Raw genomic sequence first — 57,671 nt, forward strand, 5'->3', positions numbered from 1 at the left:
TTACTGGATTCCTATCTCCAGTTACCCGACGACGTCCGCGCAGCCTCAGTGCTGGTCATTGCAGGAGATGGCCCATTGTTTAAGTTCAAAACTGCAGCAGATATCGAGGTGCCAGAGCACGCAGTTCACTGGCTTGGTTTTGTAAAAGGACCGGAATTAGCTGAACTGTATGCTGCAGCCGATGTATTCCTCTTTCCTTCCACTACGGAAACCTTCGGTAACGTCGTTTTGGAGGCTATGGCCAGCGGAACACCCGTGATCGGCGCCGATGAAGGCGGGGTCAAAGATAATGTAATCCATGGGAAAACGGGGTTACTGTGTCCAGCTGGAGATGCCGCTGCCTTTGCCAAAGCTGTACACCTGTTGTACGAGGATGTCCCACTTCGCGACTTTCTGTCCAGAACTGGTAGAGCATACAGTCTGGAGCAGACGTGGGACCGTATTTTTGAGCGGCTACTGGACAGCTACATGGATGCAGCGACCCTGCATCTCGACAGCCGCCCCGTGACGCAAATATAACCCTAAAAAAAATTCAAAACTACGGTAATAAAAAGCGGCTTAAAAAGAAACCCTGCTACACCTTTAGCTGTTTGAGCAGCTTGTTATGTACCCCGCTTAACAAAATTACCGCTGTCAGGGCACCGATGAACGCAAGGAGCATATCCCATTGAGTATCCCATATATCTCCCTGTGTCCCCAAAAAGGCTTCTGCCGCCGTACCGGTTGCCTTGGCTACAGCAAACTCAATCAGTTCGTACACAGCACTGATCGCAAGGCACACACTAACCGTTAGAAAAGTGAGCCAGCTCCCGCTTCCCAAAGCCGTCTTACGTAACAGCACCTCCCTGACAATGAGTGCAGGCACAAAACCTTGCGCAAAATGCCCAAGTCGATCATAATAATTGCGCTCCAGCCCAAACGTATCCCGAATCCAGTTGAACAGCGGCATTTCGGCATAGGTATAGTGCCCGCCGACAATCAGGATCAATGCATGTAGCCAGATTAGGGTGTATACCAGATTGGTAAACCGAAATCGACGGTAAAGAGCCGCCAGCAGTACAGCTCCCAAAACGGCTGGGAGAACTTCCAGTACCCATGTAAAATAATCCGCCGGACGAACCAAGGACCAAATGAGAGCAAGCACCAGCAGTACAAGTAAAATAAGCGGATAATGATCATTTTTAGACCATGCCGTTACCTGATTCATACATTATTCCTCCTAAGCCCAAAGCTCTATCCTTCATTCATTACAATATGTTTAACACGTCCAACCTGTCCGTCTACCAAACGCACTTTGATTCCATGCGGATGACGTGGGGAATTGGTCAATATATCCTTCACCGTTCCTCGCGTCAGTTTACCCGTAGGCTGATCCTTTTTAAGCACAATATCCACCTGAAGACCAGCGCGGATATCAGATCGGTTCTGTCCATTCATTGTAGCTATTCCTCCTTTGCTTTTACATTTTATCTTATGATGATATTTAGCCACTCAGCCCCATCGTAATCACCAGCGATGCCATTCGTCCCGGCGGCTGTTCCCCATCCAGGCCACACACATCATGGATATATAGCTAACGAGCAAAATAACGAAGACCATCCCGCTAAACTCCACAAAATGAGTGCGTTGCAAGGAATCCGCCCATATGGAGGATACTTGTGTGTACAACTGGGACGGTGCAGACACAATATCCCATGTGTTTCCTCGAAAGAAACGGCCAATATAAATACCTAGGCTACTTAGCAGGAGTACCGCCAGCATAAACAACCAGCTGACAAGCCCGCCCCGTGCACGTTGCACCAACTGTCGTACAGATTCAAGCGATACAACCCCCATGGTGAGACCAAGCACAGCTACCAGCAGCATCCCTAATGCATGATTCCAAAAGTACGGATTGCCCCAAAAACGCTGCTCCCCGAGAAATGGATACCTGGCAAATACATGCAGCAAATCTGTGATCAAATAAGGCGTATTGGGACAAAAGAAAAGCCATCCAGCCCCTATGACCCAGAGCAAAAATGTCCTTGTTCCCCTTCTCCACGAGCAATGAATGACATCTAGCAAAAGCGTCAACAGCATAGGAATCCAGGCCAGCATCATATTCCACCAAATAAAAAGATAAGGGCGGCCCCCTGAGGGCAGTCGCACGTTAATGATCCACAATGTACTGATTACGGAGCATAAGGCCAGTGCAATAAAAATATAAAGTTTAACTGGATAATTTAACGATCTTAAACGGTCATACATATGTTTCTTTCCCTCCTTGTAACCGTCCATCCTTCCTGACGTTCCAATTTACACCTGTTCTGGACAGTGTACACCACAATGGCTTCAAGCTCAATGGAAGCGCTCCACTCTGCATAAAATGAAGATAAAAAAGCATCTATTCTCCTGGGGTTGACCTCATGTCCCTGGGAGACAGATGCTTACTGTATTTCAGACTTCATTTCACAGGTAAAGCGATATACGAATGCGGATACTTCTGATCAAAAGGAGCCCTCCAATAAGCTCAATCTTAGGCAGCATTTCCCGGGTAATGCTGTAATTCAGCTCCCCCTGCTCAAACCCTACTCACGCATTTCCTCTACAAGCTCTCGGCCGACCGTATGTTTTTTAATACTCCAGCCGGCCGGATGAATTGGACCTTCATTGTCCATCATCTACTTCAAGGCGGATGAGCTTTAACTGTCCTCTAACCTTGTATCCAATTGACCAATGATTGCACCGTCAATGCACCTGGCGCAGCTACCTCAAATGCGGAGGCACCGTTATGCAAGGCCAGAAATTCCACGGTTTTAGGAACACCGGGAGCCAGATCCAGATGGTTGTCACTGAAAATCCCCTCCTGCTCTGCGGTCAGCCACACATGTCTGGCAAGTACATCCGAACAAAGCGTGAACCTACTGCCTCCACTTCCCGGTATCTCCGTCACTTCAATTTTCGCCTGCGGTAAATCCATCTCTTTCGTACCTGCAAAATAAATTTCGCTGGCGGCCACCTGCTCACCATTCTGTATCAGACGTGCGACCAGCATATACTCCGTACGGTCCAGGCCATTCAGCCATTTGTCAGTAGGCAGTATATGTACGATCCCTGCGCCGCCTGCTTGCTGTTCTACCTTAATGTTCTCTTCACGAATAGCCTGACTGCCACGGATATGCAAAAGTGTCAGCCGCAGCGTACCCGCTATCGGCTCTAGCGTATCGTTAACCAGATGCAGCTCTTTACTCCCCTGTTCTGTATCTACTGCACTCAACAGCACATCGGCAAAGCTGCGTTTAGCCGTATATTGAAGCGCCTTCCAACGACCAAAATAGTCCATACTTGACCAGGAAGCAACGGGCCAGCAGTCATTCATCTGCCAGTATAATGTCCCCATGCAATAGGGCTTGTGACGACGATGGGCCTCTATGGCCATTTTCATCGCCTCTGCCTGTAAAACCTGGCTCATGAGCAGAAAACATATAAAATCCTTGGGTTGCCGCATGTACCGTCCCATGTATTCTTGAATTAGCCGATTGCCCGAACCGTTCTTCTGATGTGCCAGCATCACCGCAGATTCCAACTCCAAATCCTTCTCTTCCGCATACGTACGAACAGACTTGTATTCAGGAAAGGACTGAAAACCATACTCACTCATAAAACGGCCCACATGTACGTGATAATTCTCAAACGGCTCAGACGCATGCCATACTCCCCAATAATGAATGTCTCCCGCTGTGGAGGACGGATGAGCATGCTGGTTTCGATCTCCGGTCAGGTCAATTAGCGGCGAGGAGGGCCAATATGCCGTCTGCGGAGCCCAGGTATTTACCGCCTTCGGTAAAATCCGGTGAAAGAGCGTTTCATAATCATCCCATAGGCGTTCCCGTTGCTCAGGCGTGTAGGCCTTTTTCCAGCCCCAGCCTGCATTTTCTTCGTAATGCGCCCATGCGGAATCAATCTCATTATTGCCGCACCATAACGCAATGCAAGGATGATGGCGCAAACGCTTGATGTTATCTTCGGCTTCCTGCGCTACATTGTCCAAAAAAGCCTGATCCCCCGGATACATGCTGCATGCGAACATAAAATCTTGCCACACGAGCAAGCCGTATTCATCACAAAGGTCATAAAATACGTCTTCTTCATAAATACCGCCACCCCACACCCGCAACATATTCATATGTGAGGCGGCCGCACTGGCAATTTCATGCCGGTATCGTTCCAACGTAACTTCGGCAGCAAAGCTGTCATTCGGAATATGGTTCGCTCCCTTTACAAACACGGGGATTCCATTCAGCTCAAAATAGAAGCTCTCCCCTGCCGTATCCCGCTCACGTATTAGACGAATCGATCGTAGTCCCGTTTTCACTGATTTTTCCGCAATTACTGCTTCCTGTGCCTGCTCCTTCAATTCGGCTACAAACGTATACTGATGCGGCTCTCCCAGCCCACGACACCACCACAGCTTCGGCTCCTTCATATCCAGCTCCAGCTCTACTGTTTGCTTTCCTTTCAGAAGACGAACCGGCTTGGACCACCCCCTGCCATCAGCAGAAATACACAACTCGGCATCTCTAATCTCAGCTGCATTTTCAATCTCTATCACTGCCGTGAGTTCAGCCCTCTCGGTACTCACTTTGTCCTGTCTAATAAACAAGTCTCTCACGATCAGACCAGACCAAGCTTCAATCCGAACCTCTCTCCAGATCCCGCTCGTCACCAGCCGTGGTCCCCAATCCCAACCATAGTGATAGGGAGCCTTGCGAGAGAAAACGCTTACTTTTTTATCGGACAAGCCACCTATCTCGGACTGATCATTCGGTGCGGGGAGTCCATAGCCCAACCTTTCCAGCTTAGGCACATCTTCCGCAATCGGAGAGCGAAAATGGATTTCAAGCCGATTTTTCCCTTGCTGAACAAATGCCTTCACATCCTGTCTCCATACCCGAAACATATTATTGGCCGATATGACAGTTTGACCATTCACTCTTACATCTGCGTAGGTGTCCAGACCTTCCAGCACCAGCTCTACACATTGACATTGAAGCTGATTTGCATCTATCTCAAAATAGGCTTCGTATATCCAATCCTGCTTATCAATCCACTGTACCTCCATCTCGTTCATACCGATAAAAGGATCAGGAATTTTGCCATGTCGCAAAAGATCGGTATGCACACAACCCGGTACTTTCGCACTGAGCCACTCATCACTATGTGCTTCCCTAAACCTCCAGCCATCCAACCCTATCACATTAATCATCGTCGCAAGCCTCCCTATAAGGATGATTGGGAACATCTGGATTACTCATTAACATAACAAAAATAACATTAAGCTAACAAATCAGTCAATTGTTTTTTTGGAACAATCGGTAAAACACAAAATAAAAGTCGCCCTCTACCCCTAAACAGGCTAAAAGCGACTTCCCTCGTCTTCACTGTGGATCAAATTCATCCCACATATCCGGACATCAACTATATTTGATTGTGCTAAAGGGACGATCACGATCATCATTTTCCTGGCTGATCCGTGGCGCGTGAACTTCCCGTACGAGTAGATCAGCGTGTAGCAACTTTTTTTCCACAGGCGAGTTTGGGTTCATGATGCGCCATAATAATTGGTCTACCGCCCGCATCCCCAACAGTTCCTTATCCACTCTCACCGTGGCATAAATCGGCATTTGATCATTCGTATCGTCAAACCCAGTTACCCCGCATCGCCTCGGCACGTCAATCCCCTTTCCTTTCAACACTTCCACGACTTGCGAAGCAGTCACATCATTAGCGCAAACAAAAACCTCTGGCAACTCATTCTCGGGCAACTTGTCCATTTCCTCAGCAAGCGCCTGCGCTCCCCCATAAATAAGGGCTTTGTTTTGCCGTAATTCTACTCCGCTCATTTCCAGTGTGGACCGAAAAGCTTCCCAACGTTCATAGAAACTGTGAGCATCGTCAATATGACCCACAAATTGAAAGTGATCATACCCCTTGCATAGCAAATCCTTCATTAATTCATTCATGCATGTGCGATTATCCGTAAACACCGCATCACTTAAAAATGCAGAATCCCAATGATCCACCATGACAACCGGAATACCCATTCGATAAATGTTCAGCAATAACGTAGTTGAAATCGTTCCTACAGTGATAATCCCTTTAATGGCCTCTGGGTTCAGTAAAGAAAACATATCGTCCGTTGAAGGCTCCGTTAGCGTGATCATATCCAATCCCTTGCGGTTCAGACGTTCGGAAATCCCTTCAAATACAGGTCCCCAGTACCTGGACTCCCGATTCTGGTGCCGAATATTCGGAAATAACACCAGCACCGTACCCGACCATTCTCTGGCATCTGTGTCCCGAGGCTCTACCCCAGTCATTTTGGGATGACTGCGAAAATAGCCCATCTGGGCAGCAAGCTTAACCAGCAGCGCCCTTGTCTCTTCACTTACACCGGGTTTGCCTGACAGTGCACGCGAAACAGCAAACTTTGAAACGCCCGCCGCATCCGCAATTTCCTGTAATGTTACTTTTCCACGCATCTCCTCACCCAACCCTATTCGAAATCTTTTTCTACCTTAGTCTTCTAAATATACAGGTATGCCTATAAACTGGTACCATCGTAGCATACTTTGTTTTAGATCATCAAACGATGGATTTGCACAAATCCACACTTTTCATTTAAATATGTTTGCTTAATAAAAAACAAAACACATAACAAATAAACATAAATAACTTGACGTAAGGTTCTTTATTTCCTACAATTTACTATTGAAAGCACTTACATTGTGTAAATCATACTTATTAAGGGGGATTTGCAGATGTTCACGAACAGGTCGGTACAACAATGCTCTATCCTGCTCCTGGCTTTGCTGCTGCTCGTTACAACGGGCTGCGCGAATGGCAAAGGCGGTACGGCAGAAAAGGAGGACCCCGATGACACCAGTCCCATTACATTTACGTTCTTTGGCGGTGACTCAAGCTCCAACTGGAACAACATGAAGGACGCTGTCGGGCAGGAAATAACCAAGAAAACGGGTGTTACACTCAATGCCGAACATGCTGTCAACGGTCGAGGCGAGGAAAAGTTTGCTTTAATGGCTGCTAGCGGAGAGTACCCTGATCTCGTGTACCCCAAAGGAGACATTGGAAAGCTGGTCGATGCCGGGGCACTCATTGACTTAACCGACCTGATTGATAAATACGGTCCTAACATTAAGAAAGTGTATGGAGATTACTTTAACCGTATTAAATATAGTAGTGAAGATCCCGCCATTTACACCATTCCGACCAATCTGGGCGTAGATCACATCGCGTTTGATGCACAAGCAGGCTTCGAAATCCAGCATCAGGCCCTTAAGAAGCTTGGATACCCCAAAATTCGCACCGTTCAAGATTTTGAAAAAGCACTTAAAGATTATGTCGCCAAATACCCTACTACTAATGGCCAGCCTACCATTCCCTTATCGCTCGATGCCGAGGACTGGAAAATGCAGATTACTGTGACAAACCCGGCAGTTACGGCTACAGGTGGACCAGACGATGGCGAATATTATATTGATCCTAAAACACACAAAGCCACTCTTCACTACAAACGCCCAGAAGAGCGAGAGTATTTCCGTTGGTTAAACCATATGTACAATGAAGGTCTGTTGGATAAGGATACTTTTGTACAAAAAAGTGATCAGTACAAATCCAAAATCGCTGCAGGTCGTGTCATTGGACTGATTGATCAGGAATGGAACTACCAGGATGCCGAAAATGCGCTCAAGGCAGCAGGTAAGGATGAATACACCTACTCCCACTTTCCAGTCACTTTAAATGAGCAATACGAGGATCATTCCCTCCAGCCCATTGGTTTCGATACTGCGTCCGGGATCGGCATCACAACTTCATGCAAAAATCCGGTGCGAGCGATCAAGTTTCTGGACTTCCTGGCCTCGGACGAAGGACAAATTTTACGTAATTGGGGAATTGAAGGCCAGCATTACAATGTAGAGAATGGCAAACGAGTCATTCCTGCGGCTGTGCAAGAACGCAAAAACAAAGATAATGCTTCTTTTAGCAGAGAATCAGGTATCGGTTTGTATTGGATATGGGGACCACATTACGGCGATAGCGTTAAGGACCCTACTGGCAACTATTACACAACCAATTATCCGGAGATGATTACCGAAAATTATAGTCAAGCGGAAAAAGAATCCCTTCAGGCATATAAAGCCCGGACATGGAAAGACTTATTCCCGAACGAAAAGGATTTTCCGGTAAAAGAGTGGGGAGCCGCCTACAACATGCCTGTTCCGACCAATACAAATTACAATGTTATTTATCAAAAGTCGCAGGACATTGTACGCAAACGGATTCCTGAGGCTGTACTCGCCAAGCCAGATCAATTCGATGCCGTGTATGACCGCATGCTCCAAGAGCTGGATCAGGCGGGTGTACCAAAGGCTGAAGAAATCTTCACTGGCCTGATCCAAAATCGTCTGAAGCTATGGTACGGGGAGAAGTAAAGTCTGATTGCTAATGAAGGTGCATAGGGGCTGACAGCTAGAACCTGTTTAGCCCTTTTTGCACTAAACATTCTGCTTTGTTGCTTTTTCTTTCCAGCTATTATTTTTCCTGGATACCCGGTGGACATAAAGCAATAAAAAGATTGGAATCAATGCAATCCCGCCACATAGCACCCAAGATATCTGGATAGGTGTTTGATCTGAAGCTAGATTGGTAAAATTACGGCTTACGATGCCTGTCACGATTAAACCTATGCACGTGCCTAGTTGGGAAATAGCTGAATCCAGAGATAGCAGAGTTGAACGATACTCATTAGATATTCTTTTGTTCAGAAATATTTGTTTGGCAACCGGGTACATCCCCCGTCCAATTTCATAAATTAAAAAGGTAAGCAGTACAGGATAAAAGGTGTTGAAAGCACCCGCTAAGATGAGCCATATCCCAATCATTCCGCAAGCATACATGAGTATATGTACATCACTGTAACGAGCGCCCAGCTTTCGAACCAGATAGCTTCCTAAAGTCATACATAGTGAATAGCCAGCCTTAATCAGCCCCATAATCCAAATCCCTTGTTCAGAAAGACCAACCAGACGTGGCTGTTGAAAGGTATTCCCCGCCGAATTCGAAAAGCTGATAAATAAACCAATGATAAACACAATCCAGATCGACTTATTTTCAAAACCGATACGGACACTTTCTCCGATAATCGTTTTAATACGAGTAGCAGATGTTTTTCGATGGGTAATATTCTTCTCTTTCATATAAAAGCAGCATAGAAAAATACACAGGATAATAGATACAATGCTGGCCACCCAGGGAAGTGAATAGTTAAAAGTTGCGAGAAAGGCCCCCAACAGACCGCAAATAAATCCCGATATGTACTGTATACTATTAGAGGTTGTAAAAAGAACTTCCATCGGCTTATCACTGTTCTCCACAATCCAGGATTCCAACGAACCTGATTGCAAGCATATTGCCAGCCCCCAAAGACTTGCGCAAACATAAGCAGCCACATGTGGTCTGTCCAAACAAACAATACACTGTAGACTAGAAAACAACAAAGCCCCATATTTGTCTGCAATAGCTCCTGTTGGTATTTCAAACAGAAAAATACTTACAAAGAATACAACCAGCAAGAAATTCGCACTTTGCAGAGAAAGTCTTTTAGCTAATAGAAATAGAATAAGCGTACTTCCCGTGATTTCACTCATAAAAAATTGCAGAAAGCTGACGGAGTAAAATAGCTTATGTGGCTTCACTTTCAGGATTCCTTCGCTTGCTCTACAGCCTCATATTCACTTCGCAACATCCCCATCTGAATAATGTCATAGTACTGTCCTTCCCTGAATAGCTTTTCCCGTAGCCGCCCTTCCTCCTTGAAGCCACATGCCAGATAGCAACGATATGCACGTTCATTGAACGCATACACCTCCAGTTCCAGCCGATGCAGGTTCAGCGAATGAAACGCAAATTTTTGTATCAGCCGGATTGCTTCCCGCCCATAGCCCTTGCCCAGATCACCGTCACGCCCGATTACAATCCCAAGGGTGGCATGCCGATTCACCCAGTTGATTTTGAATAAATCGAGTTGTCCAATATAGTCCAATGTGTCTTTATGAGCAATGATAAAGCCCTTGATCTCAGAGTTGCCGTCAATCATCATCTGTACAAACGATTCACTATTAGCTAGTGAATGCGGATAGATAAATACGTCGCTTAAACCATGTGTGATTTCCGGGTCATTGACCCATCTTCGGATATCAGGTATATCCTCCTGACGGTACTCTCTTAAAACAATTCGTGCTCCAATGATATGTGGCATCGTCAGCTTCCTCCCTATATGTATTTGTTCTGGTAATACTCTAACACCTCGCCATCCCTTTACGCTCCCATTAATCTCACAAACTCCAGAAAACGTGTACCTTTATAATGAACCTCCCCGCGATCCCCGATTACAATCATTCCGAAGTCCCTATCCTTCACCTCCAGCTCCATACGTTCACCTCCTTCAAACTCAAAGGTGATATAGTAATCGGTCGAAGCTGAAAAATCGCCCGATCCCCCACGCACTCTCGTTCGCTTATCCACAACCTTGCATGAACGTTGAACCTGTTCGGCTGCTTGATTGGAAAGGCCCGCTCCGATTGTTTTCACAATCCCCGTAATAATTACAATAGCAATAAATCCAAACACGATAAAAAAGATCATATTAAACGATTGAAATTCCATAAAAAAACTACTTTCCATCCACTTCATCCTTTCTACAGTAAAATGTAAATTTTACATTCTATTGCCCATTGACAAATCGTACATCTCCAGCCTCAAAAACTCCAATACTTTTTTAACATACTTACGAAAAAAAAGTTCTTTCGCTCTTTTCCGCACCCTGCTTGGACTTACACCGGATCTGGGTCCTCTGAGCCTCTCTAGACCGATTGACAAAACTATATATAGATATAAAATAGAGAATGTACTCTAAATATAGTGTAAAAAACGTATTTATGCCCGATATCTTGAAGATAAAGGTATGAAAATACATGTAAATATAGAGTCAAAAATCTTAAATGGCGCAGCCAGCAAGGGATTACAGCTATGATGGTCTCTTGGCAATGCCGTTTTCTTTTTTTCGTTAATTGTTAAGGAGGTTGCACACCATGCTGATTGCTTATGATTCCAAGACCGGCAATGTAAAAAGATTTATAAACAAGCTCAAGCTTCCGGCGGTTCAGATTGAGGAACAAATGACTATAGAAGAACCTTACGTACTCATTACATATACAACCGGGTTTGGACAGATACCTGAGAGGGTATCTTCATTTTTGAAAAAAAATGCACAAAACCTTGTTGGTGTAGCTGCAAGCGGCAACCGTAACTGGGGTGATAAATTTGCCAAAAGTGCGGATTTGATTGCCGACCATTATAATGTCCCCGTGATTAGCAAATTTGAATTATCTGGAACGTTCGGAGATGTAGAGCGTTTTAAACAGGAGGTGAGCCGAGTTGCGGCATATTGAATTGAACAACATGTTGATGAAACGCGATACAGACGGCTTTTTCCAATTGGAAAAGGACCAAGAGGCTGTAGCAGAATTTATGAAGGAAGTTCAAGAACGGAGTTTGAAGTTTGCTGACACAGCTGCTCAAGTGCTGTATATGATTGAGAATGACTATTACGAAAATTTCTATAACAGCTATACGGCTGATGAAATTAACGATATTTTCCATATCACTCATAGCTATAATTTTAAATTTCCTTCCTATATGGCAGCATCCAAGTTTTATACCGATTATGCAATGAAGAGTAATGACCGTAAAGTCTACCTGGAACACTACCCTGACCGGGTGGCTGCTGTCGCCCTGCATTTGGGACGCGGCAACGCCGATACGGCCCGCCTGTTGTCCCGCTCGATGATGGAGCAACGTCTCCAGCCAGCTACACCAACTTTCCTGAACGCTGGCAAAAGCCGTCGTGGGGAATTGGTGTCCTGTTTCCTGCTCGAAATGGACGACTCTTTGAACTCAATCAACTATGTACTGAACACTTGCATGCAATTGTCCAAAATTGGCGGCGGTGTGGCGGTTAACCTGTCGAAGCTGCGGTCACGCGGTGAGGCGATTAAAGGTGTAGAAGGCGCAGCAAAAGGCATTATGCCTGTGCTGAAGCTGATGGAAGATGGTTTCTCCTACGCGGATCAAATGGGTCAACGTAAAGGCTCTGGCGCTGCCTATTACAACATATTCGGATGGGACGTGCTGGAGTTCCTGGATAGTAAAAAAATTAATGCCGATGAAAGAGTACGCCTTAAGACACTTTCGATCGGATTGCTGGTGCCCAACCGCTTTTACAAGCTGGCTCAAGATAATGAACCGCTGCATGTGTTTGCACCTTATAGTGTGTTCAAGGCTTATGGAACGTATTTGGACGACATGGATCTGGATGAAATGTACGATACACTGCTCGCTGACGATCGAGTGAAGAAAAAAGTAGCGATGAGTGCACGTGATATGCTGACGAAAATTGCCATGATTCAGTTGGAGTCTGGCTATCCATATATTATGAACAAAAGTAACGCAAATCAGGCGCATGCTCTTAAAAACGTGGGCCAAATCAAAATGTCAAACCTGTGCACGGAAATCTTCCAGTTGCAGGAAACTTCCGAGATTGCCGATTATGGGCAACAAGATATTATTCGCCGGGATGTAAGCTGTAACCTGGCTTCCCTGAACATTGTAAATGTGATGGAGCACGGCAAAATCCGCGAGTCCGTTCACGAGGGTATGATTGCTCTCACTTCGGTCAGCGATATGACCCAAGTGGCTAATGCACCAGGTGTTGCGAAAGCGAACCGTGAAATGCATTCCGTTGGTCTGGGTGTCATGAATCTGCACGGCTACCTTGCCAAGAACAAGATTGCATATGAAAGCAATGAAGCGAAGGATTTTGTCCGTACCTTCTTCATGACGATGAACTATCATTCCATCGAAAAGAGTATGGAAATCGCAAAAGCAGCCGGACAAAGCTTCTATGGATTTGAGGAGTCAGATTATGCGACAGGTGTATACTTTGACCGATATCTGAACACGGATTATCGTCCAACAACGGCACGTGTACAAGAGCTGTTCAAGGACATTTATATTCCAACTCAAGCGGATTGGGACAAACTAAAAGCAGATGTCAAGAAGAACGGTCTGTACCACGCTTATCGTATGGCGATTGCTCCTACTGCCAGCATTTCGTACATTCAAAATGCAACGTCCAGCGTTATGCCAATTGTTGAGCAAATCGAAACTCGTACCTATGCGAATTCGACAACTTACTATCCAATGCCGTATTTGCAAAAGGATAATGTATTCTTTTACAAATCCGCTTATCAAATGGATCAATTCAAAGTGCTTGATCTGATTGCTGAAATCCAGCCTCACGTGGACCAAGGAATTTCGACTGTGCTTCATGTGAACAGTGACGTGACTACGCGTCAGTTAGCACGTTGCTATCTGTACGCCGCACATAAAGGACTTAAATCGTTATACTACACACGTACCAAAAAACTGTCTGTGGAAGAGTGCCTCACTTGCTCTATCTAATGCATACATGGTAACAAGCTATAGAATAAAATGAGATTTTGAATAGATATGAATGCTTGGCATTAGAAGCTGTATCCAGCGCGTGGTTCAGACCTTTACAGGATTGAACAAGGCCCTTGCGGATACAGCTTCCGTATGTCAAGCATACGATGACTCTCCGGTAACCTCTCATGTGTGTTTCCAGGGAATCTCGCAAGCTGAAGGGAGAATGCTAACAATGACAGGTATACAAGCTGTAAACTGGAACCGCTCGGACGATGATTTCACATTGATGTTCTGGAACCAGAACATTATGCAATTTTGGACGGATGATGAAATTCCGCTGTCTGACGATAAAATGTCCTGGGTAACCCTTAGTGATATCGAAAAAGAAGCCTACATGAAGGTGCTGGGTGGCTTGACCCTGCTGGACACCATTCAAGGCGGCGTGGGTATGCCGCAAATTATGGAGCATGTGGACGGACTGCAACGCAAAGCGGTATTAAGCTTTATGGCGATGATGGAGCAAATTCATGCCAAGTCGTACAGTAGCATCTTTACAACCCTGGCTTCCACGGAAGAAATTGACGGTGTATTCCGCTGGGTGGAAGAAAATCCGCATCTCCAAACGAAAGCTGAAACCATTCGTCAGTATTATATGAACATTCACACACCGAAAGACCTGTATCTCGCGATGGCTGCGTCGGTGCTATTAGAAAGCTATTTGTTTTATAGCGGCTTCTTCTACCCTCTCTATCTGGCGGGTCAGGGAAAGCTGACATGCAGCGGGGAAATTATCGATCTGATCCTGCGGGACGAAAGTATACACGGTGTCTACGTAGGTGTACTGGCACAGGAGATTTATGCGGAACTGGACGAGGAAGAACAACGCGATCTCTACCAGACGCTGGTAGGCTTGCTGCGCTACTTGCACAATAACGAAGAACAGTATACCGAGCAAATTTATGCCCCTATTGGACTTGTAGACGATGTTAAAGTCTTCTTGCGCTACAACGCCAACAAGGCCATGATGAACCTGGGCTTTGATCCACTTTTTGAAGAAGAAGAAGTCAATCCCATTGTATTCAACGGCATCAGCACCCACACCAAGCAGCACGATTTCTTTTCTAAAAAAGGAAACGGCTATGTACGGGCGATGAATGTAGAGCCGCTAACAGATGATGATTTTAACTTTGGCGTATAAGTACACATACGTAAAATGAATTTAGCAAGGCGATACTATAAAGAGCCATCCACATGCGGATGGCTCAGACTGTAAACAAATAGGGTTTCAGAACTTATTCCTAAGTTCTGAAACCCTATTATTTTCTTAAAACTACCTGCTATGCAGGTGGTTACGGAAAGCTTCGAGCGGTAGTTTACATATTTGCATGCGTTCTCTTATATAAAACTGGTATGGCCACCGCTATAAGAATCATACCCATAAAAGCGGGTGTGGCATGACCAAATGATACATAGATTTGACCTCCAATGATAGGTCCAATCATTCTTGCTAAAGCCTGAATAGATTGACTACCTCCTTGAATCCTTCCTTGTTCACTAGAATTGACAGACTTGGAGAGCATCCCATTAAATGAAGGTCCAAAGATCGAATCGCCAAAACCAAATATAAACATTCCAGCGATAATAAGTGGATAGAATGAGAACAAAGCAGATAGCGCAATAAGACCATAGCCTATAATCTCCGAGACCATTCCCAGAATTGCTATCTGTTTATCACTAAGTTTTATCAAGAGCTTTGGCATGATGAAACCTTGTGAAATGATATCTTGGAATCCCATAATCGAAAACATAAGTCCGATTAATGCAGGCTTCCAACCGAAGGTATCCATTGTAAATTGTGAAAAAACTGCCTGTAAAGATCCGTTGGGTATCCAGAGTAAGAACGCTGAGACAAGTAGCCTTTTCAAGTTTTTCATGGAAAGTACGTTTGCAAGCTGTGTATATGGATTCAGTTTTACAAAGGTGATCTCTTTCAGTCTATGTTTCTTGTCAAGGCTCTCCGGCATAAAAAAGAATCCATAAACAACATTCAATAAAGTGATTATTGCTCCAAAATACATGGGTACAGAATAACCAAACTTGGCAAGTAATCCGCCTAGGGTTGGGCCAATGACCGTGCCGACACCTACAACCGCACTCACCCATCCAAAGTATTTAGTTCTCTGTTCTGGAGGAATGATGTCTGCAAAATATGCGAAGATCGTGCTTATGCTCCCACCTGTTATACCTTCCATGATGCGCCCAGCAAATAGTACCCATACAGCTCCTCCTATACCAAAAACTAAGTACCCGATTACGGAACCCAAAAGGCATATTAAGAGCAATGGACGACGACCATATTTGTCGCTCAAAGCTCCAAGTACGGGAGCCGCAAAAAACACGCAAAATGCATAAACAGAGGTCAGTAGCGTAACAACTATGGCTTGTTCTTCCGGACTGCTTGTATAAGGCTGCACTAAGAATGGGACGACAGGTGTTATGATACTGAAGCCTATTCCGCAAAGAAACACAGAGATAAGGCCGAATATTAAAGCGTGTTTATCTACGGTTTGTTCTGTGGTCTGTTCATTATGTGATCTAAATTTGAACACTCCAATTCTCCCCTCAAAAGTCGCGATTTTTCTTCCCAGGAAACAAAATTATCGTATCATACTTTTCCTTCCCAGGAAATAAAAAAAGCAGTCCGTTCTCAATAGAGCCCGGCTGCCTATGGTTTGATTTTCATTATTCAAATTTTATTTCGACTTAATATCGTTACCCTTTTTCTTTATTTCTGCATCCAAATGCCTGCTATACTTATCTATGAAGCTAAGCATACTGTCAAATTGCTCATCAGTTACCTGCTCAAATACGGCTTTATCCCGCTCTTGAAACTCTTTGTGCAGTTCCTCATGGATTTTATAGATTACTTTCCCTTGCTCAGTAAGCCTAAAATAGATTTCTTTTTTGTTATCCGGCTTCTGGTATCTTTCGATAAGGCCTTTTTTTATGAGCTTTTTAGTTATTTTACTTATGGCACCGCTAGTCATATAAAGGGACTCTGCAAGTGTTGTCACGTTGGAATGTACATTTTTTTCAATGTATTCCATGCAATGTACTTCAGAAGGCTTATGACCCTTAAGACTGTCCTCCATCTTATCCTTATTAAGCCAAACCATCTTGTTATACAAGTCCCTGAAACCCATTATGACCTGTTCTTCTTTGTTCATGGACTGTCCCCCCACCCGTTGGTGCATTAACAATTTAATATAATATATTTTTATTTCCATTTCAACAATAACAAAATGATTATTTTAGGAATTGAGCGATACATAAAAAAAGAGATCCAAACACTCCCCATACCTTTATGTATGTATATTGTATATTTATTTTTCAGACGAAGGACATGCACGCAAAAAAACGGCCAGATCGCTATAGTAGCGGATCGGGCCGTTTTCTATTTACTACGATCGAGCTTCTGTGAACATTTGAAAGGTGACACCAAACTTGTCTGTTACATTCCCATAAGCTGGACTAAAATGAGTTTCCTGCAAAGGCATTCCCACCTGTCCTCCTTGCTGTAAAGCATCAAACATTTTTTTAGCTTGCTCCACACTATCGGTTGTAATACAGATACTCACTTGATTCCCGCTGCTAAACGGTGAGCCGGGAAAGGTATCAGAAAACATGAGCTCTGTCTCACCCACTTTAAGGGTAGCATGTCCCACACGTTCCTTGACCTCTGCGGGAATGGGAAAATCGGGGTTTTCCGGCATTTCCCCAAAGGTTTGAATAAAAAGCAGTTGGGCATCCAATGCCTCTTCATAAAATTCGATTGCTTCTCGTGCATTTCCATCCAGCGTGATGTAAGGAATCAAACGTTTGGACATCTTCAACACAGCTCCTTTAATTCGAGGTGATTAACCCAGCCATTTCTCCTGTATTATATACAAAACTTGTCAAGAAAAACAAATCTGCATTCTTAGCTTTCATGCACCTGAATGCCAAGCTGTTTTAGCTCCTTTACCACTTCCGTAACGTTACGCTGTGGATGAAGCGCAGAGATCATCTGGGCAGTGATCGGAACGCCGTTGAAAATCTGGCTTACCACCCCTAGAGAAATCGGCAGCTCATAGTAACTCTCAGCCCAATCCTGATATTCCTCCGGTGTAACTATAATTTTCCCCAGCAAAAAGGATGAGCCATCGTCATATCCCTCAGGAAAGTTCGCGTTGCCCATACGCCACTCCTTATCTCCCGCTTCCCTCCACATACAAAAGGTAACGTCCTCTTTCTCTAGCGCTTCATCTTCCAAAAGCTCCATCATATCATCAGGCACACCGTCGTACATGCCCGGCCAGACCTCATATTCGTCTCTTGCATGAGGACTTACAGGGGATTCGTGGTCAAAACCCTTCAACAACACACCTCCACGTGTCCATAGCATATGAATCGTATCTCCAGCGCCGTTGTTCACCTCACCCAGGCACACATCACCAGACCATTCAGACTGCATACGATACGTGCGTAACCAATCTTCTGAAGACAATATAATATCCAGCGCTGATAGCAGCATCATTCTCTCTTTTAAACCATTCGGCGTTACCTGTGCATCAAGCATCATATTTTTCATCATACCTCCACCTTGTTCATGCGTACTAAAATTCCATTTGTCTCTGCTTTTGTCTTTCAAGCTTCGCTTGCTCAACGATCTGCCGAATGAAAGGTCCCTTGGCTTCGGTATACGCTGCGCGGTCATGTTTGAATTGATGCGCCAAATCTTTTTTTAAAGTCTCATACCCTCGCAGGCTCTCAGGATGCGCTTTCAAGTAATCTCTGAACAATAAATGGTTTTCCCAATGTTCTCCTTTATACTTGTAAATATGCAAATGATGGGTCCCAGCTCCCCATTCTCCACGGCGAAAGAAAGCTCGCTCTGGAAAATCAGGCTTATGTACATATTCATATTCAATACCTAGTAAACGCTCTCGCTGTTCGGATTGAATAATCGCCAAATCTTCTACTCCAACCATAATGTCGATAATAGCCTTGGCTCCCAGACCAGGAACGGATGTACTGCCAATATGCTCTACGCCGACACATACGTCTCCGAGGGCCTCTATCATTTTTGCTCGTTCTCGTGTATACTCTGCTACCCACTGCGGATTATATTCGGATATCACTACCTGCTTGGACATGAACGCACCTCCATTCGTTTTCTAAAAAAATGCCTTCCCAGTGCGCTCGGCACACCTCAGAAGGCATTCTCTTGTTCAAATTAAAATCATTTAGTTGCTTCATCCCTAGGATTTGGCTTCTCAATCACGATCAGACAGGTACTGTCTGGCAAAGGAACCAGCTGTCCCTGCTCATCCATGAATTCAACACGACTTGACAACGCTTCGGCATAACCCTCCTGCAAATAGTGGCGACTCACCCGGATAATCGCTTGTGAACCAAGTGTGTTACGAATACATTTTTCATACTGTGACGGAGTAAAATAACCAAACTGCTCCTGCACTTCATGCACATAGGCTTCCGCTCCCCATGTATAGGTATATAGGAATTCCATTGCATCATTTACCGGCAAGACAGCCTCATGCTCACCTATACGCTCTATTTCAATGGGGCGACCTGCAAAATCCTGCGCATACCGCATCAGCCATTCCATTCCGTCCGGCTCCAAAAATCGAATACGTCTGCGCTGCTCTACTGGTTCGGTCATAATACCGTCACGAATGATAATGCGTCCGCCGGGTGCAAGTACACGATAAGCGCTTTGCAAAGCAGCTTCCACTGTTTGTGAATTGAACCTTTTTCCATCTCGTTCGATGTAGGAATACAGCTCGTGAAGAATCGAAGAGAAAATAACCGTGTCCATGCTCTCCGTTTCCACAAATTCTTCCAGTCGAAGCGCATCACCTTTGATGACATCCCAACGACGGTGCTCCAATTGCTTTTTGCGTTTAAGAGCCTCAATCACATTCACAGAAATATCAAGACCCAACGGCTTGGAGTCTGGTCTTTCCTGCTCGATCAGGTCCAGCAGTACGCCCCCGCCGGGTCCGATATCCAGTATACGGGTTCCAGTCACGTAATCCAGAATGACCCTTTTGAAATCTGCGGTCTGGTTCATATCTGTAAGGTACGTCTCCTCATTGTGAAAGCGATCATAAGCATCGCGCCGTAATCCGAACAGATCAAACAGCAGCAGGACTGCTTTGTCATACAGAGGCGTCTTTTCTGCCTCAATACAAAAGTCGATCAATTTTTCAGCAGCTGATGAAAATACAAAATTAAAAAACACGGTACTTGGCAGCTCCTCCTTGTGCTCCACGATTACACTCAAATGAGGATTATGCTTCCGTTTTCCTTTTGTGATATCCTGCCAAGACAGTGCGCTTAAATATTTTTCTATCATTCGTTTTTTGTATACGTTAATTTTCTTAACACCACGATAGTCATAATACATCGTATTCATAAGTGATTCAAAACTGATATGCCGTACCGTTGCAGGCTGTTCCTGCCCTGTGCCATCCCTCAATGTGAGTAAAAATACCTTAACCAGTTCTTGAAGTGAAAAATCCTGCAAAGCTGATTCTACATACCAAAGTGTACGATTCTCCAGCGGAGCCAGCGCCTTCTCTACATTCAGCTCCCGCTCCAGCTCGGCGTAAGCCTGCTCAAACGGCTCACCTTCATGAATCGAAACCGACCGCAATCTCTCCAGTCGCTCCTTTACACTCCAGACTACAGGTGCGTTATCCCAGGCAATCCAGCCGATTAGCTGCTCCACTTCACCGCGTACTTGTTCCCATAATGCAGGATCTACACCGGCGATAATGCATTCGTTCAGTGCTCGTAACACAAGCTCCAATTCCTCCGAGCTCAGCCAGCCCTTACGAGTGATTTCGAGCAGCAGTCGATTTTCTGCAAAGGGTATTTCTCCCCGTATATACTGTCCGATCAATCCATGCGTCTCAATCAAAATTCGGGTCATGCTGTTGCGCGGGTAGGCAGGGGACTCTGCTTGAGCCTGTCTGACATACAGTTGGGAGGAGCCAATATTATGTACAAATAAATTAATGCCCTCATGCTGCCAACGTAGCCGTTCGCGGACTGTGCCTCCTTTGGCTGTCTCAGACCATACCAATACATCCTCCAGTAGCTCTTTAACCCAGAATGACAATGGAAGTCCGTCCAAAATAAGCAACGTGCGCTCCACATAATCCAGTACAGGATTGGCATCCTTTAACTCACCTATGGATCGAATGCGCTCCAAATTTACAATACGCTCCTCAGCCGAAACAAGCAGCTTTAGCCAAGTCGGTGTATCCCAAGCCAGATCACTTTCTTTCCTGTAATTAGCAATGGCTTTTAACGATTGTAACATTTTTCTCACCTCGTGTGATTCGGATTCGGTATGCACAGGAGACTTTGGAAAATATCTTGTATACCCTACACTTTACCATACATTTGTAGCTTCCATCTCGTGGAAAATATTAAACATTTGTATCAATTAATCGCTTGACATGTTCTAGGCTTCACATAACCTGATTTAAAGTTCCCATAGTTTCCGAGACGTCTCTCCCTCCCAAAAGCAAAAAGATACCTTCCAGCCTAAGGCCGAAGATATCTCATTGCTATTGTTAGACGCAGCAAAATCATTTTCCTGCGATGTTTTATAAAGTTATAGCGTCGCTATGTGACACGTCAATCGTCTAGCATATATTCTGCTTAGTTATTAACGGAAACGCCATCTGGCACTGGAATACCAAAATTAGGTGTTCCATCTTCATTCCAGTTCAACGGCTGAACACGTGTATGACGATTCGGATCATACAGCGGGTCACCTGTAATTTCCTTGTAATTGCGGGCGTGATATACGATAACGTCACTACCATCCTCAGCAACAGTAAAACTGTTGTGACCAGGTCCGAATTGACCTGTCTCCTCATTCGTACAGAATACCGGCGCAGGAGACTTTGCCCACGATTTCGGGTCAAGTAAGTTTGCATTCTCATCTGCCGTTAGTAGGCCCATGCAATAATTGTGGTCCGTAGCACTAGCTGAATAGCTGATAAAAATCCGGCCGTTCCGTTTCAGAACCGCTGCTCCTTCATTCACCTTAAAACCGATGATTTCCCAGTCATATTCTGGTGTAGAGATCATAACCTGCTCACCGCGCAGCGTCCACGGATTGCTCATTTCTGAAATATACAGATTGGAGTTGCCTACGATGTCCGGGTCTTTCTGAGCCCATACATAATATAAAACGCCATTATGCTGGAAGGTTGTCGCATCGAGAGCAAACGTCTCCCAGCGAGTTTTGATCTGTCCCTTTTCCACCCACTCGCCTTCCAGAGGATTAGCTGAATCATTTTCCAGCACGAACATCCGATGGTCGAACAGACCTTCCTTCGTTTCTGTGGTACGAGCTGCTGCAAAATAAATGTACCATTTGTCGTTAATATAATGAATTTCCGGTGCCCAAATGTTCGCGCTTAACGGACCTGTTTCATATTTATGCCACACTGCCACTGGCTCTGCTGTATTCAAGCCTTGAATAGTACGTGCCCGCCGAACCTCAATGCGGTCATACTCTGGCACAGATCCGGTAAAATAATAGTACCCATCACTATGCTTGTAAATCCAAGGGTCTGCACGTTGCTCAATGACCGGATTATTAAAGGATACAGTTTGATTCATGGTTTTTCTCTCCTCTATGTGTAATATGTAGTTCATAGGATTAATCGCTGATACGTTTTCCCCAGATGGAAATTCCTTTTTCATTCATACCCGTAAAAATTAGAGTATGGCGACCAAGCTCCCAGTCCCATGAAGGAAGCAATAGCAATTCCTCCTTTGACTCTTCGGACGAATTTCTCCAATTCATTGTTAGAGTACGTCTGCCATCAAAACTCCAGTGACCTTCCAGAGAACCACTGGTTGCCCGCCCTCCATCTTCCAGACGAAGCGGTTCAGCTTCAAGCTGACCGTCTACTTCTTGCCTGATCACGATGCGCTCCCAGTTGCCGGATAATAATCTTTTGGGTATATCCTGCTCCTTTTCGCCCGCATACCGCTCCGGCGATACGATAGGCCAGCCATCAGCCGTCCACAATATTTTGCGCACATGCAAGTAAGGCCAGCTCTTATCCGTTTCTCCCCGCGCATGATGAACAATATAGTAATCGTCTCCGTCCTTCAGCACGGAATTATGACCTGGCGCAACCCAGCCTTCTCCTTCACTGAAACGATAACCGCCCAGTACCTTGGTCCCAATCTCATATTGAGGCAAATAACTGGTATCTGCCATATCATGTCCATTCATATCTACGTACGGGCCTGTGATGGAATCCGAGCGGGCTACGCGAACATTGTAGTCCTCGAACAAAGAATCATACGAGACGAACAAGTAGTATTTACGGAACACAGGATTGTACACAATGTACGGACCTTCCACAGCCCCGTCCTCGGTTGCCCGATCTCTGGCAGCGATATTTTTACCATAACCAGATTCTTTGAGCTTTCCAGTCTGCGGATCAAGCGGTGTAATATAAATCCCGCCGAAAAAAGATCCGTACACCATCCATGGATTTCCATCAGCATCCAATACCGGATTAGCATCAATTGCATTCAGCTTGTCATGCTCATCCGTTTTAACAACCAGTCCCTCATCCTTCCAAGGACCTTCTGGGGAATGGGATGTCTGTAACCCAATGGCTGATCGTGTGCTGCCAAATGTAGAGGCAGAATAATACATTCGATAGGTATCACCCATCTTTATGACGTCCGGGGCCCACAGATTCGTTGCTGATGACCATGCCCCCGCTTCCTTTGGAATGCCAGGTAAAGCATATTGAACCCAGTTCCAGTGAATCAGGTCGGTCGATTTGCGCACCATGACACCCGGCCTCAGTTCTCCACCTGTCTTTACATCCGTCGAAAAGACATAATATCCCTGATCTGTTTTGATAATTGCTGGGTCATGAGCATTGTTAATAGTCCAGCGCTGTTCATCGTCTACCGTGCTTTGATCATACAAGTGATCAGGAGGCGGAGCCTGCGGATATACAGGGTCCGGAGTGTTATCCCCACAGCCGGATAGGCCCAGCATTAGCAGCATAACCATAACTGTTATTCTCCTCCTTCCTTTGCTCAATACATATGGTGACTGCGTTCCATCATTCATCCAAATCGTCCAAGTGCGAGTGTCAATTAACCCTTGACACCTGAAATGGCAACCGACTCAATAATTTGTTTCTGGAAGATTAGGAATATAATCAACACAGGTAACAAGGCTATAATGGAAGCTGCCATAATAAGCGGATAGTCTGTCTGAATGGCGTAAGTCGCATTAAAATTCGCGATAACCAGCTGCAATGTCTGCGTTTCTGGTGAGTTCAAGTAAATAATCGGTGCCAAGTAATCGTTCCAAATTCCCATAAACCATAAGATCAGCTGTGCCGCAACTGCCGGCTTAATGAGTGGGAACGTAATCGACGAATAAAGTCGGAAATAAGAGCTTCCGTCAATTTTAGCAGCTTCGATAATAGCATCTGGTACACTGAGCAAATACTGCCGCAGGAAAAAGATCATAACTACATTACCGAACAAGCCGGGAACGATCAGAGGCAACAGCGTATCTATCCAGCCAAGTTTGGAGAACATCATAAACTGTGGAATCATAACTGTTGGGTAAGGAATCATCATGGATGCGATGAGTGCCAAAAACAGTTTATTTTTATGAGGGAATCTCAGCTTTGCGAATGCAAAAGCGGCCACACTAGATGTGAAGGTACCCACAACCGTGACACTTACAGCCACAATCACGCTGTTCTTGATCCCGCTTAACAGAGGACCTGCTTCCCAAATTTCCTTGTACTTACCGAACTGAAACACCTCTGGTATCCATACTGGTGGAAGTGCAAAGACATCCTGCTTTTCTTTTACCGAAGTGGACAACATCCAAAGCAACGGCGCGATCATCGCAATCGCTCCAATCGCCAGTACAATAAAGATAATGATATTGGTAACTTTCGTTTTTTGACTATGGGACATAATCAGCCTCACTCCTTTCCGCGAAAATCAATCCCCATCAAAGGACGATTTTTCATTCATTTTAAATTGAATCAAAGTTACGATAAAAATGAAGATGCCGAGAATCATAGCCATCGCGGAGGCATATCCCATTTGCAGGTTTTTAAATGCCTTATCCCAAATATAGAAGACAATTGAGGCGGATGAATATTCCGGACCCCCTGTAGGTGTCATAATGTTCATTTCAGTAAAGATTTGCGAACCACCAATAATGTTGGTAACGACCAGGAAGAAGGTTACTGGTTTCACCATTGGCCATGTAATATTGCGGAACATTTGGAAGCCGCTAGCTCCGTCCAGCTCTGCTGCTTCATAATAAGAGCGAGATACACTTTGCAGTGCAGCCAGATACAGCAACATTGTATATCCGAGACCTTTCCATACAGTCATGAGAATCAAGGCCGGTTTGACTGTATCCTTATCCATCAGCCAGTTAGGTCCTTTAATACCGAACAGTTCAAGGAATTGGTTCACCAAACCATAATCTCCGTTGTAAGCCCAGTTCCACATAATAGAAACAGCAGCCAATGAAGAAATGACCGGAATATAATAAATCACACGAAATGTCGTCGTACCTGGAATCTTGCGATTCAACCCCAGTGCCAGCAGTAAAGCTAGTACAAGACCGATTGGAATACCCAACATTAAGAAAAGAGTATTGTACATCGATTTGTAAAAGAGTTCATCGCTAAATAAATCCTTAAAATTGTCGAACCCAATAAAGTTCATTTGTCCTAATCCGTCCCAGTCTGTAAAAGAGCCGTATAACGAATAGACAAACGGGAACAACGTAAAGATTAGCAGACCGAGAATAGGCGGAAGAATAAATAAGTATCCATATATCTTCTCTTTGCGGTAGAGATTAGATTTGGTTATCACAGGGCTCACCTCTGTTTCTGATTTGGAATGAAGATGATGTTAGCAGCATGATATTCAGCCACTAACATCATCCTTTTTTCCTCTATTTACGCATTATTTCTGTGATTTTTTCTCTTGCTCCACCGCTTTATCCAGCAGTTTCTGCATCTTCGGTTGTTCTTGTTTCACATAATCTGCTGCCGTAATTTTGCCATCCAGCACAGGTTGAATATCTGTGAAGAAAATATCGTACCATTCTGCGTTATACGTATAGTTACCTGGTAATGAGCGTCCATAGTCATTTACGATATCAATAAATTCCTGTTTGTTGTTAGGCTTTGTTTTTGTGTCTTTGGCCCATTCATCAGCCATATCCAGCAGATTCGGAATTTGTACCTTGGCATCTACGAGCTGCTTCATGCCTTCTTTGGAAGTAGTCAGATAGTTAACCAGTTCTACAGCTTCATCCGGGTATTTTGTTTTAGAGGAAACACCGATACCCAGAGAACCAATCCATGTTGCCGGTTTGCCAGTCGATCCAGTCGGGAAAGGCAACAAATCATATTCGAATGGCAGTTTTTCAAATGTACTCATATCCCAAGGACCTACTGGGAAGAAAGCCATTTCGCCCTTCATCCAGCGTTGATATGTGTCCAATGTTTGTGATTGTTCAATACCAGGTGTAATTTTATATTTGTTTTGCATATCAGCAAAGAACTGAAGCGCTTCCGCAAATTTCGGATCATCAATTGTTACTTTGGTTTTGCTCTCATCCAGCCAATCAGCACCATTACTCCATACAAAGGCTTGCAATGCCCACTGAACGTTAAAGCCTGTTCCGTATTGATCTGGCTTGCCGTCACCGTTGGTATCTTTGGTCAGCTCTTGGTTAACCTTAATGAACTCATCCCATGTATATGGTTTGTCTTTGTCAGGCAATGGAACGCCTGCTTTTTCAAACATGGTTTTGTTATAACCCAAAGCGAATGGACCCAAGTCCTTCGGCATACCGTAAATATTTCCCTGACCGGCCATTTTACCGTCATAGCGATACAAATCCACACCGTATTTCCAGATGTTATCCAGATTTATATCCTTGCTCTTATCAATATAAGGTGTCAGATCCTTCAACACCCCACTGTTAACATAAGCTTTCAAATCCCCAGGGGCAAAATAAAAGATATCTGGAAGATTATTACCTGTAATTGCAGCTCTAAGCTTTGTAGCATATTGATCTGCTGCCGTCACAACCATTTTAACCTTCACACCAGGATGTTCTTCTTCAAATTTTTTGATAACATCCTTATAAGCCTTCTGCTCATCCGTTCCTCCACGGAACATGAAAGTCAATTCCTTGCTTCCATCGCTACTGGAACTTCCTCCACTACAGCCTGCCAGTGCAGCAACCATTAACAACAGAACAACCATTGTTAGCGCAAAACCTTTTTTCTTTGTCAACGCGACCCCTCCTAAAATTAAAATGAAACCGCATACATTAAGTGTTAAATTAACTTCATACCACTCGGCCTAATCTTTAACTGTGCGGTACACAACCCGTTGTTGATTGCCGCTGTGATTATCATCCCTCTCATGTACCGTATAATTAACATTTACCTTTATCAATAATGAATTCGTTTACAAATAAAATATAGCACGCCATTCTACGGTTCGTCAATGCATTTTTCAATCTTTTTAAATAATTATAAAACATAGATTAGAGTAACTTAAAAAGTGAAATTAAATCGTATTTAAGTAATTTTATTAATAAAATCTAATTGAAAAAAACTTAAATGCGATCTTTTTTATAAAAAAGGCTTTATTTTAGAACACGATTTCCTCTCTTCTTCTTTTAGTAAAAAAAATTTACATAAAAGCAGTTTACTTCTTTATGATTTTATTTTAACATAAATCAAAGTAAAAATATAAGCGCTTACATCACACTTTTTATAGATAAGGATGGGCTATAGCTATGATTTATATTAAGGACTTAATGTCAGGGTTAGATATTTTCAAAGCATTGGGCTCGGAAATCCGCATTCAAATTCTTGAATTACTTGCTGTTCAAGGACAAAGTATGAATGATATTGCGAGCAAGCTGAATTTAAGTAACGGCACCATTACGATGCATATTCGCAAACTGGAAGAATGCGGACTTGTGGAAATCAATACCGTAAGCGGTAAACACGGGACCCGAAAAATGTGTTATTTAAATAAGGAAAAGCTAATGGTAGATCTGCGCAGCAGAGAACAAAAAAATGTATATGAGGTAGAAATTCGCATCGGTCATTATAGTAACTACCAGGCAGTTCCTACTTGTGGATTAGTGACCAAAGACAGCATTATCGGCGATTTTGATGATCCACGCTATTTTGCAGATCCCGCGCGACTGGACTCTGAAATGATCTGGATGGCAGAAGGCTTTCTGGAATACCGCATTCCTAACTACTTGAAAGCGAATCAATCCTTTACCGAAATTCAATTTTCCGCAGAGCTGGGGTCAGAAGCACCGTGTTATTGTGAGGACTATCCGTCTGATATTTGTTTTCATGTAAATGGTATTGCCATCGGTCACTGGACGAGCCCAGGCGATTTTGGAGCTGTTCCGGGGGTCCTCAATCCCGATTGGTGGCCTCCACACTTGAATCAGTACGGCATGCTGAAGTTAATTCGCATCAATCAACATGGAAGCTTCATTGACGGGTGTCGTATATCAGAAGTCACAATAGACGATATTGGACTTGATTACAAAAGCGATATTACACTGCGTTTATCCGTATCCGATCAATCGCAAAACAAAGGAGGGCTCACTATTTTTGGTAAAAGATTCGGAAATTTCAGCCAAGATTTGCTTGTGCGCGTGCTTTATGATGTACACGAAGAAGATAACTCCAACTCCTAACTCGTCACAGATAAAAAGGCCGAAGTCTGTATTCATTGAATACAGGTCCTCGGCCTCAATCCTAATCCTCACGTAAAGAGATATAGATAAATAGATAAAAGATGAGCCCCATCCCAAACACCAGCCAGCTAAAAGACAGTAAATGAAGCTTCTCCCCTGCATTTACTGCCCAGCTCCAAAGATCCGCAAAAAGCACCAGCGGTTGCAGCAACACATCCCAACTATTCCAGCGTGCAAATCTGCCTATATATACACCTATGCTGGCCAACCACAACATCACAAAGACTACAACCCATGCGAGCCACCCTGAACAAATCTTCCTCAACATACGGTGGATCATCAATACACAAAGAGATGTAAGAAAAAGACCAATTCCAGCGGCTGAAAAGGACGTAAATAAGATTAGCCAAAATTGAGTGTTCAACCAAAAACGCGTACCAGGGTTCACATCGTAAAAACGGAATGCATGTAGTAACTCGGTCACTAGATAAAGAGCATTCGGCAGAAAGAACAACCATACCCATGCGGCGAAAAATAAAAGAATATTTCTCACTTTTGCATATTGTAATTTGGATACAGCCACCATTAACAATGAAATAAACACCGGAACCCAGGCCAGGAATATGTCCCAGTACAGAAATTGATATATCCTCGTCTCGCTTGTGGACTGTAAATACATAATGAGTCCGAAACAGCCCAATGTAGCTACAAGCATCACCCCCAACAAACCGGGCAGCTTGTAACCCTTCCTTCTTAACAGCAAACTTCCATCTACCTCCTGCCTAAAAACGCGTATTTACGTCTTTTTAACTTTCTCATATAGCGCTTTCATATATAGAGAGGGCTTTTATTTATTCCACGTTTCGTATATCCTCGAACACATGGTTTGTTATTGTCAAAGCGTCAAAGGTAACATTACACCCCTCCCCTACTGGAGATTGTGCAACAACCCCAACTTTTAGCTGGCTGGGAACATTCATCCCAAAATATCTGGCCAGTTTCCAATGCTGACCATCCGATGAATAATGAAAGGCAAAGCAATTTCCAGCTCGTGTTACTCGCAAATACGGATTAGAAGCATCCATCGCCCCCGATATACAATCATCGGATGTATCCCGTGTAACCACACTTAGGATCGAGGGGGTATTCTCAAAGTATTCAAAGCACACTTTAGCCCAATGAGTATCATCAGCCATCACCATCAAGCATCCTGAGTCATAGGGCTGCTTCATATCGACACGAACCCTCGTCCATATTGTAAAATCTCCTTGAAGGGTGGTATGCAAAAAAGGAGCGGACGATTTGATAACGGCGCCGGACGGATCTCTAAAAAAATCTGCCTGTGAAGGTGCAGATACTTGTAAAGCCTTGAATTCATCGAAGCTCCATACAGTCGGTTCGTTGATCCAGCCCCATCCTTGAGGCAAAACCTTGTCGTTAAAGCCTTCAAATACATTCATATGGATACCATCCCTCTCTAGCCAATATAGTCTTAACACAGTGAATTTTGGGGTACAGTTCCCCTTGATACCACTATATACGTTATCTTCCAGTCGTCAATGATGATGCCCCTGTCTTTACAATTTATAAAAAAAGACTTGCCATTCTGAAATGTTGTGCTTATAATTACACCTAAATTGATACGGCAACAAATTTCAATGACGAGAACGAGTAAGCTATACAGCGGATTTGCAGAGAGTTGGGGCAGGTGAAAGCCAACATTCCGAGGGTAGCTGAACGCCATCTCTGAGAAGCGGGCTGAACCTGAAGTAAGCTCTGCCGCCTTTCCAGCGTTAACCGGAACACGTATTGATGGATACGTGAACAGAGTGTCATTTCCTATGGAATGAAACTAGGGTGGTAACACGGGTATAAACTCGTCCCTTTTACAGGGGCGGGTTTTTTTGTTTTTCAATAAGGAGGAATCAACATGACAAATGTATCGACAGCAGTATCTATAACTGATTTTTTGACTCCGGCTGTACGGGAAATGCCGCCTTCAGGTATCCGTCGGTTTTTTGAATATAGTGCAGGCAGAAAAGATATCGTATCGCTTGGTGTTGGTGAACCGGATTTTGTAACTCCTCAACATGTGAGAAAGGCCTGTATCACAGCACTGGAAAATGGTAAAACCTCATACACACCCAATGCAGGTCTCCCTGAGCTTCGTGAGGAAATTGCCGGATATCTGGAGAGCAGCTTCAGCACATCCTATAACCCGGCAGATGAAATCATGGTCACTGTTGGCAGTAGTGAAGCGTTGGATTTGGCGCTACGCGCCCTCATCACAACACACGATGAAATACTCATACCAGCTCCCTGTTATATTTCGTATTCGCCTATTACGTTTTTGAACGGAGGACATACCGTAACGGTTGAAACGTCTGCTGACCAGCAGTTTAAGCTGACAGCTGAGGCGCTCAAATCCAAGCTGACTCCACGATCCAAAGTGCTTATTCTCTGTTATCCGAACAACCCGACTGGCGGGGTGATGACCTATGAGGATTGGCTACCCATTGCCCGTCTGGTTGAGGAGCATAATCTGATCGTCATATCGGACGAAATTTATGCTGAATTGACCTATGGACAGCAGCATGTAAGTTTCGCTTCTCTGCCAGGAATGAAAGAACGCACCCTGCTCATCAGCGGCTTTTCCAAAGCATTTGCCATGACAGGCTGGAGGGTCGGCTATGTATGCGGACCGAAAGAGTTGATTTCAGCCATGCTGAAAATCCATCAATATACAGCCATGTGCGCGCCTATTATCGGGCAAATTGCCGCTATTGAATCCCTGCGCAACGGGCTGGAGGAAAAAGATCGTATGATGGAGTCCTACAATCAACGTAGAAAATGGTTCGTTGCTGCCCTCTGTCAGACAGGGCTTCCATGTCATGAACCAAATGGTGCCTTCTATGCTTTTCCCTCCATTATGCACACAGGGTTAAGCTCAGAACAGTTTGCCAAACGACTGTTGGAAGAACAAGGAGTTATAACGGTCCCGGGTTCCGCATTCGGCCCAGGCGGCGAAGGTTTTATCCGCTGCTCGTATGCGTCATCACGTGAACAGCTGGAAACGGCTCTGGAACGCATCAGCGTATTCCTGAAACGCCTGTAAACCGATTTTCCATCGCATGAACTGAACATGAGCATGAGGTGAACATTTACTTCAGCAGCTTCTGAATAAGCTTTTTCTGGTGTGGTGGCAAGCCTTCCGGCCATTCCCCTACGCGGCAGTAACAAATGTCGGAGATTTCAGCGCTTGGTCAAAAGGTACCCGGGATAACCCGGCCTGTAAAAATAAGATCCACGCGGTTCGGCAACTGGCCAAACTGGGCTTGCGCCAATGAGGTGATCTCTACCTCCAGCCCAGTTTCTTCCCGGACTTCGCGCCGTAAGGCGGTTTCCGGCTGCTCTAGCTCCATCCAGCCGCCGGGAATTCCCCACGGTTGCTTCCGGTATACGTGCTTTAATAGCAGCACTTCCCCGGCATCGTTCGTGAAAATGCCCAGCACAGCAACTAAAAATTTATGTTGTGCCCGGTACACCAATGCATTTTTCAATCGAGTGAACGGCGTATGCTTATACATGAATATAAGCCAATCCCGCGGGATCTTATTTATCAGCTTAACCAGCATAACACACCTCCAGTTGAGCACTCTTACATCAATTCATTCGTTGGATTAAGTTAAATGAGGAGCTTAAGTATGTATAATAAAAAATTAATCTTTAGGTGACTGTAGCTTACGGCTATATAACTGAGCATTTTCCGCATCAAAACAAACAAAAATAATTTCATTCAACCCAACATGTTCCTGCACAAAACGTGTCACTTCCTGTATAGCAATCTCGGCCGCCTTTTCTTTCGGGAATCGGTAGATGCCTGTGCTGATATTGGGAAAAGCAATGCTGCGTGCATTCAATTCTAAAGCTAATTGCAGTGTATGACGGTAGCATGTCGCCAATAGCTCTTCTTCCTGATGGTCGCCACCATTCCACACAGGGCCGACAGTATGAACAACATATTGGGCTTCCAGCTTGCCAGCCGTCGTATAAACTGCGCCTCCTACCGGACATCCCCCTTGCTTGTTTCTGATTCGGACACAATCTTCCAATATAGCCGGACCGCCAGCTCTATGAATTGCACCATCTACACCACCGCCACCCAGCAAGCTTGTATTTGCAGCGTTGACAATAATATCCGCCTTACAACGGGTAATATCCCCTTGCACCACACGTATGATCACGTTAAATAGTTCAATTTGGGTATCCATTGATCCTCCTTCTCTTCTAAAAACCAGCTTTGTTATATAGTCATCTTATAGTCTCTACAAGCGATTTCTAAAATATCGTCATAGGTTTTCAACAGAAAGTGTTTTAGATTTTTCCCCCGTGCACTAGCTATTGTAGCTAATAATGGCGTATCTGTAAGCTCATCAAAACTACTACCTTGCGTATACTTCTGCTCAGGCATGTCTAAAGCCACATCCAGTTCAATCATATTAAAGTAGTAGACTCCTGTAAATATAAGCTCATAGGGTACAAAAACGTCTACTGCTTCTGACGCCAACCCCCCATTAATCTCTCCCTTCAAAACCAGCTCTTTCTTCGCATAATTCATATGAACCTGATCCAAATAGACCGCATCCCGCCCATGCAATTCGCCAAGCGGCGTTTGAATAGCTTTTATGTGTGGCATCCAGGTGTTCTCCAGTCCTAAGTTATTTTCCATCCAACAACATAAGTGCGGTCGCAACCGCATGATCCACAAAAGAACGCTCTGGGCGTGACTTCATCATCACGGTTATCCCGATTAACAAAGAGACCAACGTGTGTGCCAAAGCTCGTGCATCTATAGTCACCTCAAGCTCCCCAGATTGAATACCACGTTCGAGGGTCTCCTGAAAGACAGCAGAGAGATACATCTGATGTTCTCTGGTTAAAATTTCAAACCTCTCATCATGAGGGGCTAGTTCTACCATTGTATTGATGCAAAAGCATCCCTTATTGGACCCCTCCTCGTACTCTTCTGCCACCACTCCTCCAAAAAAATTGTAAAATGCTTCTTTTACAGCTGAACTATTTTGCAGTTTAGCCCTTACACAAGCTGCATGAGATTGCGTATATTTACGCAGCGCAGCTTCGAACAATTGCTTTTTATCCCCAAAGGCAGCATATATGCTGGGGCGTTGTATTCCCATACGCGAGGTTAATTCGCTTAAAGATGTGGCCTCAAAACCCTTTTCCCAAAAAACTTGCATCGCTGCATCCAACGCTTGATCTTCATCAAATTCTCGTGGTCGAACCATACTTTTCCCCTTCTTTTCGTATCGTTCAGTATATTAAGATTGTATGATCTCCAGAAGCGGCTGTCAAATATATACGGGTTAAACTCTTGACAAATCTTATGGATGAGAGTTACATTGACCTAAAATCATTACATACCAATCAGTATATTATACTGATCAGTATGCAAATCACAGAAAGCGACGTGGTATGTGAAAATGAAGACGTCAGAAGAAAACGCTCTCCCCCTCTCCCATCAAACGATAGCAAACACTGCCGAAATAGCCCCCGTTCCGGTTCTGTCCCGGTCTGTGGCACTCTTGTTTGCTATAGCCTGCGGGCTGGCTGTCGCTAACATTTACTATGCACAGCCATTACTGGATGCGCTGGCGCACGAGTTTGGCATTACACACTCATCAGTCGGTATCGTTATTACCGTCACGCAAATTTGTTATGCGTTAGGACTGCTGCTGCTCGTCCCGCTTGGCGATCTCTTGAACAGACGGCGATTGATTACAGGACAAATGCTGCTATCTGTGCTGGCATTAATCCTGGTTAGCTTTGCCCCTACCCGTACAATACTGCTTATGGGAATGGCAATGGTTGGACTGCTGGCTGTTGTGACTCAAACACTCGTGGCATTCGCCTCGACCTTGGCTAATCCAACTGAACGCGGGCAGGTCGTAGGGCTGGTAACCAGCGGAGTCGTTATCGGCATTTTACTCGCACGAACCGTTGCTGGTGTATTAACTGATCTGGCAGGCTGGCGTTCAGTTTACCTTATTTCTGCTGTACTTACGCTGTTTATGGCTGTGGCTCTATTGCGAGTGCTCCCCAAGAACGAACCCACAAGCGCCACACTTTCCTATGCGCAGCTACTTCGCTCGGTTATCACACTGTTCGTCCAAGAACGAATTCTGCGTATTCGTGCTGTCCTTGCGCTGCTCATTTTCACAGCGTTCAGCATACTGTGGACTTCGCTTGTATTACCTCTCAGTGCCCCCCCATTTTCTCTTTCACACACTGCAATTGGGGCCTTCGGCTTGGCTGGAGTCGCCGGAGCATTAGCAGCAGCACAAGCAGGGCGGCTTGCCGATCAAGGCTTGGGACAACGAACGACAGGTATCGCACTAGTTATATTGCTGCTGTCCTGGCTACCTATAGGCTACACCGAGCATTCTCTATTCGCTTTAACTCTTGGTGTCATTCTTTTGGACTTGGCCGTACAGGCTGTACATGTCACAAACCAGAGCTTGATTTTTAACGTTCGCCCTGAAGCACGGAGCCGACTTACCGCAGGCTACATGATATTTTATTCCATCGGTAGCGCCACTGGAGCCATTACCTCCACTCACATGTATACCTATGCTGGGTGGAATGGAGTTTGTCTATTGGGGGCTGGTGTCAGTGCTCTAGCTTTCATTTTTTGGGCGGTGACTCGACGTTCAACTTGATGGTAAACCCATATGGTTTGGATCAACGAAAAACCGCCTGGGCCTCAATAACGGCCTAGGCGGTTCTCTTCTACTGTAGATCATCACTTAATTGCAATATAAATTAAAACGGGTTCATCTGGATTGCCATACACTTCAAAATCACCTGTGTAGGTCCGCTCCCCTTGTCCCGTGGCAGCCCATGCCCAAATTGTCTGCCATACACGGAAGACAGAAGAAGGTTCATGGGTTGCCTGAAAAATAGCATAGCGTGCAGCCGGAATTACAAGTTCTTCAAGCTCGTCAGGAGTTTGGAAGTCCTCAGCCGCTTCCTTTCCAATAAAAAATGTATACTCGCCCAGAGCTCCATTTTCATAGTCAGTATAGCAACCATAGACGGAAGCAAGTCCTTCATGACCCCTGATCCGACCTGCCACATTCTCACCTACAAAACGTTCCCACATGCTTGGAATGATCCCGTGGGGCGTTTGTTCCTTCTGATTATTGGTACGTGCTTTTAGTCCAATTAAATGGATTTCACCTCGGTACTCCTCACGAATGGGTCCATCAAATGGAAGCTCTGTATTCTCTGAAGACCGCCACCTCTTCAAATTCGGTAGGTAATTACGCAGCATCAAAGTCGCTTCTTCTGCCTGCATTCCCTCTTCTACCAGAAACGGCACACACTGCTGGATCATTCCCTCCATCGTCAAGTCAGGCTGTACAAATGCACCTTCCTTGTAACAATACTTGCAATACTCATCTGTATTATTATGTTGTGCATCCGTTCCATATTGATCCTCATGCTCCAGCGGCATCCCGCAACTTTGACAAGCTTTATCCATTCTCATAAATCCCCTTTCGCTAACTCATATCTGGTATGCCACCAGTATAACGAAACAAACCTGACAACTATGGGTCAGGTTCGTTTTACTTTAATCTAAGATTTACTCTATAATTCCTAGCCTTCTTCATAATTAGACGCAATACGCAACGCCATCTTATGAATCTTGTCTCGCAAATGAGCCGGTTCTTTGACAACCACATCCGGTCCGAGGCTTAAAATGAATCCGTACACCCACGCATCCTCGGGAAACGGAACCGAAACCGTGTAAATTCCTTCCTCCTGCTCGTTCAATGCTTCCACACCAAACCAGTCCTCCCCCAGATGTCTTGAGTTGCGGTTAAATTGTAGCGTAAACGGTTGTACATCCCTGGATGCCGTCATCCGTCCCTCATTCCACGGCAGCACTTCATCAGAAAGATCCCTGCGGGTGAAAGCCGTCTCTGTAACTACAGGCTCACTCATACGAGAAAGCTTGAACAACCGAAACTGCCCCCTGTCGGGACAATACGCATACACAAACCATTGTTGCCCTTTCAGCACAAGCGTATGTGGTTCCACATTCCGCTTCGTTCGGGTTCCTTCCGCATTTCGATAGACAAAAGCAACCGTACGCGCTTGACTCATTGCCTCTTTTACCTTTATTAATTTAGCTTCCTGGACAGACTGATTTCCCCATCCCGAATGATCGACGATAAACTGTGTGGTACGGACACTAAATTGCTCTTTTTCAGACTCTGGTATAATGCTTTCAAATTTATGAAGTAACCGGGATACGTTGGGACCTCCCAACGACGAGGACAAACTCTGTAGGCCCATCACAATGTCCTTGATATCATGATCCGTCAGCATACTGCGATCCAGACGATATCCTTCCATCAGGCCAATCCCCCCACCTGCTCCCTGAAAAGTTACTACTGGGATACCAGCCAGACTAATCGCTTCAATATCTCTATAAATCGTCCGAATTGAAACCTCATACAAATCAGCGAGTTCCTTTGCTTGTATTCTATTTCTTTTCAGCAGCAAAATGACGATAGAAAGCAATCGATCGATTTTCATTTTTTCAAAACCTTTCACCCTTAATAAAAATAAGCCAGGAGTTCCTCATCATATCCCTGACCGTGATATTCCAAAGCGTTCTTTTCAATACCATAAGTTTTGAATCCCAATTTTCTATAAAGCTCAACAGCTGCTTGATTGGCAGCCACCACACTCAAATTGATTTGTTTCAATCCTTCCACTTTTCTACCTCGACTGATAACTTCCAATAAAAGTTTCTTAGCGATCCCCTGGCCTCGGTAAATCGGTGGTACATACACTCCCCAAATCGTTCCTTTATGCCGTGTCTTAATTTTGTGTTCTCTTCTAAACCCGGTCATGCCAGCCAGCTGATGATCCTTTGTAAATGCACCAAGTATGTAATGATCTCTCTTATTTTGTATTTGCTTCACTATATCAAATAACGAAACTTGTACAGCTTCCTCATAGGAGGTTCCAAAAGCTTCGGGATTCATTTTTAGGGCTTCCAGTCTTAAATTCCAATACGCTTCAGCGTCTGCTGGCTCTATGTTCCTGATGATAATCATGGCTTCATCCCTCCAAATGTTTTCCTCCATCTTACTCTATCTATTATTTAAATTAAATCTATGATGCCTAAATTAAAATAACCTCAGATGCTAGATCCAGCCGAATATAGCATCTGAGGCTTCAATACTCATTACATATTATGACTCATAGCGTTTCAGCACAATGACCGCATTATGACCACCGAAGCCGAAAGAATTAGATAACCCAATATTTAGCGAAGCCTTGCGCGCTTCGTGAGGCACATAATCCAGATCACAAACAGGGTCTGGATTGTCCAGATGCATCGTTGGCGGAATGATACCTTCTCGAAGGCTTTGAACAAGCGCAATCGCTTCGACACCGCCTGCGGCTCCTAGCATATGACCTAGCATGGACTTATTCGCGGTTACCGGAATCTGATAGGCATAGTCACCAAACAGCTTGTGAATCGCCAAGGTTTCAGCGATATCCCCTACAGCCGTACTCGTTGCGTGAGCACTGATCACGTCCACTTCTTCAGGGGAGATTCGAGCCGAATGAAGGGCCGCTTTCATTGCTAGATAAGCTCCGGTTCCTTCAGGATGCGGTGCAACCATATGATAGGCATCCGAACTCGCTCCATAACCGATGACCTCACCATAGATTTCTGCACCACGCCGGGTAGCGTGCTCCAGCGACTCCAGCACCAAGATGCCTGCTCCTTCGCTCATGACAAAACCGTCCCGATTCTTGTCAAACGGCCGACTTGCTGTGGAAGGCTCCTCGTTACGTGTCGACAAGGCAGTTGCATTAGCGAAACTTGCCAAAGCCAATCGAGACACCGCCGCTTCAGCTCCACCGGCAAAAATGACATCCGCATCTCCTGTACGAATGGTTCGAAATGCCTCTCCAATTGCAGTGTTCCCAATTGAACAAGCCGTTACAGGTGAAAGCGTAGGACCCATTGCTCCAAACGCGATACTAATTTGGGCAGCAGCCATATTCGAGATCATCATAGGTACCAGCGTCGGGCTAACTCTGCCCGGACCACGATGTAGCAGCACGTCCACATTGTCTACCAACGTATCCAAACCGCCAACTCCTGATCCCACATATACACCTACACGCTCCAGATCAGTGCGATCTAGTTCCAGGCCAGAATCCTTGAGCGCTTGCTCTGCCGCATATAATGCAAACTGAGTAAATCGATCCATTCGTCTGGCATCCTTACGCCCCCACTGTTTTTCTGCATCAAAATCCTGTACCAGTCCAGCAATTTGTGCTTTTAAATCGGACACATCAAATGAATTAATTTTACGTATACCTGAATGGCCCTCCAGCAAATTGTTCCATAGCGTGTCTACTTCATTACCCAATGGCGAAACGACACCCATACCTGTTATCACTACTCTTTGCATAAGCTATTCATTCCTCCTGCTCGATGGCTTACTTATAATCCTCATTTTACCCCCGTCTTATCCTATTACAAGTGTTTGTTTATCCTGGTATAATGAACACTACTATAGTAAGCGCCTGATTTAATTACTTCAGATACACTCATTGAATGGAGAGAAAATACCTATGAAAACGGAAGCACGTCTGGAAGCACTATCTGTTTTTCTGAAAACAAAAAGGGCCCGCCTACACCCGCATATGGTTGGTCTTCCCCCAGGGTCACGTCGCAGAACACCAGGTTTACGTAGAGAAGAAGTCGCTCAGCTAGCAGGTGTCAGTACAACCTGGTATACCTGGCTGGAGCAGGGTCGGGATATTAAAGTATCCGCCTCCGTGTTGGATGCTATTGCTGCTGCCTTGCAGTTGAACACGGATGAGCGTAAATATTTGTACGATTTAGCGCTGGAAGCCGGGTCTCATAACCTTCCTGCTCCTGCAGAGCAGGCGATCATATCTCCATCTCTGCAAAAGATCGTACAAGAGTTGCACTACTGTCCTGCTATTATTTCAGATCGGCGCTGCCATATTGTCGGCTGGAACGAAGCTGCCGCTCATGTTTTTATGGATTTTGCCGAGCTACCACATGAGCAACGCAATATGATCGAACTGCTATTTACCAAAAAGGAGTTTAAAAGTCTGGCCGTGAATTGGGAACACTTTGTAAAGGGGTTTCTTGCTATATTCCGCGCTTATTACGGGCAATACGTAACAGACCCCTGGTATGCTCAATTTATACAAAACATGAGTCAGGCCTACCCAGAGTTTAACGAGCTTTGGAATCAGAGTGAGGTAAGCTCCGCTCCCGAAGTGCTCATTGAATTTCGTCATGCCAAGGCTGGCAAAATGTTATTTGACCTGACTTCCCTTCAGGTACAAGGCAGTGTCGATCTCCGTTGCAGCATTTACACCCCTAATGGGCAAACTTCTACGGAAAGTAAACTCCAAAAGTTAATGGAAGGCAACTAAAGGATTTCATCCCTCCTGTTATGAAGATATCTTTTTCCGTCCATACTACATCTACGATCTGTGCAAAATAGATGCCATATATGTGACAGAGCCGATAGCTTCAACTGTGCTACTACCAGGAGGGAGGGAATCATCATGAAAGCCAAACCGACAAGTTCCCAGCACACACAAAACCAAGCACCATTGCCTGTTCCGGTACAATTTGACCGCAGCTGGCAGGACGAGCTGGACCAACGCCTGCACAAGGGAGGCCCCTGGGGAGATTGGGATCTGTATCAGCTGGCCATCGAGGCGGAAAAGGCCAAGCTGGTGCCGAGCTTTGATGAACTTCAATGTCTTCAGCATTTGCAAGACCTCACTCCTCTGCCCCATCAACTCGATACCGCTCGGAAGGTACTGTTTGAGATGTCTGGACGTGCCATTCTTGCCGATGAAGTCGGCCTAGGCAAAACAATTGAAGCTGGAATGATCCTTAAGGAATATCTGGTTCGCGGGCTGGCTTCCAAAGTGCTTATTCTTGTACCCGCTTCTTTGGTCCTGCAATGGGTGCGTGAGCTGAATAGCAAATTCGGCATTCCCGCAGTCGCCCAGAAAAAAGCGTATTCTTGGTCTTCCGAGGTCGTCGTAGCCTCTATGGATACGGCCAAAAGAGAGCCACATAGTAACATCCTGCTAGATACCGATTATGACCTGCTCATTATTGACGAGGCTCATAAGCTAAAGAATAAAAAAACATCCAACTACCAGTTCATTATGAAGTTGCGTAAGAAATATTGTTTGCTCCTGACAGCTACACCTGTACAGAACGATCTATCTGAGCTGTTTAATCTGATCACGTTACTCAAGCCCGGTCAATTGGGAAGACAAGGCGATTTTTCAGCAAACTTTGTTGTAGATAAACGTCTGCCCAAAAATGAAGATCAGCTCAAGGATGAGCTGTCTAAAGTCATGATCCGCAATCGTCGGGGAGAAGGGCCAGTTCAATTCACTAAACGAAATGTTTCCAACATTCACTTGGAGCTCTCGCCAGAAGAGCAAGCGCTGTACGATGGGGTGACCTCTTTTGTCAAAGAGCAATATCAAGCGAATGGCGGAAATTTAAGCAGCATGCTGTCTCTCGTTACCCTTCAACGTGAAGTGTGCAGTAGCCGGGACGCTGTGTTCGTCACGCTGGTCAATTTGTCCAAAAAGATGGCTCCAGACTCTCCTCTACGCGATCGTGTCTGGGACTTGGTCGCACACATTAAAGCGATCAAGGCCAATTCCAAAGCTGAAAAAGCGCTTGAGCTTATCCGGAAGATGAACGAAAAAGTGATTATTTTTACAGAATATCGGGCCACACAGGAGTATTTGCTAAACTATTTCCGTGATCGCGGACTGTCTGCTGTTCCTTACCGAGGGGGTATGAACCGAGGGCGCAAGGATTGGATGATGGATCTGTTCCGTGGTCGCATTCAGGTTATGATTGCCACTGAAGCAGGTGGTGAAGGTATTAACCTGCAATTTTGTCACCACATGATTAACTTCGATTTACCGTGGAACCCCATGCGCGTGGAACAGCGGATTGGACGGGTGCATCGACTTGGACAGAAGCATGATGTGAATATCTTCAACCTGTCCACTACCGGAACGATTGAGGAGCATATCCTGCACCTGCTGCATGAAAAGATTAATATGTTTGAAATGGTCATTGGCGGATTGGACGTTATTCTGGAAAAGTTCGAGAAAAAAGAATCCATTGAAAAAAGTTTATATAAAATCATGCTTGAGTCCAGCAGTGATGATGAAATTCGCAGAAAAATGCAAAAGTTAGGCCACTCGCTGGATTCCATCAAACAAGAAATAGAACAAATCCGCACAGACCCGTCAGTCACTCCAAATGTAGCAACCGATAAGTCAGCTGGAACAAAGCAGCCTAAGGGACGGCTAACAGGAGTAAGCTCAAGTGTCACCGAGGATTTGTTAGGCTTAGCAGGTGATGCATCTTCTCCAACCAAAGCTCGACGCAGTGTGAAAGGAGGTCGCTAGCGTTGACTATGAATGCACAGCAAGTCCAGCGTTTTGTCCACACCTATCTGGAAGCTACCGGGTGCAGCATCATTGAGAGGTCTCCCCACCATGTAACTGTCAAGCTTTCTCCAGAGGCAGATAAAGCCTTGACAAATCGTCCCTACTATTGGGGATACGTAGAGCGTACTGGCGTTCCAGCGCAGACGATGTCCTTCACATTCATCTTTGATGGGGAAGCCTATCGGACAGAACAGGAACGTTTAGCGGATCAGACGCCACCAGCTCCTGTAGCTGGCAACGCAGCACAAGATCAGGTCATGGGGCGTTACTTCGGTCATGTACCGACGTTACCGCAATTAGGGCCTGGTCGCATTATGCAGGAGGAGCTTCGATACGGAAGCCGTCGGCTGCATCAAATTTTTGAAGCCGCTCGGGATGGAGGAAAATATGTTTATTTGTTCGAGCAGCCGGATGCCCGTCAATTGTCTGCCCGTTCTCCTGTAGTCTATGAAGCTTGGCTCAGCGTCTGCTACAAGATTGAGTTTGCCTGCGATCTGAAGCGTGAGGAACTTCAGTGGCTAGGGATTTCACTCAAAAGCGGCACTATTGTAGCCAATTTTGGCGCTATGCTCGAAACTCGGCAGCTCAGCCCACTACTGGCAGGCAATATGCATGTACAGCCAGCACTGCTATCTGTCCCTGAGGCTTCCACCTCGCTTGAAAACTATCTCACCGAACAGCTCCGACAGCAAGATTATGGTTGGGCTGAGCAGGCGAAGGAACGATTGCGCGAGGAACTAGAGGTCATAGACCACTACTACGATGACCTAATCAAGGAACAGAAAGAGGAAGAGGATAAAAAAGAATCCGTATTAGAGCAGCATCAAGCCCGTCGTAAAGAAATGGTATGGCAATATGAGCCAAAGGTACTCGTATCCGCCATTAACTGCGGCATATTTCACCTGCGGTAACTGATATCTCACGCTCCTTCGCAGGTTGGTTGCAGACATGTCGTCAAGTTGTAACATCTTGCTTCAGCCTACATCAGTTTCTGCTGCTGCAAACACAAGCGTAGTCTAACCTGTCTCCTATGTATCGACAGCAAAAAGCGAACCTGGATACGACATTTGCGCCGACAGGGTGCAGCAGTCTTTTCATCGGACAGGCTGTATGCTAGTTAAAAAAGAATGCCTCCGTCGGCAAGTCATCCGACAGAAAGGTGGATTCCATTGAAGAAAAATCATTCCGGGCATTATAGCGTAGGTATGATCGCAGCTGTACTGATCGGCCTGTCCGCAGTCTGTCCGTTCGCTTCCATTCATGCGGCTCCCTCAGCCGTTCAAGAAAGCAATTTAAGCTCAGCACCCAACTACAACGAAAGCTCGTGGGTTCCTCCAATGGAATCCATGAGTCCTGCTACTCCTTCTGCCTCCCCGGGTGACGTTTCATCAAAGCTTCCTGCTCAGCAACAAGGGGTGCCTGAAGACGTGAAACGGACAGCAGCCGACACCGTACAATCCCTATCGTCGCAACCCCCTTTTGCTTCGTGGAAAGACGCCGAGCTCAGCTACCATCCGCTTGGACCTGGAACCCATAGCTGGCTTGTTCAAGTGAACCATGCAGGAGAATACATTGGCTACCTGATTATCGGATCTGACCCAGACGGCGCTTATCAACTCAATGAATACGGGAATGGTCCAGGCGGACCATATAGTATGGATATACTTCGCCAATCCCTCAAGTTGCTCACAGAAACCGAATTTTCTTCTATCGACAAGCTGCAAATTACACCTATGTATGAGGAACCACTTTTAGCCTATTGGCTGGTGCGTTCCTCTACGGGTAGCCAAATATGTATTGATGCTGTTACTGGCGATCCGCTACCTGTAGAAGTAGCAGATGGGGGCTGGAAACATAAGCTTCAGAACAACGCGATCTCTTCACCTACACCCTTTTCGAAAACGCAGGCACAAACAGTTACTATCTCGTCCGATCCTTTCAATCCCTATGATGATCTGGGTTGGCTTCAAGCTAAGCAAAAACTTTCCATTTATGACACAGGTCAATTTATGGACGCGCTAAGTAATTCACCACGTATGATTTTTTCTGCCACAAGTATCAATTTTGCCTTTGGGGGACCCTTATCCATTAGCGGGTTTCAAGCTTGGATATCTCCAGATCATCCGTCCGAACCCATTTTATATGCATTAACCTACCACGATGGACTTTCCCGATTTGTGCCACTAAAACAGCTGTTGCCTCATGGTCAATTTTACCGTTTGGAATCCTAGTAATTTCAGGAACAACAAAAATCATTCGAAATTATCCCCTATAACAACATAAAAAGAGACCTCAAATGGCATACCCCTGCCTCTTGTGGTCTCTTTGGCGTGTTTAACGTTGCTCTTTTCGCCCTCTGCGTGTGGATTTTATCCACATTTTCAGAGCGAGAGGCAACATGCCAAACCATTTGCTCACCCATGGCTCCTTGGCTTGTTTTTGGCTACGTCGAACCTCACGCGGCGTTTCCATATAACGTACAATCCGCTGTGTAATATACGTCACCAGTTCGTCACTCTTCGCCATCCTCCATGACCTCCTCCATCTGCACCTATCATTTCCAATCACTGTGCCTTGGAAATATCAAATTACACGTTAGGTTCAGATACCACTAGCTTGCACAGTTTTCAGCTACTCTAATCCCTGCGGAATAACTATGCATGGTTTCCCTTAAATGGAACATACTATCTTCAATATAACAGTTCCCCCAAGGTTTATTTTTATATTTGAAGGCAGCTACGCTGCTTAAGGTTTGATGTCTGTTATGCATAGTTTCCAGGTAAACAATCAATTCGTCCATTGGAGGAATAGAACGTGTTGAATAAAAAGTTAAACAAGATATGGCTGATCGGGCTGGGGTTCCTTTGTAGCGCTGTATTTGCCCCATTTGCTTATGCAACTACTCAGCCTGGCGAGAAAAGCACCGACACAAACAAGCATACAGAGACCCCGTTTAATCGCTCCTATCACGATTTTGCCAAGCCCGTGGTCCTGATAGATGTAGGTCATGGCGGTGTGGATGGTGGAACAAATCACAAAGGACTTCTGGAAAAAGATATCAATCTCGCCATTGCTCAAAAACTGTACTTGATCTTACGTTCCCAGAGTTACCCTGCTGTCTTGAATCGGGACAAGGACTACGCACTGAGTGATGATAACCGTTGGTTGCAGTCCAAATCCCGGCATCTTAAAGACCTCGCCCAACGTAAAAGCTTAACAGAACAACTGCCCACTGCTGTGGTTGTAAGCCTGCATGTCAATTGGGCCAAACGTGCCGAAAAACGTGGACCCATTGTACTGTATCAAGATGAAGGCAGCAGCTATATGTTAGCTGAGCAGATCCAGCGTTCATTAAACCGCTTATTTTGCATGAATAGACAAACCATGTACGGAAAACCCTTTTATCTTCTGAATAAAATTCAACATCCCGCTGTAATAGTGGAAACCGGATTTATCAGCAACGAGCAGGACAGAGCCCTACTTTCTGGGGATCGCGGCCAAAAAAGGATTGCTGAAGCTATTGCCGAAGGCATTATTGCCCATCTGACGGCGTGGTAGTATTCGTGGCTGGATCTCCTGTCCACCCCCATACATCACGCACCAGATCGCTAATGCCTACAAACTGAGCATGTTCTTTTAATTTAGGAACCGATGAATGAAGCCCTGAGGAAGTATACATGCCGGACACGCCAACATGTCCAATCGTTACACAGGTGTTGTGCTCTGCCAACCATTCAACCACTTTGCTAAGTTGCCGATTCACATGAGCGAGTGTATGAACATCATCCAAAAAAACATCATTTCGCACCGGTGGCATTCCCTTTTTAGCGGCAAGTTCAGGCACCACTGACCAATAATTAGTTCGGCTATCAACAAAAAATAGTCCATGTTCCTTACAAACATCCAGAACGATGGACATAATGCGCTTGTCTGAGGTGACCTTGGAGCCCATATGATTGTTCATTCCTATGGCATAAGGAACATCCTTGATAGCTGCGGTCACCTTGGCGCGTACTTCTTCATCCGTCATATTAGCCTTGATTGCTCCAGGTCCAAGCCATTCAGGCTTGCCCTGCTTGGGCTCCATTGGAAGATGGACGATAACATCATGACCACGCTTATGCGCTTCCATAGCGTCCTGTTTGGTTGTTGGCAGGAAGGGCATTACAGCAACGGTGATTTTGACAGGTAAATTTAAAATTTCCTTGGTACCTTTCATATTGTTTCCTAGATCATCAATAATGACAGCAACCCTCTTTTGCTGCTGGTTCTGTTGGTCTATTGCTTCGGCAACAGCAGTTTTACAGACCATAAATAACATACAGACTGAAATACAAAGCACTACGATGATTTGCATTCTAGATCTTGCATGGTGTACAAGCGCATAAGACGAATTCTTCCGGTTGCGTGATGCCTTTAAAGCCTTTTTTATTATATTTCTCATGTGCAGCTTCCGTCGTGTACTCATTTGCGGGTCAGCCTCCTTCTCTGTCCCTTCATTGTGTGAGTAAAACCGTTTAAATATGTATAAGGCAGATCTGAGATATAATCTCTGATCTGCCTTGAAGTGCGCATAATAACGTATATTAAAGCTGCTTACCAGTTTTTATCGATAAATTCATCACGACCGGATTGGGCTCTATCTTCCTTATAATGCTTCACATTCTTCTTGTGATAATCCTGATGATAATCCTCTGCCGGATAAAAAAATGCAGCCGGAAGAATCTCCGTTACAATTGGCTTATCAAAGCGTCCGCTTTGTGCCAACTGTTCCTTGGATTGTTGTGCAAGCTCTCGTTGCTGCTCCGTATGATAAAAAATTGCAGGCTTATATTGTGTGCCTCGGTCCTGAAACTGACCTTCTCCGTCGGTAGGATCTGTTTGCGGCCAATACAATTCAAGTAGCTTTTCATAAGGAAACAGCTCAGGATCAAACGTAATCTGCACCACCTCATAGTGCCCGGTTGTTCCTGTTTTAACCTGTTCGTAGGTCGGATCGGAAATCGTCCCTCCAGTATAGCCTGAGACAATACTATGAATGCCCGGCTGCTTCTCGAACGGAGTCACCATACACCAGAAGCATCCGCCTGCAAAAGTTGCTTTCTCCATCTTTCATCCAACCTTTCATTAGCTTCATCAACAAATGCGTTATCTTCTATCATATCTTAAAAATTAAACTTATAAAAGAATTGCTTCTGAACTTGAATAAAGTTCAAGCCCTCGTATTGGAATCATTGCTGGAAGTCTGCAATAATTCCGAAACATAAGAAAAGGTTTATAAAATTGCTACAAGAGCAATTCTATAAACCTTTTCTAAATGGATGCGGTCGAGAGGACTCGAACCTCCACGGGGGGTTAGCCCACACGGACCTGAACCGTGCGCGTCTGCCAATTCCGCCACGACCGCATATATATTTGTCGTCTATCTCGAAAGAATCAATCTTTCTTAGCGACAAGATAGATCATACCATGCTCAAATAAAGTTGTCAAATCTTTTATTTTTCTTTATTTCTTCTTGATAAAAAAGGAATAATACGATAATATAAGAACATAAGTTCTCAGGAACAAAAGTTCCTTTACTTCCATGACTATGAATTATCATCACATTTCCCTAAGGCGGTGAATGGTAATGATCTCTTCAGATACTACTCAGCATTCATGCTCTCTTGTGAAAAGTTATCTGCTCCTTACCTTTATTCAAAAAGTATTTGAGCGTGACAGCCTAATTCTTGAAGAAAGCGGCGTGCTGAAAACCCCTGATCTTTATGTCGAAATGGTTAACGCAGGAATAGATCGTACCGGAATCCTGCTATCTGAAATTAAACATGAATTTAAGAAGTATCACGTTCGTGTTCTAGACATACAACAAAACCACTCCGGCGTTCACGCCACCTATATATATAAAGGCGTCAAAGAGCAGTTCAGTATGCCTATGTCCGCATTCCGCAAAGAAATGTATGAACGAATGCGAGCTTATTTGGGGCTCCCTACCTCTATGCCTTATACGGCGTCTCTACCTTTGCCAGAGAAATATCGCCCCGAATTACCCAATAACTCAACCCCCAAACCCCTACGCGTTGTTGGGCAAAGTTGGATTGCATCCTCTTCTGCCTATAAGCATAAATCCCCTCGCCCTGCTGCTTTTGCTGCAAGCAAAAGAGCATAATCCCCGCACTACATGCAAAAAGAAGCTTCCGCAGGCACTAACTGTGCTCGGAAGCTTCTTTCCATAAACATCATTATCATTTGTTCAGATCAATCTATTTCCCCTATTTCGAGTATGAGTTATCTGTATGGATGATTCGTTTTAATGTAGCGCCTTCTGTACACGTGTAACCCCTTGACTTAGAGCATGTCCTCCACCAACTGCAGCAGCTACTGCAACGGCTTCCATAATCTCCTGATCACTGGCTCCTTTGGAACGCGCCTCATTCACATGATAAAACGTGCACACCTCATTGTTGGCAAATAAGCCAATTCCTAGCGCAATCAGTTGCTTGGTTTTTTCATCTAAACTGCCGGCTTGAAAGCATTCTCCGGTAAAGCGATGATAGGCATGAACTACCTCGGGCAACTTATCTTCCAAATGGCTGATTTGATCCTTGTATGCATGTACTTTTTCGTCCATAACCGTCATTAACACAGCACGCCCTCTCTGTTGAGTTTTGCTTCATTACTGTGTCCGGTTTAGAGTTTCTGTATGCCTAATGAAGCACCCAGTTTTTTTATCCAATCCCCATTAGAACTCGTTTCTTAATCCAGTTCTATCGGATTGTGACGCGGCTCGCTGAACGGCTGGTATGTATAGCTGCGATCCAACTTGACCACACGTCGATTCTGGCGGCGAATAAGCACCTGTTCATCATCCCATGCCAGTACAATACCAACCACATCATTGGACTCCAATCCATCGCGTACGACGCGTACCTTTTCACCAGAAAGTCGATAAGCATCCAATTCTTCGTCCATTATCATCCATGTCCCCTCCTTGTCCATTTTTTCAACACAACGGCCATAATTTTATATACATGAAAAAAGTTTAAAAAGAGACCTAAACGAATCATTTAGGTCTCTTCCGCTTACTACTTATATGGATTGCCAACAGAGCAACAAATTATCCCGACTGATTTACACTGTGATCATGTTCTTTTGTATCGTTCTTCTCGTACCAGAAGTCCAGCACTTGTGCAGACAACACTCGCTGTTCTACATACTCCACTTGGTGAGCAGTAAATTCTTCTTTCCAAGAGAAAGACAATTCTTCGCATAGGTTAACCAATGTCAACAACTCAGACCAGGCCACATAGCGTTTATACCAAAAAAACTGAGGATGTTCAATCATATAGGGATACAAATCGTCGAATTCCGTATGCTTACAATCCAAGGCGCGTTCAAAATGCACTTTAGCCGCTGCCAGTTTTTCCAGAAAAAACTGTTCGGTCAATTGTTCATTCCCCATGTTGCTGCCTCCTCTCCCAAACCTTATATATATTATAAGCGAAATTGATGCTCATGCAAAGGTTATTATTAGAAATAAGGATCCGGAGTTTCGAATTGTTACTATTCAGCAAACTCTATCTTACCGTCAGCCAACGACGAAATTTTAACCAATGATTCTACACGGATGCCCTGCTCACGGATGGTTCTCGCTCCAGCCTGAAACATTTTTTCAACCGCAACTCCGAATCCAATCAACTCCGCTCCAGAGCGTTGAATAATTTTAACCATGCCTCGAGCCGCATCGCCATTAGCGATAATATCATCAATGAACAACACACGATCATGCTCATGAATAAATTGACGAGACAGCATAATATCTGTGACAATACCTTTTGTAAACGAAGGTACACGCTCACACAGCGCATCCGGATCAGCTAATAAAGTCTTTTTACGACGAGCAAATACCAACGGTACACCCAACTCCAACGCTGTCGCAAACCCGATGGCAATGCCTGAGGATTCCACGGTCACTACTCTGGTGATTTTGTCTTCCCGAAAACGGGCTGCGAACTCTCGTCCCATTTCCATTGTCAGCTCTGGATCAACCTGATGATTAAGCAATCCATCCAGCTTTAGCACCTGATCTGACGCAATCACGCCTTCATTTAAAATTCGTTTCTTTAATACTTCCATTCCATGACCTCCCACGGCATTCCTATGCGGTAAAAGTACCATACTTCACCCGCCGCTTTCAAGCTATAGCCTGCTTTCCATGCGTTCATGTGATATTTTTTTTACGTTTGTTCCAGAACCATGCGATGATTCCTCCCAAAACGATTAAAAGAATAACGATCAAACCTACCTGGTGCGTCACCTTCTCCATCAGCTTAGCCACCTGTTCCCAGTGCATGCCCACCGCATGTCCGATCCCCAAAAATGTACCGCACCACAGCAAAGCTCCTGCCGATGCATAGCCGATATAGCGAAAAACACCTAGACGGGTTGTGCCTGCCAGATAGGATGATACGTGTCTCAAGCCGGGGACAAAATACCCGAACAAAATTCCCCAGGTACCATAGCGCCCGAACCAATTTTCGGAAGAGGCAATCCTGGAGGGCGTAAGCCTCACCCATTTACCGTATCGGTGCAATAGTGGCTTGCCCAGCAGGCGACCCAATGTGTAGCTAAGCATCATGCCTGTCATACTACCGAAAAATGTGACTGCCAGCGCGGCAATAAAGTTGTAGTGTCCTTGAGACACGAGCCCGCCAAAGGCGATCATTAGCACTTCGTCGGGTATCGGCATACCAGCTACTCCAAGGGCAAGCAAGCCGAACATCGCCAAATATCCGTATTCCAGTATCCATGCAAGGATTTGACCCATAAATTACGCTCCCGTCAAGCTATTCATTAAATTCAGTATAATTATTTTCAGTCTCATCCAGTCATGTCCCATTTCAGTTGAACATAGTTTGTATTATATGCTCGCTGCAGCGTTATTCAAGCAAGCAAGGGGGGACTGGGAATGAAACGTAATATTCATGTTTTTCAGATTGCTTTTACATACATTGGTACAATCGTCGGTGCCGGGTTCGCTACCGGACAAGAAATATTGCAATTTTTTACGCAATATGGACGTTGGGCTACAATCACCATTATGCTGTCCACACTTGTATTTGTATGGTTGGGTACGAAAATGATGCTGATTGCTCATGATATTTCAGCCCGCTCCTACGAGGATCTGAACAAGCACCTTTTTGGTGCCAATGCCGGAAAATGGATCAGCATATTCACACTTATTGTGCTGATTGGCGTGAACAGCGTTATGCTCGCAGGAGCTGGCTCTGTTTTTGTGGAGCACCTTCACCTGCACTACCAAACAGGACTGCTCATTACACTAATTGGAACTTACTTGCTGCTGAATAAAGGTATTAAAGCGATTTTGCATATGAACACCATTGTTGTCCCGCTGATGATCACCATATCTCTTTTGCTCGTTCACAGCACCCTTTCCATGCCCAATCCACAAAGCTTTATCACAAATACAACAGACCACAGTGCGCTACGAACATGGATCTCTCCACTCCTGTACACGTCCTTCAATCTGGCTATGGCTCAGGCCGTGCTTGTCCCTCTAGGCAGTCAAACTTTCTCCCGCAAAACCATCCGCTGGGGCGGTGTATTGGGCGGAATTGGTGTTGGCTTTATGCTGATGGCTGCACATTTTGTCATGTCAGCGCAAATGCCAGGCATTCAGCAATTTGAAATCCCTATGGGAAGCATCGCTTACCGTCTAGGCGCCCTTGTTGAAATCATATACATTCTACTCATTTTCATGGAGATCTTCAGTACCTTTGTAGCCGACATTTATGGAGTCAGTCTACAAATTCGTCAGCATGTCCAAATTTCGCCCAAGCTCATTACATTATTCATTATGCTCACCTGTTTTTTAATCAGTCAGTTCGGCTTCAGCTCACTGTTATCTGTTCTTTATCCTATTTTCGGAATGCTCAGTCTAATGTGGGTTAGTAAACTGATCTTAGCAGGACGCGGAAGACCTTTCCGCTCCTCACGTCCTCGTTCCAGCTTTCGGCATTCTGATTCCAAACCAGGTGATACCCGTCATGGTTAGTGTGGAAATTTCAAATACATTTTCTTCAGCTCGTTAACAGCACGACTTAAAGAATAGCTTGATTTAGCCTTGTCGCAGGCAGATCTAGCCAGTTCATAACGATAGGCAGGGTCAGCAATGACCTTTTCTAATGCGTCTGCCAGTGCCTTCGGATTATCGGGTGGCACGAGCAGACCATTTACCCCATCCTCAATCTGCTCCGGTATTCCCCCTACTTCTGTACCTACCAATGCCAGACAGCTCAACGCCGCTTCTGCAAATACGGAGCCAAAGGCCTCCGCCCGCGAAGGCAATACGAATACATCAAAGAAAGGCATAAACTCTTCAGGATGAAGAGTATATCCATAAAAAATCGTCTCATGGTATATATCCAGCTGTCGCGCCATCTCTTCCAGCTCAGGTCGAATCGGACCATCTCCAATGATATGGAGTACAAATTCCTGATTTCTTTTTTTCAGCTCAGCGCAAGCCTGTAATAGAATATCAAGCCCTTTGGCGGGAACAAGTCGGCAAACGGTTATGAGCTGTGTCACTTCATTTTCGTGAGGAATGGGCTTAAATCGTTTCTCATCATATCCATTTGGAATAACCACAACATCTTGCGGATGCTGTACATAGGGTGTTAAGTAATGCTGAAAAGATTGCGATACTGCTATCAGGCGATCCGCCTTATACTCCATTTCTCGGTACAGTGACACTAAGAATTGGTGTTCAGGCCCGTTCTCCTCTATTTTCCCGTTTAGAATTAACTCCTTCTCATAGGAAGAGTGAATCGTCTGTACGAGCGGGATATCTGGAAATACGTTTTTCATAGCGAGCCCGGCAATCGGATGATGAGCATGAATAAGGTCAAAGGGCTTCTGAATACGAAGCCGAGTCCACCACAAATAATCACGGTACGTCTGAATATATTTTTGAACAATTGGATATTGCTCATATCTCGTCCAGTCGAAGGTATCAAAGATTACTTCGTCCCTACCCTTGTTACGAATCCGTTTAGGGATTGAAAATAGCTCCATTTCCCAACGGGGGGACGTAAATCGCTCTTGCAAATATGGAATCATGGATGAAACGCCTCCCGGTTGCTCGGGTGGGAAAAAGAGAGCCTGTAGCAATTTCATGAGTGCTTCCCCTTTCAAGCATTAAACTGCCCGGAACACAGGATATATGTATAGGTTTCCGGATTTTCTGAAAGATGATATATTGAGAATAAATGTTAGGCACAAAAGAAAATTATAACATTTTAACCGCAATAAATCCTGTCTATTGTATCGGAACGATATCGTCTGTTCAATAGATAGATTAATTTTACAAATGGAGTCGGTGATGTTGACGTTGTTGTCCTTATTGGGAACCTTGGGCTCCCCATCTCTGGCCGGGGCTATAAGTGCAGCCTGCGGTTTGTATATTATACTCATGATGGCGCTAATGTGCGTGATCATATATAGCAGACAACGAAAAAAAGCCTATATCCTTTTTTCGGTTGCCGCTATTTTTATTATGACATATCAAGCGATGAATCTCTATTCGGCAGGCGGCGGCCAAATGCAACTGCAGGGAATCGTGTGGAAAAATGCGCTGGAGGCGTTTGCCTTCTTGCTCATCAATGCCGCTGTATTTCAGCTGTACCGAAAACTAAAGCGTGTGGAAAAATGGGCCTTGCTGTTGCTGGCTGCGTTATTAATACTGCCGGTAATGGCTTGGACTTTAGGTTTGTTGCCCACTTGGATCAGCTCAGTGAAATTGGTTGGATTCACTCTGTTTTATCGAGTGTTGGTGCTTATATTAAGCCTTCTGTTCATCACCCCACGGATCGGACAGCCAAAGAAATTTATAGCAGGCTTATTCACTTATTCGCTCTGGCTTGGTTTTCTCTGGTTGCAAAATGACATCCCTGAAGAAGCAAACGGGTCAAGCACAGTCCTGTGGATGTCATTTTTACCATTGTTGTACTACACTACGTTATTCATCATTCTGTTTGAACGGATTGTGGAGCTACTCCAAAGGATTTATCGTTCTTCCATCACCGATGGCCTCACAGGGCTGTATAACCGTAAATATTTTTCGGGAAGATTACGGAGATATATGGACCAGGGAATCCGCGTGTCGGTCATTTTTTGCGATATTGACAATTTCAAAAAGCTGAATGATACGCAGGGCCATGCTCGTGCGGATGAGGTTCTCAAGCAGGTCGCACAAATTATGGAGGAGGAACTGGATGAAATCGGGCTGACCGGACGATACGGTGGCGAGGAACTGGTCGCAATGGTTGTGGATCGGCGGGCCAAGGTGGCGCAGGTCGCAGAACGAATACGCGAACGTGTCGCTGAGGAAAGCATCGTCACTATCAGTGTCGGACACAGTACAGCAAAGAAGGAAATAAACCCGGATGAACTCGTCAAACAGGCCGATCAAGCCATGTACATATCCAAAACGACAGGCAAAAACAAGGTTACAGCTTATAAGGCAGCGGAAGTGAAGCAAAGTCGGGCAGCACGCGCACAATAATTCGCAAATTCGATTCGTTATAAAAGACTGCCTATGAATACTGCTCTGTCTGGTTGTCTATATCATAAAATGACGCACAGGAATCTCATACGAGCCTGTGCGTCATTTGTATTTAATCTCTTCATTAAACTTCTGAAGTTGCGGATGCTATATCACGGCCGATCGAGGCCAGTTCTTCGCTAGTCAGCTCTCGATAGCTGCCCAGTGGAAGCTGATCATCCAGCTTCAATGGCCCCATGGCTGTTCTTTTCAAGTAGGTCACCTTTTTACCAACCGCCTCGAACATGCGCTTCACTTGGTGAAACTTACCCTCATGGATTACGAGCGAAATATAGGAAGTGACTTCTCCATCTGCCTGATGCGGCTGTTCATGCCAAAGAATCGTCAACTGCGCGGGTAGGGTGACATACCCATCGTCCAGTTCCACTCCTGCTGTAAATTGAAGAATATCCTCCTCCGTGACATGCCCCGACACCGTAGCTTCATACGTTTTGGGGACATGACGCCGTGGAGACAGTAGTTCGTGCGCCAGCTTGCCGTCGTTGGTCAACAGCAATAAGCCTTCTGTATCTTTATCTAGCCTCCCTACTGGAAAAGGCTCAAAATGTCGTTCCTCCGCACTCAGCAAATCCAGCACCGTCCGTTCCCTCGTATCTTCAGTTGCGGATATGACACCTGGAGGCTTGTGCAGCATGATGTAAATAAACTCCCGAAATACAACCAGTTCTCCGTTCACTTCAATTTGGTCTTGGTATGGATGAACCTGTAAGCCGCTATCTTTGATGGTCCGTCCGTTTACCGTGATCATACCTTGCTTTACCTGTTTCTTGATATCACTACGGGAACCATATCCCATATGGGTTAAAATTTTGTCCAAACGCTGAGTTTGTCTTCCTTTTCCACTCATACCGATGTCCACCTCCAGCCTGTAGGATATTCATTTTTAAGCATGCCGTCCTGCCATTTGCCCCACCCGGCCGAATAACCATCAATACACACGAGAGTAAAGCCTTTGGGTTGGACTTCATTTCGAAGCTCCATTCTCTCAACAGGGATGGACAAGGTTTCACCTTTTAAATACCGGATGGCTTCAGCATCCGAGCTGGAGAGGTTGATGCTCCTAACCGCCTCAGAAGGGCGCAAAGCCACCGCCAGCGGATGTGAAGGTACAAAACGACCATTCTTATCGGTTCCCATAAACCAGCCCGGACGTACCACCTTAAGGCCGTCCAAACGATGTGATGCCAGCGGCGATTGATAAATGCGATCTCCGTAGACCACCGTGTAGCCTGCAAATGAAACCTCCAGCTGCTCCTGAATAAATTGGCGATAGGACTCCAGCACATCATGCGGGGAGCGTGCAGCAGATTTCACATTTTCTTTGTCCATACGTGACTTGCTGCCATCAAAGCCGCGCGTGTTCTTTCCTTTGGCTGACTTTCCGCCCATTCCTTTTCCGGTTCGTTTAAGCTCATCAGTCGTGCGCCTTCCTTGGCCACTTGGGAGTAGCGCTTCCTTGACGGGCAAATGTTGCTTCTTCTGCGGATACGCTGCTTCTATGTTTAATACTCTGTCATTCTTGTTCGAAAACGGAGCCATATCCCCCGATACAGTGTGATCTGCTGTCGAGGCCACACGAGCACCACCCTGATGCTGCAATACAGCGATAAAATGGCCCTCCCCCACTACAAGATGCGGCCAGAGGCGTGCTGCACCCCGCAGTTCCGGATATGCCGATGCAATTTCTTCATTCACCCATTCCGGGTGGCCTGGTGCAAAACCTGCTTCTGAAGGAACAGGGACTACGTTAAAATCGGGATGAGCCTCCAGAAATTCCGCAATCATTCCTTCATTCTCTTCCGGGGCAAAGGTGCAGGTCGAATAGACAATTCTCCCCCCATCGCTCAGCATTGAGGCCGCTACACGCAAAATGTCCCGTTGCATGACCACACATTTTTCCACCGAGTGTGTCTCCCATTGTTTGGCCATATCCTCATCCTTACGGAACATGCCTTCTCCCGAACAAGGTGCGTCAATTAAAATCTTGTTAAAAAAATGAGGAAAAGCATCTGCGATACGATCAGGGCTCTCATTCAATACCACGGCATTGCGCACACCGTACAATTCCACATTTTTAGCCAACGCCTTGGTTCGATCGGCGCTAATATCATTGGTCACCAGTATGCCGCTTCCTTGCAGTTTGGCTGCGATTTGGGTTGATTTCCCTCCCGGTGCAGCGCACAAGTCCAAAACAGCTTCACCCTGAGCTACATCGAGCAGTTCAACTGGAGACATGGCACTCGGTTCCTGTACATAGTACAACCCAGCATGATAGTAGGGGTGAAGTCCAGGCTTAGTACCGTGCGGAATGTAAAAACCTGTGGCGCACCACGGAATCGGCCGAAGTTCGAACGGAGAACGTTCCTTAAAGTCCTCTACTGGAATTTTTAATGTATTGACACGAATCCCCGCATGGGGCGTGTGGTCATAGGCAGCCATAAAAGCCTCAAATTCATCGCCGAGCAGTTGCTCCATGCGCTTTACAAATGCTGTGGGGAGCTGTACACCCATAATCGTAATCATCCTGTCCTGTTAAAATAAATTTTATTGTACCATAATCAACCTGTTAGCCGGCAATATCTGTGTGATTTACAAACTTTCACTACAAGCTGTAATGTTGTATAATAATGAGATTCATAGTTACATATTTTAGATTTTGATAGGAGAGATTCCATTGAACGCACAAAAATCCAACAAAAAAAAGCTTATACCTGTCATTGGCTTTTTTGTTGTGCTTATCATTTTGCTTGGAGTGCTGCTCGCTTTAAACTCAGGCACTAAAAACAAGCTGTACGGCGTTTCCACAGCCTCGTTAAGTCCTACTACCCAGGAACTGCTAAACGATCCGAACTATCAGCAAATTATTAAGCCAGAAGATCTACAAAGTAAAATTGACAAAAAGGAAAGCTTTTTCGTCTATCATTTCGCGTCTGACTGTGTTCACTGCCGTGCCACCACTCCTAAGCTCATGCCTTTGAGCAAGCAGGAGAACATTACGATGCACGAATT

Annotated in this window: 57 protein-coding genes, 1 tRNA gene and 1 other annotated feature (2 of these 59 running past the window's edge); of the genes, 17 read left to right on the plus strand and 41 right to left on the minus strand. The window is 45.1% G+C overall.

Annotation, left to right across the window (positions count from 1 at the left end; genetic code table 11):
- Window positions 1-519, plus strand: the end of a protein-coding gene (locus tag BN1546_RS02165) for a glycosyltransferase family 4 protein (protein WP_090735628.1). It extends 651 nt beyond the left edge of the window; the window shows 519 of its 1,170 coding nt (coding positions 652-1,170); the start codon falls outside the window, past its left edge; the stop codon is at window positions 517-519.
- Window positions 520-574: 55 nt separating this feature from the next.
- Here the strand turns inward: BN1546_RS02165 and BN1546_RS02170 are convergent, their stop codons facing one another.
- From BN1546_RS02170 to BN1546_RS02190, 5 genes are all read right to left on the minus strand, one after another.
- Window positions 575-1,207 (minus strand): DUF2238 domain-containing protein, encoded by a 633-nt coding sequence (locus tag BN1546_RS02170; RefSeq protein WP_090735631.1) that lies wholly within the window; start codon window positions 1,205-1,207, stop codon window positions 575-577.
- Window positions 1,208-1,233: 26 nt separating this feature from the next.
- A complete protein-coding gene (locus tag BN1546_RS02175) occupies window positions 1,234-1,437 on the minus strand; it encodes a YwbE family protein (RefSeq protein ID WP_013370570.1) in 204 nt (67 codons plus the stop codon).
- A 69-nt stretch (window positions 1,438-1,506) separates the two neighbouring features.
- Window positions 1,507-2,247, minus strand: a complete 741-nt coding sequence (locus BN1546_RS02180) for a DUF1361 domain-containing protein (RefSeq protein ID WP_090735634.1) — start codon at window positions 2,245-2,247, stop codon at window positions 1,507-1,509.
- Window positions 2,248-2,692: 445 nt separating this feature from the next.
- Window positions 2,693-5,245: a beta-mannosidase gene (locus BN1546_RS02185; RefSeq protein WP_090735637.1), complete on the minus strand. Its 2,553-nt coding sequence runs from the start codon at window positions 5,243-5,245 to the stop codon at window positions 2,693-2,695.
- A 208-nt stretch (window positions 5,246-5,453) separates the two neighbouring features.
- Window positions 5,454-6,521, minus strand: coding sequence for a LacI family DNA-binding transcriptional regulator (locus BN1546_RS02190; RefSeq protein WP_090735639.1), 1,068 nt, complete (start codon window positions 6,519-6,521; stop codon window positions 5,454-5,456).
- Between the two features lie 279 nt (window positions 6,522-6,800).
- On the opposite strand from BN1546_RS02190, the gene BN1546_RS02195 reads away from it, so the two are divergent.
- Window positions 6,801-8,492, plus strand: coding sequence for an ABC transporter substrate-binding protein (locus BN1546_RS02195; protein WP_025676887.1), 1,692 nt, complete (start codon window positions 6,801-6,803; stop codon window positions 8,490-8,492).
- A gap of 63 nt (window positions 8,493-8,555) precedes the next feature.
- On the opposite strand, the gene BN1546_RS02200 is transcribed toward BN1546_RS02195, so the two are convergent.
- Genes BN1546_RS02200 through BN1546_RS02210 form a run of 3 tightly spaced genes read right to left on the minus strand, consistent with a single transcriptional unit; the run spans window position 8,556 to window position 10,743 of the window.
- Window positions 8,556-9,755: an MFS transporter gene (locus BN1546_RS02200; RefSeq protein WP_255305255.1), complete on the minus strand. Its 1,200-nt coding sequence runs from the start codon at window positions 9,753-9,755 to the stop codon at window positions 8,556-8,558.
- 2 nt (window positions 9,756-9,757) lie between these two features.
- Window positions 9,758-10,318 carry a GNAT family N-acetyltransferase gene (locus BN1546_RS02205; protein WP_058829430.1) on the minus strand — a complete coding sequence of 187 codons (561 nt, stop codon included), beginning with the start codon at window positions 10,316-10,318 and terminating at the stop codon, window positions 9,758-9,760.
- 59 nt (window positions 10,319-10,377) lie between these two features.
- Window positions 10,378-10,743, minus strand: coding sequence for a DUF2500 domain-containing protein (locus BN1546_RS02210; protein ID WP_090735641.1), 366 nt, complete (start codon window positions 10,741-10,743; stop codon window positions 10,378-10,380).
- A 407-nt stretch (window positions 10,744-11,150) separates the two neighbouring features.
- Here BN1546_RS02210 and nrdI point away from each other — a divergent pair, with 407 nt between their 5' ends.
- From nrdI to nrdF, 3 genes are all read left to right on the plus strand, one after another.
- Window positions 11,151-11,510 (plus strand): class Ib ribonucleoside-diphosphate reductase assembly flavoprotein NrdI, encoded by a 360-nt coding sequence (gene nrdI / locus BN1546_RS02215; protein ID WP_013370560.1) that lies wholly within the window; start codon window positions 11,151-11,153, stop codon window positions 11,508-11,510.
- Window positions 11,497-13,581, plus strand: coding sequence for a class 1b ribonucleoside-diphosphate reductase subunit alpha (gene nrdE / locus BN1546_RS02220; protein ID WP_090735643.1), 2,085 nt, complete (start codon window positions 11,497-11,499; stop codon window positions 13,579-13,581). Before nrdI ends, nrdE begins: the two co-directional genes overlap by 14 nt.
- A 217-nt stretch (window positions 13,582-13,798) precedes the next feature.
- Window positions 13,799-14,764: a class 1b ribonucleoside-diphosphate reductase subunit beta gene (gene nrdF / locus BN1546_RS02225; RefSeq protein ID WP_013370558.1), complete on the plus strand. Its 966-nt coding sequence runs from the start codon at window positions 13,799-13,801 to the stop codon at window positions 14,762-14,764.
- Window positions 14,765-14,939: 175 nt separating this feature from the next.
- Here the strand turns inward: nrdF and BN1546_RS02230 are convergent, their stop codons facing one another.
- The 11 genes from BN1546_RS02230 to BN1546_RS02280 form a co-directional block, all read right to left on the minus strand.
- Complete coding sequence (locus BN1546_RS02230) at window positions 14,940-16,175, minus strand: MFS transporter (protein WP_090735645.1); 1,236 nt, start codon at window positions 16,173-16,175, stop codon at window positions 14,940-14,942.
- A 144-nt stretch (window positions 16,176-16,319) separates the two neighbouring features.
- Entirely contained in the window at window positions 16,320-16,793 is a 474-nt protein-coding gene (locus BN1546_RS02235; protein WP_090735647.1) for a MarR family transcriptional regulator, read from the minus strand.
- A gap of 234 nt (window positions 16,794-17,027) precedes the next feature.
- Window positions 17,028-17,453 carry a VOC family protein gene (locus BN1546_RS02240; protein WP_013370555.1) on the minus strand — a complete coding sequence of 142 codons (426 nt, stop codon included), beginning with the start codon at window positions 17,451-17,453 and terminating at the stop codon, window positions 17,028-17,030.
- A gap of 92 nt (window positions 17,454-17,545) precedes the next feature.
- The gene (locus BN1546_RS02245; protein WP_014599644.1) at window positions 17,546-18,199 is read right to left on the minus strand and encodes a hypothetical protein; all 654 of its coding nucleotides are present in this window, start codon (window positions 18,197-18,199) and stop codon (window positions 17,546-17,548) included.
- A gap of 22 nt (window positions 18,200-18,221) precedes the next feature.
- Window positions 18,222-18,761 (minus strand): GrpB family protein, encoded by a 540-nt coding sequence (locus BN1546_RS02250; protein WP_013370553.1) that lies wholly within the window; start codon window positions 18,759-18,761, stop codon window positions 18,222-18,224.
- 86 nt (window positions 18,762-18,847) lie between these two features.
- Complete coding sequence (locus BN1546_RS02255) at window positions 18,848-20,956, minus strand: class I SAM-dependent methyltransferase (RefSeq protein WP_090735649.1); 2,109 nt, start codon at window positions 20,954-20,956, stop codon at window positions 18,848-18,850.
- Window positions 20,957-21,300: 344 nt separating this feature from the next.
- Window positions 21,301-22,272 carry a glycoside hydrolase family 43 protein gene (locus BN1546_RS02260; protein WP_058829425.1) on the minus strand — a complete coding sequence of 324 codons (972 nt, stop codon included), beginning with the start codon at window positions 22,270-22,272 and terminating at the stop codon, window positions 21,301-21,303.
- Between the two features lie 40 nt (window positions 22,273-22,312).
- Window positions 22,313-23,698 carry an arabinan endo-1,5-alpha-L-arabinosidase gene (locus BN1546_RS02265; RefSeq protein WP_090735653.1) on the minus strand — a complete coding sequence of 462 codons (1,386 nt, stop codon included), beginning with the start codon at window positions 23,696-23,698 and terminating at the stop codon, window positions 22,313-22,315.
- Between the two features lie 86 nt (window positions 23,699-23,784).
- Window positions 23,785-24,627 carry a carbohydrate ABC transporter permease gene (locus tag BN1546_RS02270; protein ID WP_013370549.1) on the minus strand — a complete coding sequence of 281 codons (843 nt, stop codon included), beginning with the start codon at window positions 24,625-24,627 and terminating at the stop codon, window positions 23,785-23,787.
- Between the two features lie 27 nt (window positions 24,628-24,654).
- Window positions 24,655-25,545: a carbohydrate ABC transporter permease gene (locus tag BN1546_RS02275; protein ID WP_013370548.1), complete on the minus strand. Its 891-nt coding sequence runs from the start codon at window positions 25,543-25,545 to the stop codon at window positions 24,655-24,657.
- Window positions 25,546-25,638: 93 nt separating this feature from the next.
- Window positions 25,639-26,982 (minus strand): ABC transporter substrate-binding protein, encoded by a 1,344-nt coding sequence (locus tag BN1546_RS02280; protein ID WP_013370547.1) that lies wholly within the window; start codon window positions 26,980-26,982, stop codon window positions 25,639-25,641.
- Window positions 26,983-27,493: 511 nt separating this feature from the next.
- On the opposite strand from BN1546_RS02280, the gene BN1546_RS02285 reads away from it, so the two are divergent.
- On the plus strand, window positions 27,494-28,423 hold the full coding sequence (locus BN1546_RS02285) for an ArsR/SmtB family transcription factor (RefSeq protein ID WP_013370546.1): 930 nt from the start codon (window positions 27,494-27,496) through the stop codon (window positions 28,421-28,423).
- A gap of 61 nt (window positions 28,424-28,484) precedes the next feature.
- On the opposite strand, the gene BN1546_RS02290 is transcribed toward BN1546_RS02285, so the two are convergent.
- A complete protein-coding gene (locus tag BN1546_RS02290; RefSeq protein ID WP_090735655.1) occupies window positions 28,485-29,186 on the minus strand; it encodes a DUF1361 domain-containing protein in 702 nt (233 codons plus the stop codon).
- An 88-nt stretch (window positions 29,187-29,274) separates the two neighbouring features.
- Window positions 29,275-29,883 carry a DUF1349 domain-containing protein gene (locus BN1546_RS02295; RefSeq protein WP_090735658.1) on the minus strand — a complete coding sequence of 203 codons (609 nt, stop codon included), beginning with the start codon at window positions 29,881-29,883 and terminating at the stop codon, window positions 29,275-29,277.
- 189 nt (window positions 29,884-30,072) lie between these two features.
- Window positions 30,073-30,311 (plus strand) — a binding site (T-box leader).
- Window positions 30,312-30,353: 42 nt separating this feature from the next.
- Here BN1546_RS02295 and BN1546_RS02300 point away from each other — a divergent pair.
- Complete coding sequence (locus BN1546_RS02300) at window positions 30,354-31,538, plus strand: aminotransferase class I/II-fold pyridoxal phosphate-dependent enzyme (RefSeq protein ID WP_013370543.1); 1,185 nt, start codon at window positions 30,354-30,356, stop codon at window positions 31,536-31,538.
- Between the two features lie 148 nt (window positions 31,539-31,686).
- On the opposite strand, the gene BN1546_RS02305 is transcribed toward BN1546_RS02300, so the two are convergent.
- From BN1546_RS02305 to BN1546_RS02320, 4 genes are all read right to left on the minus strand, one after another.
- The gene (locus BN1546_RS02305; protein ID WP_049825456.1) at window positions 31,687-32,058 is read right to left on the minus strand and encodes an NUDIX hydrolase; all 372 of its coding nucleotides are present in this window, start codon (window positions 32,056-32,058) and stop codon (window positions 31,687-31,689) included.
- Window positions 32,059-32,142: 84 nt separating this feature from the next.
- Window positions 32,143-32,694 (minus strand): O-acetyl-ADP-ribose deacetylase, encoded by a 552-nt coding sequence (locus BN1546_RS02310; RefSeq protein ID WP_013370541.1) that lies wholly within the window; start codon window positions 32,692-32,694, stop codon window positions 32,143-32,145.
- Window positions 32,695-32,726: 32 nt separating this feature from the next.
- Window positions 32,727-33,119 (minus strand): hypothetical protein, encoded by a 393-nt coding sequence (locus tag BN1546_RS02315; RefSeq protein WP_025676913.1) that lies wholly within the window; start codon window positions 33,117-33,119, stop codon window positions 32,727-32,729.
- Between the two features lie 22 nt (window positions 33,120-33,141).
- Window positions 33,142-33,729, minus strand: coding sequence for a TetR/AcrR family transcriptional regulator (locus BN1546_RS02320; protein WP_090735662.1), 588 nt, complete (start codon window positions 33,727-33,729; stop codon window positions 33,142-33,144).
- A 195-nt stretch (window positions 33,730-33,924) separates the two neighbouring features.
- Here BN1546_RS02320 and BN1546_RS02325 point away from each other — a divergent pair, with 195 nt between their 5' ends.
- Window positions 33,925-35,160 carry an MFS transporter gene (locus tag BN1546_RS02325; RefSeq protein WP_090735665.1) on the plus strand — a complete coding sequence of 412 codons (1,236 nt, stop codon included), beginning with the start codon at window positions 33,925-33,927 and terminating at the stop codon, window positions 35,158-35,160.
- 83 nt (window positions 35,161-35,243) lie between these two features.
- Here the strand turns inward: BN1546_RS02325 and BN1546_RS02330 are convergent, their stop codons facing one another.
- From BN1546_RS02330 to fabF, 4 genes are all read right to left on the minus strand, one after another.
- Complete coding sequence (locus tag BN1546_RS02330; RefSeq protein ID WP_090735667.1) at window positions 35,244-35,984, minus strand: zinc ribbon domain-containing protein; 741 nt, start codon at window positions 35,982-35,984, stop codon at window positions 35,244-35,246.
- A gap of 116 nt (window positions 35,985-36,100) precedes the next feature.
- Window positions 36,101-37,045: a helix-turn-helix transcriptional regulator gene (locus BN1546_RS02335; protein ID WP_040103748.1), complete on the minus strand. Its 945-nt coding sequence runs from the start codon at window positions 37,043-37,045 to the stop codon at window positions 36,101-36,103.
- A 20-nt stretch (window positions 37,046-37,065) separates the two neighbouring features.
- Window positions 37,066-37,602: a GNAT family N-acetyltransferase gene (locus BN1546_RS02340; RefSeq protein ID WP_231860487.1), complete on the minus strand. Its 537-nt coding sequence runs from the start codon at window positions 37,600-37,602 to the stop codon at window positions 37,066-37,068.
- Between the two features lie 108 nt (window positions 37,603-37,710).
- Window positions 37,711-38,949 carry a beta-ketoacyl-ACP synthase II gene (fabF, locus tag BN1546_RS02345; protein WP_013370534.1) on the minus strand — a complete coding sequence of 413 codons (1,239 nt, stop codon included), beginning with the start codon at window positions 38,947-38,949 and terminating at the stop codon, window positions 37,711-37,713.
- 163 nt (window positions 38,950-39,112) lie between these two features.
- Here fabF and BN1546_RS02350 point away from each other — a divergent pair, with 163 nt between their 5' ends.
- From BN1546_RS02350 to BN1546_RS02365, 4 genes are all read left to right on the plus strand, one after another.
- Complete coding sequence (locus BN1546_RS02350; RefSeq protein WP_090735670.1) at window positions 39,113-39,952, plus strand: helix-turn-helix transcriptional regulator; 840 nt, start codon at window positions 39,113-39,115, stop codon at window positions 39,950-39,952.
- Between the two features lie 135 nt (window positions 39,953-40,087).
- A complete protein-coding gene (locus BN1546_RS02355) occupies window positions 40,088-41,980 on the plus strand; it encodes a DEAD/DEAH box helicase (protein ID WP_040101642.1) in 1,893 nt (630 codons plus the stop codon).
- Between the two features lie 2 nt (window positions 41,981-41,982).
- The gene (locus tag BN1546_RS02360) at window positions 41,983-42,933 is read left to right on the plus strand and encodes a YqhG family protein (protein ID WP_040101643.1); all 951 of its coding nucleotides are present in this window, start codon (window positions 41,983-41,985) and stop codon (window positions 42,931-42,933) included.
- Window positions 42,934-43,191: 258 nt separating this feature from the next.
- Entirely contained in the window at window positions 43,192-44,253 is a 1,062-nt protein-coding gene (locus BN1546_RS02365) for a hypothetical protein (RefSeq protein WP_013370530.1), read from the plus strand.
- 103 nt (window positions 44,254-44,356) lie between these two features.
- On the opposite strand, the gene BN1546_RS02370 is transcribed toward BN1546_RS02365, so the two are convergent.
- Window positions 44,357-44,548, minus strand: a complete 192-nt coding sequence (locus BN1546_RS02370; RefSeq protein WP_040101644.1) for a YqzE family protein — start codon at window positions 44,546-44,548, stop codon at window positions 44,357-44,359.
- 288 nt (window positions 44,549-44,836) lie between these two features.
- On the opposite strand from BN1546_RS02370, the gene BN1546_RS02375 reads away from it, so the two are divergent.
- Window positions 44,837-45,580, plus strand: a complete 744-nt coding sequence (locus BN1546_RS02375) for an N-acetylmuramoyl-L-alanine amidase (protein ID WP_090735673.1) — start codon at window positions 44,837-44,839, stop codon at window positions 45,578-45,580.
- Here the strand turns inward: BN1546_RS02375 and BN1546_RS02380 are convergent.
- From BN1546_RS02380 to BN1546_RS02390, 3 genes are all read right to left on the minus strand, one after another.
- Complete coding sequence (locus BN1546_RS02380; protein ID WP_090735676.1) at window positions 45,555-46,490, minus strand: divergent polysaccharide deacetylase family protein; 936 nt, start codon at window positions 46,488-46,490, stop codon at window positions 45,555-45,557. The two genes, BN1546_RS02375 and BN1546_RS02380, sit on opposite strands and share 26 nt — an antisense overlap.
- 128 nt (window positions 46,491-46,618) lie before the next feature.
- The gene (gene msrA / locus BN1546_RS02385; protein WP_090735678.1) at window positions 46,619-47,131 is read right to left on the minus strand and encodes a peptide-methionine (S)-S-oxide reductase MsrA; all 513 of its coding nucleotides are present in this window, start codon (window positions 47,129-47,131) and stop codon (window positions 46,619-46,621) included.
- Between the two features lie 213 nt (window positions 47,132-47,344).
- Window positions 47,345-47,429: transfer RNA gene (locus BN1546_RS02390), tRNA-Leu, on the minus strand.
- A gap of 222 nt (window positions 47,430-47,651) precedes the next feature.
- Here BN1546_RS02390 and BN1546_RS02395 point away from each other — a divergent pair.
- Window positions 47,652-48,188, plus strand: a complete 537-nt coding sequence (locus tag BN1546_RS02395; protein ID WP_090735681.1) for a YhjD family protein — start codon at window positions 47,652-47,654, stop codon at window positions 48,186-48,188.
- Window positions 48,189-48,329: 141 nt separating this feature from the next.
- On the opposite strand, the gene BN1546_RS02400 is transcribed toward BN1546_RS02395, so the two are convergent.
- The 5 genes from BN1546_RS02400 to BN1546_RS02420 all read right to left on the minus strand — a co-directional run bounded on the left by BN1546_RS02400 (window position 48,330) and on the right by BN1546_RS02420 (window position 50,846).
- Window positions 48,330-48,659: a carboxymuconolactone decarboxylase family protein gene (locus BN1546_RS02400; RefSeq protein ID WP_013370522.1), complete on the minus strand. Its 330-nt coding sequence runs from the start codon at window positions 48,657-48,659 to the stop codon at window positions 48,330-48,332.
- Between the two features lie 116 nt (window positions 48,660-48,775).
- Window positions 48,776-48,997, minus strand: coding sequence for a hypothetical protein (locus tag BN1546_RS02405; RefSeq protein ID WP_014599639.1), 222 nt, complete (start codon window positions 48,995-48,997; stop codon window positions 48,776-48,778).
- Between the two features lie 139 nt (window positions 48,998-49,136).
- Window positions 49,137-49,481: a hypothetical protein gene (locus BN1546_RS02410; RefSeq protein ID WP_013370520.1), complete on the minus strand. Its 345-nt coding sequence runs from the start codon at window positions 49,479-49,481 to the stop codon at window positions 49,137-49,139.
- Between the two features lie 101 nt (window positions 49,482-49,582).
- Window positions 49,583-50,155 (minus strand): xanthine phosphoribosyltransferase, encoded by a 573-nt coding sequence (locus tag BN1546_RS02415; protein WP_040101648.1) that lies wholly within the window; start codon window positions 50,153-50,155, stop codon window positions 49,583-49,585.
- Window positions 50,156-50,240: 85 nt separating this feature from the next.
- A complete protein-coding gene (locus tag BN1546_RS02420) occupies window positions 50,241-50,846 on the minus strand; it encodes a DedA family protein (protein ID WP_013370518.1) in 606 nt (201 codons plus the stop codon).
- 141 nt (window positions 50,847-50,987) lie between these two features.
- Here BN1546_RS02420 and BN1546_RS02425 point away from each other — a divergent pair, with 141 nt between their 5' ends.
- The gene (locus BN1546_RS02425; protein WP_013370517.1) at window positions 50,988-52,094 is read left to right on the plus strand and encodes a YkvI family membrane protein; all 1,107 of its coding nucleotides are present in this window, start codon (window positions 50,988-50,990) and stop codon (window positions 52,092-52,094) included.
- Here the strand turns inward: BN1546_RS02425 and BN1546_RS02430 are convergent.
- Window positions 52,091-53,215, minus strand: coding sequence for a glycosyltransferase family 4 protein (locus tag BN1546_RS02430; protein WP_090735682.1), 1,125 nt, complete (start codon window positions 53,213-53,215; stop codon window positions 52,091-52,093). The two genes, BN1546_RS02425 and BN1546_RS02430, sit on opposite strands and share 4 nt — an antisense overlap.
- A 205-nt stretch (window positions 53,216-53,420) precedes the next feature.
- Here BN1546_RS02430 and BN1546_RS02435 point away from each other — a divergent pair, with 205 nt between their 5' ends.
- Complete coding sequence (locus BN1546_RS02435; protein WP_090735685.1) at window positions 53,421-54,602, plus strand: GGDEF domain-containing protein; 1,182 nt, start codon at window positions 53,421-53,423, stop codon at window positions 54,600-54,602.
- A 124-nt stretch (window positions 54,603-54,726) separates the two neighbouring features.
- On the opposite strand, the gene BN1546_RS02440 is transcribed toward BN1546_RS02435, so the two are convergent.
- Together BN1546_RS02440 and BN1546_RS02445 are read right to left on the minus strand one after the other, a co-directional pair.
- Window positions 54,727-55,509, minus strand: a complete 783-nt coding sequence (locus BN1546_RS02440; protein ID WP_090735687.1) for a pseudouridine synthase — start codon at window positions 55,507-55,509, stop codon at window positions 54,727-54,729.
- The gene (locus tag BN1546_RS02445) at window positions 55,506-57,173 is read right to left on the minus strand and encodes an RsmB/NOP family class I SAM-dependent RNA methyltransferase (RefSeq protein ID WP_090735690.1); all 1,668 of its coding nucleotides are present in this window, start codon (window positions 57,171-57,173) and stop codon (window positions 55,506-55,508) included. Before BN1546_RS02445 ends, BN1546_RS02440 begins: the two co-directional genes overlap by 4 nt.
- A gap of 163 nt (window positions 57,174-57,336) precedes the next feature.
- Here BN1546_RS02445 and BN1546_RS02450 point away from each other — a divergent pair, with 163 nt between their 5' ends.
- Window positions 57,337-57,671 carry the 5' portion of a thioredoxin family protein gene (locus tag BN1546_RS02450; RefSeq protein ID WP_013370512.1) on the plus strand. The gene runs 193 nt beyond the window's last position, so the window shows 335 of its 528 coding nt (coding positions 1-335); the start codon lies at window positions 57,337-57,339; its stop codon lies beyond the right edge, outside the window.

This window comes from Paenibacillus sp. Mc5Re-14 (genome assembly GCF_001049835.1).
Lineage (GTDB): Bacteria > Bacillota > Bacilli > Paenibacillales > Paenibacillaceae > Paenibacillus > Paenibacillus polymyxa_C.

Bases quoted from the DNA above. Each gene is read 5' to 3' on its own strand.
- BN1546_RS02340 (WP_231860487.1), bottom strand. From the start codon at position 37,602: ATGGAGGAAAACATTTGGAGGGATGAAGCCATGATTATCATCAGGAAC.
- BN1546_RS02430 (WP_090735682.1), bottom strand. From the start codon at position 53,215: ATGAAATTGCTACAGGCTCTCTTTTTCCCACCCGAGCAACCGGGAGGC.
- BN1546_RS02425 (WP_013370517.1), top strand. From the start codon at position 50,988: ATGAAACGTAATATTCATGTTTTTCAGATTGCTTTTACATACATTGGT.
- BN1546_RS02255 (WP_090735649.1), bottom strand. From the start codon at position 20,956: ATGTTACAATCGTTAAAAGCCATTGCTAATTACAGGAAAGAAAGTGAT.
- BN1546_RS02380 (WP_090735676.1), bottom strand. From the start codon at position 46,490: ATGAGTACACGACGGAAGCTGCACATGAGAAATATAATAAAAAAGGCT.
- msrA (WP_090735678.1), bottom strand. From the start codon at position 47,131: ATGGAGAAAGCAACTTTTGCAGGCGGATGCTTCTGGTGTATGGTGACT.
- BN1546_RS02245 (WP_014599644.1), bottom strand. From the start codon at position 18,199: ATGATGAAAAATATGATGCTTGATGCACAGGTAACGCCGAATGGTTTA.
- BN1546_RS02445 (WP_090735690.1), bottom strand. From the start codon at position 57,173: ATGGGTGTACAGCTCCCCACAGCATTTGTAAAGCGCATGGAGCAACTG.
- BN1546_RS02285 (WP_013370546.1), top strand. From the start codon at position 27,494: ATGATTTATATTAAGGACTTAATGTCAGGGTTAGATATTTTCAAAGCA.
- BN1546_RS02435 (WP_090735685.1), top strand. From the start codon at position 53,421: ATGTTGACGTTGTTGTCCTTATTGGGAACCTTGGGCTCCCCATCTCTG.
- BN1546_RS02325 (WP_090735665.1), top strand. From the start codon at position 33,925: ATGAAGACGTCAGAAGAAAACGCTCTCCCCCTCTCCCATCAAACGATA.
- BN1546_RS02170 (WP_090735631.1), bottom strand. From the start codon at position 1,207: ATGAATCAGGTAACGGCATGGTCTAAAAATGATCATTATCCGCTTATT.
- BN1546_RS02195 (WP_025676887.1), top strand. From the start codon at position 6,801: ATGTTCACGAACAGGTCGGTACAACAATGCTCTATCCTGCTCCTGGCT.
- BN1546_RS02185 (WP_090735637.1), bottom strand. From the start codon at position 5,245: ATGATTAATGTGATAGGGTTGGATGGCTGGAGGTTTAGGGAAGCACAT.
- nrdI (WP_013370560.1), top strand. From the start codon at position 11,151: ATGCTGATTGCTTATGATTCCAAGACCGGCAATGTAAAAAGATTTATA.
- fabF (WP_013370534.1), bottom strand. From the start codon at position 38,949: ATGCAAAGAGTAGTGATAACAGGTATGGGTGTCGTTTCGCCATTGGGT.
- BN1546_RS02260 (WP_058829425.1), bottom strand. From the start codon at position 22,272: ATGAATCAAACTGTATCCTTTAATAATCCGGTCATTGAGCAACGTGCA.
- BN1546_RS02420 (WP_013370518.1), bottom strand. From the start codon at position 50,846: ATGGGTCAAATCCTTGCATGGATACTGGAATACGGATATTTGGCGATG.
- BN1546_RS02350 (WP_090735670.1), top strand. From the start codon at position 39,113: ATGAAAACGGAAGCACGTCTGGAAGCACTATCTGTTTTTCTGAAAACA.
- BN1546_RS02315 (WP_025676913.1), bottom strand. From the start codon at position 33,119: ATGCCACACATAAAAGCTATTCAAACGCCGCTTGGCGAATTGCATGGG.
- BN1546_RS02295 (WP_090735658.1), bottom strand. From the start codon at position 29,883: ATGAATGTATTTGAAGGCTTTAACGACAAGGTTTTGCCTCAAGGATGG.
- BN1546_RS02405 (WP_014599639.1), bottom strand. From the start codon at position 48,997: ATGATAATGGACGAAGAATTGGATGCTTATCGACTTTCTGGTGAAAAG.
- BN1546_RS02265 (WP_090735653.1), bottom strand. From the start codon at position 23,698: ATGGTTATGCTGCTAATGCTGGGCCTATCCGGCTGTGGGGATAACACT.
- BN1546_RS02355 (WP_040101642.1), top strand. From the start codon at position 40,088: ATGAAAGCCAAACCGACAAGTTCCCAGCACACACAAAACCAAGCACCA.
- BN1546_RS02300 (WP_013370543.1), top strand. From the start codon at position 30,354: ATGACAAATGTATCGACAGCAGTATCTATAACTGATTTTTTGACTCCG.
- BN1546_RS02270 (WP_013370549.1), bottom strand. From the start codon at position 24,627: ATGTCCCATAGTCAAAAAACGAAAGTTACCAATATCATTATCTTTATT.
- BN1546_RS02310 (WP_013370541.1), bottom strand. From the start codon at position 32,694: ATGGATACCCAAATTGAACTATTTAACGTGATCATACGTGTGGTGCAA.
- BN1546_RS02415 (WP_040101648.1), bottom strand. From the start codon at position 50,155: ATGGAAGTATTAAAGAAACGAATTTTAAATGAAGGCGTGATTGCGTCA.
- BN1546_RS02240 (WP_013370555.1), bottom strand. From the start codon at position 17,453: ATGTCCAAACGTTTGATTCCTTACATCACGCTGGATGGAAATGCACGA.
- BN1546_RS02370 (WP_040101644.1), bottom strand. From the start codon at position 44,548: ATGGCGAAGAGTGACGAACTGGTGACGTATATTACACAGCGGATTGTA.
- BN1546_RS02250 (WP_013370553.1), bottom strand. From the start codon at position 18,761: ATGTCCAAGCAGGTAGTGATATCCGAATATAATCCGCAGTGGGTAGCA.
- BN1546_RS02410 (WP_013370520.1), bottom strand. From the start codon at position 49,481: ATGGGGAATGAACAATTGACCGAACAGTTTTTTCTGGAAAAACTGGCA.
- nrdF (WP_013370558.1), top strand. From the start codon at position 13,799: ATGACAGGTATACAAGCTGTAAACTGGAACCGCTCGGACGATGATTTC.
- BN1546_RS02235 (WP_090735647.1), bottom strand. From the start codon at position 16,793: ATGAACAAAGAAGAACAGGTCATAATGGGTTTCAGGGACTTGTATAAC.
- BN1546_RS02205 (WP_058829430.1), bottom strand. From the start codon at position 10,318: ATGCCACATATCATTGGAGCACGAATTGTTTTAAGAGAGTACCGTCAG.
- BN1546_RS02190 (WP_090735639.1), bottom strand. From the start codon at position 6,521: ATGCGTGGAAAAGTAACATTACAGGAAATTGCGGATGCGGCGGGCGTT.
- BN1546_RS02440 (WP_090735687.1), bottom strand. From the start codon at position 55,509: ATGAGTGGAAAAGGAAGACAAACTCAGCGTTTGGACAAAATTTTAACC.
- BN1546_RS02320 (WP_090735662.1), bottom strand. From the start codon at position 33,729: ATGGTTCGACCACGAGAATTTGATGAAGATCAAGCGTTGGATGCAGCG.
- BN1546_RS02305 (WP_049825456.1), bottom strand. From the start codon at position 32,058: ATGCTGGTTAAGCTGATAAATAAGATCCCGCGGGATTGGCTTATATTC.
- BN1546_RS02330 (WP_090735667.1), bottom strand. From the start codon at position 35,984: ATGGATAAAGCTTGTCAAAGTTGCGGGATGCCGCTGGAGCATGAGGAT.
- BN1546_RS02335 (WP_040103748.1), bottom strand. From the start codon at position 37,045: ATGAAAATCGATCGATTGCTTTCTATCGTCATTTTGCTGCTGAAAAGA.
- BN1546_RS02400 (WP_013370522.1), bottom strand. From the start codon at position 48,659: ATGACGGTTATGGACGAAAAAGTACATGCATACAAGGATCAAATCAGC.
- BN1546_RS02210 (WP_090735641.1), bottom strand. From the start codon at position 10,743: ATGGAAAGTAGTTTTTTTATGGAATTTCAATCGTTTAATATGATCTTT.
- BN1546_RS02175 (WP_013370570.1), bottom strand. From the start codon at position 1,437: ATGAATGGACAGAACCGATCTGATATCCGCGCTGGTCTTCAGGTGGAT.
- BN1546_RS02395 (WP_090735681.1), top strand. From the start codon at position 47,652: ATGATCTCTTCAGATACTACTCAGCATTCATGCTCTCTTGTGAAAAGT.
- BN1546_RS02180 (WP_090735634.1), bottom strand. From the start codon at position 2,247: ATGTATGACCGTTTAAGATCGTTAAATTATCCAGTTAAACTTTATATT.